The organism is Pseudomonas sp. LBUM1658 (genome assembly GCF_059716055.1).
In genome coordinates this window covers 5,046,625-5,104,295 of record NZ_CP166798.1, presented here as the reverse complement: position 1 = coordinate 5,104,295, position 57,671 = coordinate 5,046,625, and the positions used below count along the sequence as shown (strand labels likewise).

Sequence of the window (57,671 nt, the reverse complement as noted above, 5' to 3'; positions counted from 1 at the left end):
GCCCATTGGCCGGTAACGCAGCAAAGCGCTCGCTCAAGCGGTTCTGCTCGATGAACACATAGCGGGTTTCTTCAAGGCCTGACTTGTCGGAGAAATACACATCGTCAAACACCCGCGAACGCGGGCGGCCTTGGTCATCCCAGTCGAGCTGGGCGTGGGGCAATTCAGTGGTCATGGTCGGCTCGGCAACGGCAAGGCGGCCATTCTAGCCGATCGCTGTCAGCGGGATTGATCTGTGGCAAGGTTGGGTGTTGATAGGGGGGTGAAAATCCCTGGCTGTCGAAACTGTGGAGTATGCAGCGTCCCCAAAAGATCGCAGCCTGCGGCAGCTCCTACAGGTATTGCGTACACCTGGTAATTCTCAGGTGTACTGGGTCGGCGTAGGAGCTGCCGAAGGCTGCGATCTTTTGGGCGGCACCGAATGCCTCGCTGACTGGCACCTAAGGGATTTGTTCCCCCGCACAATTACCCAATCCGCTAGTCTTGCTCAATCTGGGAAGGGAGCCGCTCAATGTTCGAATCCGCTGAAATCGGTCACGCCATCGACAAAGAAACCTTTGAAGCCGAGGAGCCGGCCTTGCGTGAAGCCTTGCTCGAAGCGCAGTTCGAACTGCGCGAGCAAGGGCGCTTTCCGGTCATCGTGCTGATCAATGGAGTCGAAGGCGCCGGCAAGGGCGAGACGGTCAAGTTGCTCAACGAGTGGATGGACCCTCGGCTGATCGAAGTCCGCACCTTTGATCAGCAGACCGATGAAGAGCTGGCGCGGCCACCGGCCTGGCGCTACTGGCGGATGCTGCCGGCCAAGGGGCGGATGGGAATTTTTTTTGGCAACTGGTACAGCCAGATGTTGCAGGGCCGGGTTCACGGGCTGTTCAAGGACGCGGTGCTGGATCAGGCGATCGGCGGTGCCGAGCGCCTGGAAAAAATGCTCTGCGATGAAGGCGCGTTGATCTTCAAGTTCTGGTTTCACCTGTCCAAGAAGCAGATGAAAAACCGCCTCAAGGTGTTGGCGGACGATCCGCTGCACAGCTGGCGCATCAGCCCGCTGGACTGGCAGCAATCGCAAACCTACGACAAGTTCGTCAAGTACGGCGAGCGGGTGCTGCGCCGCACCAGCCGCGACTATGCGCCCTGGCATGTGATCGAAGGCGTTGACCCGCATTATCGCAGTCTGACGGTGGGCAAGATTTTACTCGAAGGGCTGCAAGGCGCCCTGAACCGACCCAAGGTCAAAGCCCACTCAGTGACTGCCGCACCGCTGCCCTCAAGTTACAATCAACCGAGTCTGATCAGCAGCCTGGACCTGACCCGGCGCCTGGACAAAAACGACTACGAAGAACAACTGATTACCGAGCAGGCGCGGTTGTCCGGCTTGATGCGCGACAAGCGCATGCGCAAACACGCCCTGGTGGCTGTGTTCGAAGGCAATGACGCGGCCGGCAAGGGTGGGGCGATCCGCCGAGTGGCGGCGGCCCTCGATCCGCGGCAATACAGCATCGTGCCGATCGCCGCGCCGACTGAGGAAGAACGCGCGCACCCCTACCTCTGGCGGTTCTGGCGGCATATTCCGATGCGCGGAAAATTCACCGTGTTCGACCGCTCCTGGTATGGCCGGGTGCTGGTGGAACGGGTCGAAGGTTATTGCAGTCGGACCGACTGGATGCGCGCTTACGCCGAGATCAACGACTTCGAAGAGCAGATCAGCGATGCCGGGGTGATAGTCGTCAAGTTCTGGATGGCCATCGATAAACAAACCCAGTTGGAACGTTTCCAGGCCCGCGAAGCGATTCCCTTCAAGCACTTCAAGATCACCGAGGAAGACTGGCGCAACCGCGATAAGTGGGATGACTACCAATCCGCCGTCTGCGACATGGTCGACCGCACCAGCACCGAGATTTCACTCTGGACCCTGGTGGAGGCCAACGACAAGCGCTGGGCCCGGGTCAAGGTGTTGCGCACCATCAATCAGGCACTGGAAGATGCCTTCGAGAAGTCCGACAAACATGAGAGGAAGGCGAAGAACAACAAGAGGTAAGCCGATGGTTGCGCATACGCGAGGTGAATGATTGTCGCGATCGGTTATAGGGTGGATTTATGCTCAGTCCACTTCTAACCGATAACAACAATGAGGTATGCCATGCGTGAAGTGGTGATCGTCGATAGTGTACGCACAGGTCTGGCCAAATCCTTTCGTGGCAAGTTTAACCGGACCCGCCCGGATGACATGGCGGCCCATTGCGTCAATGCGCTGCTGATCCGCAACGGCATCGACCCGGCCAGCGTCGAGGACTGCATTGTCGGCGCCGGTTCCAACGAAGCCGCCCAGGGTTACAATATCGGCCGCAACGTCGCGGTGTTATCGAAACTGGGCACCGGCACCGCCGGCATGACCCTCAACCGCTTCTGTTCTTCGGGTTTGCAGGCGATTGCCATTGCCGCCAACCAGATCGCTTCCGGTTGCAGCGACATCATCATCGCCGGTGGCGTCGAGTCCATCAGCCTGACCATGAAAAGCGTCAACACCGACAACCTGATCAACCCGTTGCTCAAGGAACAGGTGCCGGGCATTTACTTTCCCATGCTCCAGACTGCCGAAATCGTCGCCCGCCGCTATGGCATCAGCCGTGAAGAGCAGGATCTCTACGCCCTGCAAAGTCAGCAGCGCACCGCGCAAGCCCAGGCCGCCGGGTTGTTCGACGATGAAATCGTACCGATGGCGGTGAAATACGCAGTCGAAGACAAAACCACCGGTCAGGTGCAGATCCTTGATGGCGTCGTCGACCATGATGACTGCAATCGCCCGGAGACCACCCTGCAAAGCCTGGCCGGATTGAAACCCGTGTTTGCAGAAGACGGTTCGGTGACCGCGGGCAACTCCTCGCAGCTGTCCGATGGCGCGTCGATGACCCTGGTGATGAGCCTGGAAAAAGCCCTGGAGCTTGGCCTCAAGCCCCGGGCGTTTTTCCGTGGCTTCGCTGTCGCCGGTTGCGAGCCGGACGAGATGGGCATCGGCCCGGTGTTTTCGGTGCCCAAACTGCTCAAGGCCAAGGGCTTGCAGGTGGCCGATATCGATCTCTGGGAGCTCAACGAAGCATTCGCCTCGCAGTGCCTGTACAGCCGCAATCGGCTGGAAATCGACAATGAGAAATACAACGTCAGCGGCGGTTCGATCTCCATCGGCCACCCGTTCGGCATGACCGGCTCGCGTCAGGTCGGGCATTTGGTGCGCGAACTGCAACGGCGCAATTTGCGTTACGGCGTGGTGACCATGTGCGTGGGGGGCGGGATGGGGGCTACGGGGTTGTTTGAGGCGGTGCGTTAATTTGTCGCTCTTTTAATTGAGTCGCGGCCGAAAAGATCGCAGCCTGCGGCAGCTCCTACGGGCTGCGGAACGACATGACACCCCGCCGTCTGTAGGAGCTGCCGAAGGCTGCGATCTTTTCAAGGCGCCGCGGTTTACTCGCTGGTACGCGCCGCCTGCACCCGCTTGATATAAGCCAGGATCTCCTGTTCGGCATGATTCTGATTGTTGAATGGGCCTTCCAGGGTGTTTTCCCGGGTGGTGAAATACAACTCCCCATTGACGCGACAGACCCGACCACAACGAAAGTGAATGGATGGGGCGGGGTCTTGTGCGCGCATGCTGAACATAGCGGGATCTCCTGAAAGGGTTGTGGTACCTCGATCTCAGACTATGTCCGAATCCTCGGAGGCGCCTGGCCTTCCGATAAGTGGCACATCGCCAATATCACCTTGCGACCAGCACAGTCTCGTTAGCGGCTGGTGCCAAACTGTAACTGTGTAGCGGGACCGTCCAGGCCTAGAATGATTTTCTCGTCATCTGGCTGTGGGGTTTGCATGCATATTTCGTCCGGTCGCTGGGTTTATGGCTTGTTCCTGGCCCTGCTGACCGCGCTGCTGTGGGGGATCTTGCCGATCAAACTCAAGCAGGTGCTGCTGGTGATGGATCCGGTCACGGTGACCTGGTATCGACTGACAGTGTCCGGCGGACTTCTGTTTATTTATCTGGCAGCGGTCAAACGCTTGCCGAGTTGGCGAGTGCTCGGCCCGAAGGGCGGCTGGCTGGTGTTGATCGCGGTCCTCGGGCTGGTGGGCAACTACGTGCTGTACCTGATGGGCCTAAACCTGCTCAGCCCTGGCACCGCGCAGTTGGTGGTGCAGGTGGGACCGGTCTTGCTGCTGATCGCCAGTCTGTTTGTATTCAAGGAACGCTTCAGCCTGGGCCAGGGCATTGGTTTGCTGGTGCTGTTGATCGGTTTCGTGCTGTTTTTCAATCAGCGCTTGGTTGAACTGTTGACCTCGCTCACCGATTACACCGCTGGCGTCTTGCTGGTTCTGACGGCGTCGACGGTCTGGACCTTTTATGCCTTGGGGCAGAAGCAGTTGCTCACGGTGTGGAATTCATTTCAGGTGATGATGGTGATCTACCTGTTTTGCGCGCTGCTGCTGACGCCTTGGGCGCATCCACTGGAGGCGGTTCAACTGAGTCCGCTGCAAGGCTGGCTGCTGCTCGCTTGCTGTATGAATACCCTGATCGCCTACGGCGCCTTTGCCGAAGCCCTGGCCCATTGGGAAGCCTCGCGGGTCAGCGCGGTCTTGGCAATCACGCCGTTGGTGACCTTCGGCGCGGTGGCGCTGGCGGCCTGGCTCTGGCCTGAGTACGTGCAGGCCGAGCAGATCAATGGCCTGGGTTATGGCGGTGCGGTACTGGTGGTGCTCGGCTCGGCACTGGTCGCCCTGGGGCCATCGCTGATGGCTGGGTTGAAGGCCAGGCGGGTGCGGATGACTGCGGGGTAACGGATACAGCACAGATCCCCTGTGGCGAGGGGGCTTGTCGGAACGCCGCATCGCCCCGTTCGGGTGCGCAGCAGCCGTGAAATCGGTAGATGCGGTTCACCTGAAACACCACGGTGCCTGGTTTTAGGGCCGCTTCGCGACCCAACGGGGGCAAGCCCCCTCGCCACAAATGCCTACATCCTCAAAATCGCAAAAACTATCTGGCAGCCACACTCGATACCTTCACCACCGTCGGCTTGAGCACCAACCACAACGCCCCGGCGATCAACACTCCGCCATACACATGGGCCATGGACAACGGCTCATCAAGGAACAACGCGCCCCACAGCACACCAAACGGCGGAATCATGAAGGTCACGGTCATCGATTTGACCGGGCCGATCGAACTGAGCAAACGGAAATACAGGATGTACGCAAAGGCGGTGCACACCAGTCCCAATCCCAGCAGCGACAACCAGACACTCCAGCCACCCCAGCTGGCCGGTGGCTGGCTGATGGCGCTGTAACCGAACAGCGGCAACAGAAACAAGGTCGCGCCAAGCATGCTGCCCAATGCCGACAGGCGACTGTCGAGCCCGCCTTGCTGATCGAGCCAGCGGCGGGCGAGGAAACCGGCGAAGCCGTAACAGGTGGTCGCGAGCAGGCAGGCGAGGGCGCCCATCAGCAGTTCCAGGTCGAAGGCCACGGGACCGGCACGGGTCAGAATGCCGACTCCGAACAATCCTAAGCAGACTCCGGCAATCTTCGTCGGAGAAAGTTTTTCGCTGAAGAACACCCCGCCAATCAATACCCCCATCAGCGGCGTCGTCGCGTTGAAGATGGCCGAGTAGCCGGCAGGCAACACCTGGGCGGCCACCGAATACATGGTCGCCGGAATCCCCGAGTTGATCACCCCGAGCAGCAGCACCGTCTTGAACTTGCCGCGAAAATCCCAGCTGATACGCATCAGCGCGAGGATCACCAGCAATCCGCTGGCGGCAATCGATACCCGGAAGAAGGCGGTGGGGATAGTGCCAATCACTGGGGCGATAATGCGCATGAACAGGAAGCTCGCGCCCCAGATGGCGGCCAATGACAGCAGGCGCAGGATATCGACGGGGTTCACGGCTTGTTCCTTGCTTGATTGGCGCGCAAGTGTCGCCGCAGGTGCAACGCATGGCAATGGTTGCGTTGCGTAACACTCCGCCTCTAAGCTCAGCCCTTTAATGCCAAGAACCATCCTTCAGAGGTTTATCTATGCCGCAGCAATGGCCAGCCGCCGATATCGCCCGAATGATCCTCGATGGCTTCGACAATTACCGCGAGCATTTCCGCCAGATCACCGACGGCGCACGGGCGCGGTTCGAGCAGGCGCAGTGGCAGGAGGCGCAGGTCGCCTCGGCGGCGCGGATCAACCTCTATGAAGAAAAAGTCAGTGAAGTGGTCGCTCGACTGCACCAGGCCTTTGACGGCGAGGCCATGCTGGACGTTACCTACTGGCCCCTGGTGAAAAGTGCCTACATCAGCCTGATCGACCTGCGTTTCGACGATGAGCTGTCCGAGACCTGGTACAACTCGGCGTTCTGCGGGCTGTTCAGTCACGACCAGATCAGCGACGGCTGCATGTTCATCCACACCACCCGGCCAAGCCTGCGTCGAGCCCGGGCGGCGCAAACCCGCATCTATAAACCCGAGGGCGAACTGTCGAGCATGCTCGAGCAGATCTTCGTCGACTACAGCTTCAGCGAGCCCTATGCCGATTTGCCTGGGGACCTGCGCCGCCTCGAAGCGCAGTTGCGCGAGAACCTGCCGGACTGGGTCTGCAAGGACCCGGAGCTGGCGGTCGAGTTGTTTTCCTCGGTGCTGTACCGCAACAAGGGCGCCTACCTGGTGGGGCGCATCTACACCCACGACGAGCAATGGCCGTTGGTGATCCCCTTTCTGCACCGCGAAGGCCGCGGGATCCAGATCGATGCGCTGATCACCGATGAAGCGGATGTGTCGATCATCTTCTCCTTCACCCGTTCGTACTTCATGGTCGACGTGCCGGTACCGGCCGAGTTCATCGGCTTTCTCAAGCGCATCCTGCCGGGCAAGCACATCGCCGAGTTGTACACCTCGATCGGTTTCTACAAGCACGGCAAGTCCGAGTTCTACCGTTCATTGATCAATCACCTGGCCAACACCGACGACCAGTTCATCATGGCCCCGGGTGTGCGCGGCATGGTCATGAGCGTGTTCACCCTGCCGGGCTTCAATACCGTATTCAAAATCATCAAGGACCGATTTGCGCCGTCGAAAAACGTCGACCGCGCGACGGTGATCGAAAAGTATCGCCTGGTAAAAAGCGTCGACCGGGTCGGGCGCATGGCCGATACCCAGGAGTTCGCCGATTTCCGTTTCCCCCTGAGCAAGTTCGAGCCGGCGTGCCTGGCCGAGTTGCTGGAAGTGGCAGCGAAAACGGTGGAGGTCGAAGGCGACACCGTGCTGATTCGCCACTGCTGGACCGAACGGCGGATGACTCCGTTGAACATGTACCTGGAAAACGCCAACGACGCGCAGGTTCGCGAGGCGCTGGAGGATTACGGTCTGGCAATCAAGCAACTGGCGGCGGCGAATATCTTTCCCGGCGACATGCTGCTGAAGAACTTCGGCGTTACCCGTCACGGTCGGGTGGTGTTCTATGACTATGACGAAATCTGCTTCCTCACCGAAGCCAACTTCCGCCACATCCCGGCCCCGCGCACTCCGGAAGACGAGATGTCTTCGGAACCGTGGTACTCGATCGGGCCGCTGGATGTGTTCCCCGAGGAGTTCCCGCCATTCCTGTTCGCCGACGCCGGGCAGCGGCGGTTGTTCGACGAACTGCACGGCGAGCTGTACAACGCCGACTACTGGAAAGGCCTGCAAGCGGCGATTCGCGCTGGCAAGGTGATCGATGTGTTCCCGTATCGGCGCAAGGGGCTGGATAACGAATAGGAGCAGCTTCAAGCTTCAAGCCACAAGCTAAAAGCTAAAAGCTGCGTTAATCTTGCAGCTTTTAGCTTGCAGCTTGTCGCTGCCTCTCTCTCGACTTTTGCGTACCTGATGACTGACCAACCGCCTGCTATCGATCAACTGCTGAAAAACCTCGATCACGCCATGCTCGCCGACCGCCACCGGTTGCGGCGGCAGTTGCTTGAGCTGCGTAAGAAACCCGACGAGGCCAAGCTGGCGCAGTGGGTCGAGCGGGCGCAGGCGTCTTGTGATCGGGTGGTGGCGCGACGTGCCAGCCTGCCGTTGATTCGTTATGACGACAGTCTGCCGATCGCCGCCAAACGCGACGAAATCAAAGCGGCCCTGCTCAAGCATCAGGTGCTGATCATCGCCGGTGAAACCGGTTCGGGTAAAACCACCCAGTTGCCGAAAATCTGTCTGGAAATCGGTCGCGGCCAATACGGTCTGATCGGCCATACCCAGCCGCGGCGAATCGCTGCGCGCAGCGTCGCGAGTCGGGTCGCGGAAGAACTGGCGACCCCATTGGGCGCGCTGGTCGGTTATCAGGTGCGTTTCGAGGATCAAAGCGATTCCAACACCCTGATCAAGCTGATGACCGACGGCATTCTGCTGGCGGAAACCCAGAACGACCGCTACCTCGAACGCTACGACACGATCATCGTCGACGAAGCCCACGAACGCAGCCTGAACATCGACTTCCTGCTCGGGTACCTGAAAACCCTGCTGCCGCGCCGCCCGGACCTGAAGGTCATCATCACCTCGGCGACCATCGATCTTACGCGCTTCTCCAAGCACTTCAACGACGCGCCGATTGTCGAAGTCTCGGGCCGGACCTTCCCGGTGGACACCTGGTATCGCCCGCTGACCCTGGAGCAAGACGAAGAGGGCAACCGGGTCGAAGAAGACTTGACGGTGGATCAGGCGATCCTCGCCACCCTCGACGAAATTGCCGCCTATGAGCGCAGCGAGCGCCGCAGCCCCGGTGATGTGCTGGTGTTCCTCCCCGGCGAACGGGAAATCCGTGACGCCGCCGACATGTTGCGCAAGGCCCAGCTCAAGCACACCGAAATCCTGCCGTTGTACGCACGGCTGTCGCCGGCCGAGCAGCAGCGGATCTTCCAGTCTCACCCAGGGCGCCGCGTGGTGCTGGCGACCAACGTCGCGGAAACCTCGCTGACGGTGCCGGGCATTCGTTACGTGATCGACAGCGGCACCGCGCGGATCAGCCGCTACAGCTACCGCGCCAAGGTTCAGCGGCTGCCGATCGAGGCCATTTCCCAGGCCAGCGCCAACCAGCGCAAGGGCCGCTGCGGACGGGTCGAGCCGGGCATCTGCATTCGCCTGTATGCCGAAGAGGACTTTATCGGCCGGCCGGAATTTACCGATCCGGAAATTCTGCGCACCAACCTTGCAGCGGTAATTCTGCAGATGTTGCACCTGCGCCTGGGCGAGATCACCGATTTCCCGTTTATCGAGCCGCCGGACGGCAAGGCCATCAGCGACGGTTTCAACCTGCTGCAAGAGCTGTCGGCGGTGGATCGCGAGAGTCAGTTGACCCCCTTGGGTCGGCAACTGGCGCGGCTGCCGGTGGACCCGCGCATGGGCCGCATGTTGCTCGAAGCCGCGAAACTCGGCAGCTTGCAGGAAGTCTTGATCGTCGCCAGTGCCATGTCGATCCAGGACCCGCGCGAGCGTCCGCCGGAGCGGCAGCAGGCCGCCGATCAGGCCCACGCCCAGTGGAAGGACGTCGACTCGGACTTCGCCGGGCTGGTCAATTTGTGGCGCGGCTTTGAAGAACAGCGCCAGGCCCTGACTGCCAGCCCGCTGCGCAACTGGTGCCGGAAGAATTTCCTCAACTACCTGCGCTTGCGCGAGTGGCGTGACTCCCATCGGCAGTTGAGCCTGATCTGTCGCGACATGCAGCTGAGCCTCAATAAAGAACCGGCGGACTACCCGAAACTGCACAAAGCCGTGCTCTCCGGTCTGCTCAGCCAGATCGGCCAGAAGACCGAAGACGGCGACTACCTCGGCGCCCGCCAACGACGCTTCTGGATTCATCCGTCATCGGGGCTGGGTAAGAAGCGCCCGCAATGGCTGATGGCCGCCGAACTGGTGGAAACCACCAAGCTTTATGCGCGGATGGTGGCGAAGATCGAGCCGGACTGGATCGAGCCGCTGGCCGGGCATTTGATCAAGAAAAATCACTTCGAACCCCATTGGGAGAAGAAGCGCGGCCAGGTCGTGGCCTTTGAACAGATCACCTTGTTCGGGCTGATCGTGGTCGGTCGCCGGCCGGTGCATTACGGTCCGATCGATCCGGTGCTGTCCCGTGAAATGTTTATTCGTGAAGGCCTGGTGCGCGGGGAAATCCAGTCCCGGGCCAAGTGCCTGACCGCCAACGCACAACTGCTGGAACAACTCGACGAACTGGAAGCCAAGGCTCGCCGCCGCGACATCCTCGCCGACGAAGAAACCCTGTTCGCATTCTATGACGCTCGCTTGCCGGCCGATATTCACCAGACCGCGACCTTCGATAGCTGGTATCGCATTCACAGCCAGAAAGACCCGCAACTGCTGGTGATGCGCGAAGAAGATGTGCTGGCTCGCGAAGCCAGTGAAGTCACCGCCGCGCATTACCCGGACACCTTGCACCTCGGCGATCTGGCGTTGGCCCTGAGTTATCACTTCGAGCCCAATCACCCACGCGATGGCGTGACCCTGCGGGTGCCGGCGCCGTTGTTGCCGGCACTGCCGTCCGAGCGCCTGGAATGGCTGGTGCCAGGGGTGATCGAGGCCAAATGCATCGCCCTGGTGCGCAACCTGCCCAAGGCCCTGCGCAAGAATTTCGTGCCGGTGCCGGACTTCGTCAAAGCCGCGTTGCAGCGCATGACCTTTGCCGAGGGCTCGTTGCCTCAGGCCTTGGGCCGCGAATTACTGCGCATGACCGGTGTGCGGGTCAGCGACGAAGCCTGGGCCGAAGCGGCTCAGCAGGTCGATGGGCATTTGCGGATGAATCTGGAAATCGTCGACGGCGAAGGCAAGTTCCTTGGTGAAGGCCGCGACCTGGCCGAACTGACCGCACGTTTCGCCGAGGCCAGCCAGGCCGCTTTGGCCGTGCCGCAAACCGCGAAAAGCCAGCAGCCGGTGGAGGCCAAAGTCTTCGCTGCGGTGGCTGAGAAGACTCAGCAGAAGATCGCCGGGTTGTCGATGACGGTTTACCCGGCACTGGTGGAAGAGAACGGCACGGTCAAGGAAGGGCGCTTCTCCACCGCCGCCGAGGCCGAGTTTCAGCATCGTCGGGCCTTGCAGCGTTTGTTGATGCAGCAACTGGCCGAGCCGGCAAAATTCCTCCGTGGCAAGCTGCCCGGGCTGACTGAACTGGGGCTGATGTACCGCGAGCTGGGGCGTATCGACAGCCTGGTGGAAGACATTCTGCTGGCCAGCCTCGACAGCTGCATTCTCGACGGTGAAACAAGTCTGCCGCGCGATGGCGCGGGCTTGGCTGCGTTGGCCGAGCGCAAGCGGGGCGGCTGGACCGAACACGCCGAGCGCCTGGCGAAACTGACCCTGGAGACACTCAAGCTCTGGCACGGCCTGCAAAAACGCTTCAAGGGCAAGATCGACCTGGCCCAGGCGGTGGCCCTCAATGACATCAAGCAACAATTGAGTCAGCTGGTGTATCCGGGTTTTGTTCGCGAAACCCCGGCGGTCTGGTTCAAGGAACTGCCGCGTTTCCTCAAGGCTATCGAGTTGCGTCTGGAGAAACTGCCGAGCCAGGTACAAAAGGACCGGGTCTGGAGCACTGAACTGGTCGGGCTATGGGCGCAATACCAGGCGCGGGCCAGCAAACACGCCCAGGAAGGCAAGCGCGATCCGCAGCTGGAGCTGTATCGCTGGTGGCTCGAGGAATATCGGGTTTCGTTGTTTGCCCAGCAGTTGGGGACCAAGGTGCCGATCTCCGACAAGCGCTTGAGCAAACAATGGACCCAAGTCGACGCCTAACCCCCTACGGGTTTGTGTTAGGGCGGAATGCCAGCGTTTATGGCAAACTTCGCGGTTATAAACGCCGGCCCCGCGGATTTGAGCCTTCAAGGCGGCAGCGGATCGGAATAAAGCGACTCAAGGTTTGATTCCTTTAAACGGGGTCGGACCCTTTATGTATTGGTACGTCGGTACCAATTTTTTCTGCCTGAACAGATTAGAGAAACGACCATGCATAACGTCGTCATCAGCGGCACCGGCCTGTACACCCCGGCCAACAGCATCTCCAACGAAGAGCTGGTGCAGTCTTTCAATGCCTATGTGCAGCAGTTCAATGCGGATAACGCCCAAGCCATCGAGCGCGGCGAAGTTCAGGCCCTCACCGAATCCAGTGCCGGCTTCATTGAAAAGGCCTCGGGGATCAAAAGCCGGTTTGTCATGGACAAGGAAGGCATCCTCGATCCGCAGCGCATGACTCCGCGTCTGCCCGAGCGCTCCAATGACGAATGGTCGGTGCTGTGCCAGATGGCTATCGGCGCCGCCGAGCAAGCCTTGCAGCGCGCCGGCAAGACGGCCGCCGATATCGACGGCGTTATCGTGGCCTGCTCCAACTTGCAGCGGGCTTACCCGGCCATTGCCATCGAAGTCCAGGAAGCACTGGGCATCCAGGGTTTCGGCTTCGACATGAACGTCGCCTGCTCCTCGGCGACCTTCGGTATCCAGGCCGCTGCCAATAGCGTCCAGCTCGGCCAGGCCCGGGCGATTCTGATGGTCAACCCGGAAGTCTGCACCGGTCACCTGAATTTCCGCGACCGCGACAGCCACTTCATCTTTGGCGATGCCGCGACCGCGGTGATCATCGAACGTGCCGATCTGGCTACCTCGCAGTACCAGTTCGATATCGTCAGCACCAAGCTGTTGACCAAGTTCTCCAACAATATCCGCAACAACTTCGGCTTCCTCAACCGGGCCGCCGAAGAAGGCGTCGGTGCGCCGGACAAACTGTTCGTGCAGGAAGGTCGCAAGGTCTTCCGTGACGTCTGCCCGATGGTGGCGGAACTGATCGCCACCCACCTGGAAGAGAACACCCTCAACATCGGCGACGTGAAGCGTTTCTGGCTGCACCAGGCCAACCTCAGCATGAACCACCTGATCGTCAAGAAGCTGCTGGGCCGCGAAGCCACGGAAGAAGAAGCGCCGGTGATTCTCGACACCTATGCCAACACCAGTTCGGCCGGCTCGGTGATTGCGTTTCACAAGCACCAAGACGATCTGCCGAGCGGCTCGCTGGCGGTGCTCAGCTCCTTTGGTGCCGGTTATTCGATTGGTAGCGTGATACTGCGCAAGCGCTGAGTTCACAACGGGGTGAGGGTGCGCCCGAAAAGATCGCAGCCTGCGGCAGCTCCTACGGGATTGAGGTTCAAACGCTAAATCGCGGTTGAATGCGGTCGGCGTAGGAGCTGCCGCAGGCTGCGATCTTTTGATCTTCAACACTCTAGCTTGCGGCTTTCAGCTTATAGCTTGCCGCTGCTCCCCTCTTATTTCCATTCGAAGTAAAAAAGTTCCCCTGTCATCAAATCTTTATATATCAGCAACCCTTCTGAAATATCCCATCGCCAAGATTCCCTCCCAACACAAGCGGGCCAGATCCCGTGTGTTTTTCAGGTTAAAGACCATTAATTAGGGGAACTCTTCGATGATCCGTAAGCACTTCGCCGGTTTCGCTGCCAGCGCTCTGGCCCTGGCCGTTACCGCCCAGGCTTTCGCTGGCACTGTCACGACTGACGGCGCCGATATCGTTGTCAAGACCAAGGGCGGCCTTGAGGTCGCAACGGCCGATAAAGAGTTCAGCTTCAAGCTGGGCGGACGTGTGCAGGCTGACTACAGCCAGTTCGACGGTGTCTACACCAAGAATGGTGACACCGCCGACGCCGCGTACTTCCGTCGCGCGTTCCTGGAGCTGTCCGGCGTGCTGTACACGGATTGGGCGTACACCATCAACTACGACTTCTCCCACAATACCGGCGACACCGATAACGGTTACTTCGACGAAGCTTCCCTGGCCTACAACGGCTTCAAGCCGGTGTCGATCAAGGTCGGTCGTTTTGACCCGGACTTCGGTCTGGAAAAAGCCACCAGCTCCAAGTGGGTCACCGCGCCAGAGCGTAACGTGGCGTACGACATGATCGACTGGGCGAACAGCCATCAGAATGGTCTGGGCCTGCAAGCCTCCAGCACCTTCGCTGATTCGTTCTACGCCTCCGCCGGCATCTTCAGCAAGGACACCGACGATACCGATGGCGACAGCATCAAGCAGGCCAACGGTCGTTTCGTCTTCGCTCCTATGCATGAAGCGGGCAGCGTGCTGCACTTCGGCGTGAACGTCGCTTCTCGCGATGTTTCCGACACTGCCTTCGATTCGCGTTATCGCACCCGCATGGGCATGCGTGGCGTCGAAACCCTCGGCGGCAACGATGCCGGCACCAACGGCAACCGTCCGGTGCTGGGCGGCAGTTCCGCATCGCCTGCCGGTTCCTATGACCGCGACGATGCTGTCGGCCTGGAAGCCGCCTTCGCCATAGGCCCGGCTTCGATCCAGGGTGAATACATCGCCCGCGAGACCAAGTCTGACTCCAGCGCCTTCGAAGACATCAAGGGCCGTGGTTTCTATGCACAGGCGGCTTACACCCTGACCGGTGAATCGCGTGGCTATAAAGTCGGCAAGTTCGACGCCATCAAGCCGGCCAACAAGTCCATCGGCGCCTGGGAACTGTTCTATCGCTACGACAGCCTGACCGTCGAAGACGACAACATCACCACCGCCAGCCTGACCCGTGATGTCGGCGATGCCGAAGTCAAAGTCCACAACCTGGGCGTCAACTGGTACGCCAACGAAGCGGTGAAAATCTCTGCGACTTACCTCAAGTCCAAGACCGACAACGTGACCAATGCCACCGCTGCCAGCAATGGTACTCCGGCACAGCGTACCGGCGACGACAGCGGTGACGGTTTCGTCGTCCGTGCTCAGTACGTGTTCTAAGTAACAAAAGCTTAACGAGCTTTTTCTTCATCCGTTAAAGCTCCTCTGGTTTTGACCCCGCCTCGGCGGGGTTTTTTGTTTCGGCAGGGGCGGGAGATGGGCGATACTCGGCAGGTCTGAGAGTCATGATCGTCGAGGAATGCGATGCCGCTACAACGTTTGGAGAGTCTGTCCGCCATCGCGCCTCAAGCATGGGATGCTCTGGTGCCCGACGCTCAGCCGTTCCTGCGCCATGCCTTCCTCGGTGCCCTGGAAGACAGTGGCTGCCTTGGCCCGCATTCCGGCTGGCGGCCCGAACATTTATTGCACATGGAAGGCGATCAGCTGATTGCCGCGCTGCCCAGCTACCGCAAATGGCACTCCTATGGCGAATACGTGTTCGACCACGCCTGGGCTGATGCCTGCGCGCGCGCCGGCATCGAGTATTACCCGAAACTCTTGACCGCCGTGCCGTTCAGCCCGGTAAGCGGGCCACGATTACTGGCGGCCAAGGTGCAGGATGGTTTCGAGTTGCTGAAAAGCCTGCCGGGCTATCTGGAAATCGAAGGGCTTTCCAGTGCTCACATCAATTTCACCGACCCCTTCACCGATGCGGCACTTGCCGAGCAGCCAGGCTGGCTGCAACGGGTGGGTTGCCAGTACCACTGGCAGAACCGGGGGTATCGGGACTTTCAGGATTTTCTCGATGCCCTGAGTTCGCGCAAGCGCAAGCAGATGCGCAAGGAGCGCGAGCAGGTTGCGGGGCAGGGCATCGAATTTGAATGGCTCGAGGGCCGGCAACTCGACCAGGCGCAGTGGGACTTTGTTTACGCCTGCTACGCCAATACCTACGCCATACGCCGGCAGGCGCCGTATCTGACCCGGGAGTTCTTCAGTCTATTGGCCGAGCGCATGCCTGAAGCGATTAGAGTGGTGTTGGCCAAACAGGGTTCACGACCGGTGGCCATGGCCTTCAGCCTGGTGGGTGGCGACAGCTTCTATGGTCGTTATTGGGGTTGCCTGGCGGAGTTCGACCGCCTGCATTTCGAGACCTGCTTCTATCAAGGCATGGACTACGCGATCGCCAACGGTTTCCAACGTTTTGATGCCGGAGCCCAAGGCGAGCACAAACTGATACGCGGATTCGAGCCGGTCATCACTCACTCCTGGCATTACCTGCGCCATCCGGGGTTGAAAGCGGCGGTGAAGGATTTTCTGCAACAGGAACGGCTCGGCGTTCTGGCCTATGCCGAAGAAGCGAGGACCGCCTTGCCCTATCGGCAAGACTGATCTTTCGATTAACTCTCTTCCGTGTCTAGATCAAAAGATCGCAGCCTGCGGCAGCTCCTACGCCGACCCGGTACAGCCTTGAGTTATCGTGTGTACGCAACACCTGTAGGAGCTGCCGCAGGCTGCGATCTTTTGATCTTGGGCGCTCAATCAATCCCGACAAACCCACCGGTCTGGTGCTGCCACAACCTTGCATACAACCCGCCATGGGCGAGTAATTCGGCGTGGCTGCCGGTTTCGGCGATCCGGCCTTTTTCCAGGACCACCAGCCGGTCCATGCGGGCGATGGTCGAGAGTCGGTGAGCGATAGCGATCACGGTTTTGCCTTGCATCAGGGTTTCCAGGCTTTCCTGGATCGCCGCTTCGACTTCCGAGTCGAGCGCCGAGGTGGCTTCGTCCATGATCAGGATCGGCGCGTCCTTGAGCAGCACCCGGGCAATCGCGATCCGTTGCCGTTGGCCGCCGGAGAGTTTTACCCCGCGCTCACCAACGTGGGCGTCGAAGCCGGTGCGGCCCTGGGCATCGGAAAGGTGCGGGATGAACTCGTCGGCCCGGGCCTTGCGCACCGCTTCCCAGAGCTCTTCGTCGGTCGCATCGGGTTTGCCGTAAAGCAGGTTGTCGCGGATCGAACGGTGCAGCAGCGAGGTGTCCTGGGTGATCATGCCGATCCGCTCGCGCAGGCTTTCCTGGGCGACCTCGGCAATGTTCTGACCGTCGATCAGGATCCGTCCGCCTTGCACGTCATACAGACGCAGCAGCAGGTTGACCAGGGTTGATTTACCTGCACCGGACGGGCCGATCAGGCCGATTTTTTCCCCGGGTTTGATGGTCAGATTGAGCTCGCCGATGATTCCGCTTTTTTTCCCATAGTGGAAGTCGACATGTTCAAACCGCACTTCGCCGCGGCCCACCGCCAAGGGTTTTGCCTGGTCGCGGTCGGTCACGCTGACTGGCTGGGCGATGGTTTGCAGGCCGTCCTGGACCATGCCGATGTTTTCGAAGATGCCGTTGACCACCCACATGATCCAGCCGGACATGTTAACGATGCGGATCACCAGGCCGGTGGCCAGGGCGATGGCGCCGACCGAAATCAGCGACTGGCTCCACAGCCACAAGGCCAGGCCCGTGGTGCCGACGATCAACAGACCGTTCATGCTGGTGATGACCACGTCCATGCTGGTGACGACGCGGCCGGCCAACTGGGATTTCTGGGTTTGTTCTTCGATGGCCTCGCGGGCGTACTGCTGTTCGAAGTTGGTGTGGGCGAACAACTTGAGGGTGGTGATATTGGTGTAGCCATCGACGATCCGCCCCATCAGTTTCGAGCGGGCGTCGGAGGACACCACCGAGCGCTCTTTGACCCGTGGCACGAAGTAGCACAGGGCGCCGATGTAGCAGGTGATCCAGGTCAGCAGCGGAATCATCAGCCGCCAGTCGGCCTCGGCAAACAGTACCAGGGAGCTGATGGCATAGATCAGCACATGCCATAACGCATCCACTGCTTGTACGGCGGAGTCACGCAGGGAGTTGCCAGTCTGCATGATGCGCTGGGCGATGCGCCCGGCGAAATCGTTCTGAAAGAAGTTCAGGCTTTGTTTGAGTACGTAACTGTGGTTCTGCCAGCGAATCATGCTGGTCATGCCCGGGCTGATGGTCTGGTGCACCAGCAGGTCATGCAGGCCGACGAAGATCGGGCGCAGCACCAGCGCGACCACCGTCATCCAGATCAGCTCGGTGCCGTGAATCTTGAAGAAATCGACATTCGGCGTGCCCTGGGTCAGATCGATGATCCGGCTCAGGTAGCTGAACAGCGCGACCTCGATCAGCGCACCGACCAGGCCGACCACCAGCAGCGCGGCAAAACTCGGCCAGACTTGCCGCAGGTAATACAGGTAGAAGGGGAGAACCCGACTCGGCGGAGCCGCCGTCGGTGCGTCGCGGAAGATATCAATCAGTTGTTCAAAACGACGATAGAGCATTGGTTCGACGCCCGCAGGGCGGGCTCTCCTTATCAAATGTGAGCGACTTCAGTCGCTCGTAACTCCCTTCACACCTCAGTCGATGCGCTTGGCCGACTTTATCAGCACCGGGTCGACTGGCACATTCTGCATGCCGCCTTTGGTGGTGGTCTGGGAGTTGACGATGATGTCTACCACATCCATGCCTTTGACCACTTTGGCGAATACCGCGTAACCGGCATCACGACCCGGATCGAGGAAGGCGTTGTCGGCGACGTTGATAAAGAACTGGCTGGTGGCCGAATCCGGATTCGAGGTGCGCGCCATCGACAGCGTGCCACGGACGTTATGCAAGCCGTTGCTGGCTTCGTTCTTGATCGGCGCCTTAGTGTCTTTTTGCTGCATTTGCGTGGTGAAACCGCCGCCCTGGACCATGAAGCCCGGAATCACCCGGTGGAAAATGGTGTTGGTGTAGAAGCCGCTGTCGACGTACTCAAGGAAGTTCTTGGTACTGATCGGCGCCTTGACCGGGTCCAGTTCGATTTCGATCTGGCCGTTGGTGGTGTCCAGCAACACATGCGGCGCCTTGGCCGGTGTAGCGGCCATCAGGTTAGCGGCGAACAGGACGGAGCCGGCGACGAGGGCGATTTTTTTAAACATGGGTCAGTGTTCCTGATTTAGTGGTGTCGACTGCGGTAAGAAACTCAAGCAGGGTTTGGTTGAAGGCTTGCGGTTGGTCCAGCGGCGTAGCGTGGCGGGAATTGGCGATCACCGCCAGCCGCGCATTGGGCAGCAGCTTTATATAGGCTTCTTTGACCGCGACCGGTGTGTAGTCACGGTCGGCGCTGACGATCAGGGTTGGACAGGTGACACGGGAAAGTCGTTCCTGCACGCCCCAACCGACGATGGCATCGAAGCTGGCGAGATAAGCACGTTTGTCGTTTTTTGCCCAGCGCTGGGCAATTTTACTGCGCAGCTCGGCTTGCTGCGGTTCGGGGAAAAGCTTGGCGCCCAGTGCCGCGCCGATCGCGCTCATACTGAAGAGTTGCATCAGGCTCCAGCGTTTGAACCATTGCCAATACTCATCCGGTGTCCGCAGTTTGACCTGGGGTCCGCTGTTGACGATGCACAGGCTTTTGAGCAGTTGCGGCTGATCCACTGCCAGTTGAAAGCCGATCATGCCGCCCATGGACAGCCCGACCACATGGGCTGGCCCCAGGTTCAGGTACTCGATCAGCGCGATCAGGTCGGCGCTGAAACCGGCAATGCTGTAGCGCTCACGGGGTTTGTCGGAACGGCCATGGCCTCGCGCATCCGGGACTATCACCCGGTAGCGGGCTGCCAGCTCGGGGATCTGATACTCCCAATCCAGAGAACTGGAGCCCAGCCCGTGAAGCAGCAGCACGGGTTCACCGTGGCCATACTCTTCGTAGTGCAGGGTGCAACCTTCATGTTCGAAATAGGCCATAGCGCAACTCCTTGTTCGGTTTAGCGGGATTCAGGCTTGCTGTGGGGCGGCGAAGGGGGCATCCAGCGGCGCGGTGTCAAAGGTGCGCAACAGTTCGATGAGAATCTGCGTGGCCGGGCCCAGTGGTTTGTCCTTGTTCGAATACAGAAAGAACGACGGGTGACGACTGCCGCCCTGGTCCAACGGTAGCAGCTTGAGCAAGCCTTCCTTGAGTTCGCGTTCGATCATGTGCCGTGGCAACCAGGCAAAACCCAGGCCGCTGCCGACGAAGGTCGCGGCGGTGGCCAGGCTGCCGACGGTCCAGCGTTGTTCGGCGCCGAGCCAGCCGACGTCCCGCGGTTGCTGGCGGCCGGAGTCGCGAATGACCACTTGCAGCTGGCTTTCCAGATCCTGGAAGTTCAGTTCGCGGTTCAGGCGGTGCAAGGCGTGTTCGGGGTGGGCGACGGCGACGAACTCGACGTCGCTCAATTCCGCGCCCAGGTAACCGGGAATGCTGAAGCCACTGATGGCCAGGTCGGCAACCCCTTCGAGCAACACTTCTTCGACCCCGGACAGCACTTCTTCGCGCAAGCGCACGCGACAGCCCCGGCTTTGCGGCATGAACGCAGTCAGGGCACGCACCAGACGGGCACTTGGATAAGCGGCATCGACCACCAGCCGCACTTCGGCCTCCCAGCCTTGCTCCATATGATGCGCCAGGTCTTCGAGCTGGCTGGCCTGTTTGACCAGCTGCCGCGAGCGACGCAGCAACACGCCACCGGCTTCGGTCAGCACAGCTTTGCGACCGTCGATGCGCAATAGCGGCACGCCGAGCTGGTCCTGCATGCGCGCCACGGTATAACTGACGGAGGATTGTGAGCGGTGCAGCGCTTCGGCCGCCTGGGCGAACCCACCGTGGTCGACCACGGCTTGCAATGTTCGCCATTGATCAAGGGTAACGCGGGGCGCTTTCAAGATGGGCTCCTCTTGTCCTAAGCTGGCGGTCCTTATTGGAGACTGCCGAATGAGAAAAATCTGTTGCGTGTTGCTGGCGATGTTGCCGTTGACTGCGTTTGCCTACCCGATCGATGTGCAAAAAGACCTCGGCGGGATGAAGATCGACTACACCACCTACGCCACCGACTACGACCTGGGCGCCATTACCCTCAACAACTACGGCGACACCGCGGCTGAATGCTCGGTGATCTTTCGCAATGGCCCGGAATCTCCCAAGACCCGTCGGGTGAGCCTGGCTGCGGGTAAAAGCACCGACCTTTCGGCCAAGTTCAACCGCAAAATCATCAAGCTGTACATCACCGTCACCTGCAAACCCAAATAACCCAAAGTGGAGCAGGCCTGCCGGGTATGCTCCGCTTATAAACGAATTTATAGATGGGTTATAGCAGTTATTTGCGCTTTTTCATCGATATGACACTGTTTAATCTCCACTCCATCGTCTTACAGCATTCACCGATGGAGGCTACATCCCATGTCCCGCGTTCTGATCATCGAAAGCAGCGCCCGCCAGCAAGATTCGGTTTCACGCCAACTGACCCAAACCTTCATCAGCCAGTGGAAAGCCACGCACCCGGCTGACCAGATCACCGTTCGTGACCTGGCCCTCAACCCGGTCCCGCACCTGGACGCCAACCTGCTGGGCGGCTGGATGAAGCCTGCCGATCAGCGCAATGAAATCGAACACGCCTCCCTTGAGCGCTCCAATCAGTTGACCGATGAGCTGCTGGCGGCCGACGTGCTGGTGATGGCTGCGCCCATGTATAACTTCGCTATCCCGAGCACCCTGAAAGCCTGGCTGGACCATGTGCTGCGTGCCGGGGTGACCTTCAAGTACACCGAGACCGGACCCCAGGGCCTGCTTACCGGCAAGCGTGCCTATGTCCTGACCGCTCGCGGCGGCATCTATGCCGGCAGCGCTGCCGATCACCAGGAACCCTACCTGCGTCAGGTCATGGCGTTCATCGGCATCCACGACGTCGAGTTCATTCACGCCGAAGGCATGAACCTGGGCGGCGACTTCCATGAAAAAGGCCTGAACCAGGCCAACGCCAAACTGGCCCGGGTTGCCTGAGGCGTTAATCGTCAGGTAATCGCCAGATGTTTTAGTGACCTGGCGCATCTCTTCAAGCCGGTTCGCGCATCGAACCTCCCTTTGCACTTGTTGCTCCTGAGTGCTCCTGCCTGATCGAACGCATTGCGAGATCGGGCTTTTTTTTGCCTGTTCTTTCATAGCCTTCACTGTGTGCGGCAAAACCGCTATCGTCGCCGCCATTCGGAACGAGGCGCGTATGGGTTATCTACTTTTTGTCACGCTGATTCAGGCGTTTTCCTTCAGCCTGATCGGCGAATACCTGGCCGGCCATGTCGACAGCTACTTCGCGGTGTTGGTACGGGTGCTGCTGGCCGGGCTGGTGTTCATTCCCCTGACTCGCTGGCGCCAGGTCGAGCCGGCGTTCATGCGCGGGATGCTGCTGATCGGCGCCTTGCAGTTCGGCGTAACCTACGTCTGCCTGTACCTGAGCTTTCGCGTGCTGACGGTGCCGGAAGTGTTGCTGTTCACCATCCTCACGCCACTGCACGTGACGCTGATCGAAGACGCGCTGAACCGTCGCTTCAACCATTGGGCACTGATCGCCGCCCTGGTGGCAGTGGCCGGGGCCGCGGTGATTCGCTACGACCGGATCAACCCGGACTTCCTCATGGGCTTCCTGTTGCTGCAACTGGCCAACTTCACCTACGCCGCAGGGCAGGTGCTTTATAAGCATCTAGTGGCGCGTTACCCAAGCGATCTGCCGCATTACCGGCGCTTCGGTTACTTCTATCTGGGGGCATTGGCAGTGGCGTTGCCAGCGTTTCTGCTGTTCGGCAAAAGCGACTTCCTGCCCGAAGCGCCGCTGCAATGGGGCGTGCTGGTCTTCCTCGGCCTGGTGTCGACGGCTTTGGGCTTGTACTGGTGGAACAAAGGCGCGTGCCTGGTCAATGGCGGCACGCTGGCCGTGATGAATAACCTGCATGTGCCGGTTGGGCTATTGATCAATTTGCTGATCTGGAATCAGCATGAGGAATTGGGGCGGTTGTTTTTTGGCGGGCTGGTGATATTGGGCGCGGTGTGGATAAGTCGGTTGGGTATCAGACAAGCAGTGGTAGTCCGCTAATTCTCTATCTGTGAGCTGGCGGCGCTCTTGTGGGAGCGGGCTTGCTCGCGAATGAAGTTGATGCGGTTCTTCAGGCACACCGCATTATCGTTCTTCGCGGGCAAGCCCGGCTCCCACAGGTCCTGCGGTGTCCTTGTGGGAGCGAGCCTGCTCGCGATGCAGGCGATGCGGTGTATCAGGTACAGCGCCTTAGCTTTTTTTATAGCTTCTGCTAGTTCTTTCAGAACTTAGAGTTATTTGTGTAAGTTGCGTCCGTAGTATCGCTCTGTAACTTTGATTTTCTAGTTGTGGTCGGTTGTAGGGGGTGGCGTCTGTAGGTAGTTTTGTCCTTTCGATTTTTGGTGTGCAGGTCGTGGTTGAGCTGTCGCTGCCAATTGCAGAGGGAATATTGCGAATGCACTCTTCGAAGAAATATCTGACAGATGTTTCCATTCAACAGGCACTTTCACTGGTTGATCTTACTGCGCCAACATCCCCCGAACATGCCATCCGGCTATTGCTGAATGAAATCCTCGAGGGTCTTGCTGAAAAAGGCTGGCCCCGCGCCGAAGTGCAGACAGGGCCACGGATTGTTTCCGCGCAGGAGAACTACGGTTTGCTCGGGTATGACCCTGCTGAAATCACGCTTGGGAGCGAACACACACGATGGATCGATGATCACTCCTTGCTTCGTACGCAGACCACCAGTCAAATCCCGGCTGCGCTCCAGCGTGCGGCGCAAAGACGACAGCCGGGCGAAACAATCCTTTTGGCGGCGCCCGGTATTACCTTTCGCCGTGACAGTCGTGATCGATGGCATTGCGCTGAACCCCATCAAATGGATATCTGGGTGTTGGGCGATCCTGATCTTTCGGCGCGTGAACATCTGTTGCGCCTGGTCGGCGATATCCTCCAGTTGGCCGTTCCTGACAAGCCTTGGGTCTATAGCGACAGCCCGCATCACTACACCGAGGGTGGAATCGAGGTAAATCTTCTGAACGATGGCCTGCCGGTTGAGGTGCTGGAATGCGGATGCATAGCTTCTTCGTTATTGAAACGATTGCAGATTGATCCGTTGCGCCATGGTGGACTGGCCCTGGGCATGGGGTTGGATCGTTTGACCATGCTGCGTAAAGGCATTCCGGATATTCGCTTGCTTCGTGACTCCAATGCGCGAGTACAAGCGCAGATGAACGACTTGAAACCGTGGAAGGCTGTATCGCGGTTACCTTCAATTACTCGGGATATATCCTTGGCGGTAACGCCAGGGCAAAGCGAAGAAGTGTTGACTGAAAAGATGTTGCAGGCGGCAGGAGAATGTTCGGACTGGATCGAGGAGATGCAGATCAAGGGACGCTGGTCCGTGGGGCAGCTGCCTCTTCAGGCAATTGAGCGTCTGGGGCTTCTCCCTGGGCAGGAAAACGTGCTTTTACGGGTGGTGCTGCGTGATTGTTCGCGTTCGATAACCACCGCCGAGGCCAATGGTTTGTACGAAAAAATCCAATCGGCGTTACACGAAGGAATCCCCGGGGCAGGTTACAAAATGGATATTCAGAAGCGTTAGTTTTCAGCCAGATTAAGCAGGGCGGCTCAGACCTTCTACACCCCCTTGATGTGTGTCGCGTACCAGATCTAATCGCGGGCAAGCCACGCTCCCACAGGGCTGGCGGTGTTCTTGTGGGAGCGGGCTTGCTCGCGATGCAGGCGATGCGGTCTTTCAGGTCCCGCGCGTTATCGTTCATCGCGGGCAAGCCCGGCTCCCACAGGGCTGGTGGCGCTTGCCTTACATCGAGCGTTTTTCGCTTTCTGGGATAAAGCTTGTCCCCAATACCGCCGGCAACATCCCGGCGCGTAGATCGTTGCCGCTCGGCTGCTGATACAGACTCAAGCCAAACTCCGGCAGCACTGCCAGCAGGTAATCGAAGATATCGCCCTGGATCCGCTCGTAATCGGCCCAGACGGTGGTGCGGGTGAAGCAGTAGATTTCCAGCGGCACACCCTGGGCTGTGGTCTGGAGTTGGCGGACCATGCAGGTCATGTTGGGTTGAATCTCCGGTTGGCTCTTGAGGTAAGCCAGGGCATAGGCGCGGAAGGTCCCCAGGTTGGTCATGCGCCGACGGTTGGCGGACATCGCCGCGACGTTTCCCTGGGCTTCGTTCCAGCTTTTCAGTTCGGCCTGTTTGCGGCCGATGTAGTCGGTCAGCAAGTGGATCTGGGTCAGTTTCTGTTCTTCCTCATCCCGCAGAAAGCGCACGCCACTGGCGTCGATATACAGGCTGCGCTTGATCCGCCGACCGCCGGACTGCTGCATGCCGCGCCAGTTCTTGAACGACTCGGACATCAAGCGCCAGGTCGGGATCGAGACAATTGTCTTATCGAAATTCTGCACCTTGACCGTGTGCAGGGTGATGTCCACCACATCGCCATCGGCGCCGACTTGCGGCATTTCGATCCAGTCCCCGACCCGCAGCATGTCGTTGCTGGTCAGTTGCACGCTGGCGACGAACGACAGCAAGGTGTCCTTGTAGACCAACAGAATTACCGCCGACATGGCGCCCAGGCCCGACAGCAGCAACAGCGGCGAACGGTCGATCAGCGTCGCGACTATGATGATCGCGCCGAATATATACAGCACCATCTTCGCCAGTTGCACATAGCCCTTGATCGAGCGGGTGCGGGCGTGTTCGGTGCGCGCGTAGATATCCAGCAAGGCATTGAGCAGGGCGCTCAGGGCCAGCACCAGGAACAGGATGCTGAACGCCAGCGCGACATTGCCGAGGAACACCAGGCTGGTCTTGCTCAGTTCCGGCACCAGGTGCAGGCCGAACTGGATCAGCAACGACGGGGTCATCTGCGCCAGACGGTGAAAGACTTTGTTGTGGCGTAGATCGTTGATCCAATGCAATGCCGGTTGCCGGCCGAGCAGTTTGACCGCATGCAGAATGAGGTAGCGTGCCACTCGTCCGAGGACCAGCGCGACCACCAGCAACAACGCCAGCGCCAGGCTGGAATGCAGCAGCGGATGCTGATCGAGGGCGCCCCAAAGGTCTTGGGCATTGAGCCAGAGCTGTTTGATATCCATGGACTAAAACGATCTTCTGCGGGACGAGACCGGTCGATTAGAGCATTTAAGCCCAGCGAAGTTGGGTTCAGGGACAAAATAGTTAACAAAAAAGCATCTGTTTGCTGCCGTTTGTACAAAGAAACTCGGCCTTGGCGCTCGAAACCGTTACCCTATGCAGCTGTTTTTTTGTATTTCTTCGAGGTAGCACCCGTGTTTTCCCAATTCGCCCTGCACGAACGCCTGCTCAAAGCCGTGGCCGAGCTTAAATTTGTCGAGCCTACGCCGGTGCAGGCAGCGGCTATCCCGCTCGCGCTCCAAGGGCGTGACCTGCGGGTGACAGCTCAAACCGGTAGCGGCAAAACCGCAGCCTTCGTTTTGCCTATCCTTAACCGTTTGATCGGTCCGGCGAAAGTCCGTGTCAGCATCAAGACCCTGATCCTGCTGCCGACCCGCGAGTTGGCCCAGCAGACCATCAAGGAAGTCGAGCGCTTCGCCCAGTTCACGTTCATCAAGTCCGGTCTGATCACCGGCGGTGAAGACTTCAAGGTCCAGGCCGCCATGCTGCGCAAGGTGCCGGACATCCTGATCGGTACGCCGGGCCGGATGATCGAGCAACTGAACGCCGGCAACCTCGACTTGAAAGAAGTTGAAGTGCTGGTCCTCGACGAAGCCGACCGCATGCTCGACATGGGCTTTGCCGAAGACGTCCAGCGTCTGGTGGAAGAGTGCACCAACCGTCAGCAGACCATGCTGTTCTCGGCCACCACCGGCGGTTCGAACCTGCGCGAGATGGTTGCCAAGGTGCTGAATAACCCGGAGCACCTGCAACTCAACAACGTCAGCGATCTGAACGCCACCACTCGTCAGCAGATCATCACCGCTGACCACAACCAGCATAAAGAGCAGATCGTCAATTGGCTGCTGGCCAACGAGACCTATCAAAAGGCGATCATCTTCACCAACACCCGGGCCATGGCTGACCGTATCTACGGGCGTCTGGTGGCAATGGAATACAAAGCCTTCGTGCTGCACGGCGACAAGGACCAGAAAGACCGCAAACTGGCGATCGACCGTCTGAAGCAGGGCGGCGTGAAGATCCTGGTGGCTACCGACGTTGCCGCTCGCGGCCTGGACGTCGACGGTCTGGACATGGTGATCAACTTCGACATGCCGCGCAGCGGCGACGAATACGTTCACCGTATCGGCCGTACCGGTCGCGCCGGCAACGATGGCCTGGCCATCTCGCTGATCTGCCACGGCGACTGGAACCTGATGTCGAGCGTGGAGCGCTACTTGAAGCAGACCTTCGAGCGCCGCACCATCAAGGAAGTCAAAGGCACCTACGGCGGACCGAAAAAGGTCAAGGCTTCGGGCAAAGCCGTCGGCGTGAAGAAGAAAAAGGTCGACGCCAAGGGCGAGAAGAAGAAAACCGGCGCCAAGGCACCGACCAAGCGCAGGATCACCAACCGGCCGAAGACCGACGCCCTGTCGCTGGTCAGCAAGGACGGCATGGCACCGCTCAAGCGCCGCAAGCCAGAAGCACCGGCCGCTGAATAACGCTGCACTGATTCATAAAAAAACCGGACATTGTCCGGTTTTTTTATGATCGGAAAATCGTATACAACCCCAACCTTGCGAAGGTGCACCGCCCCTGTAGGAGCTGCCGCAGGCTGCGATCTTTTGATCTTTTGATCTTTTGATCTTTTGATCTTTTGATCTTTTGATCTTTCGCTTGATCAGCTGTCTGCCTTGACCTCGGCGGTTTTCAGCTCTTCCAGGCGCTTGTCGATCAACTGACATTTGTCCGGCAAGTCTTTACTCGCGGTCCCCAGATCCATCTTCTGCAACTCATCGTTGATCTCTTTGGCTTTAGCCGGGTTCTGCTCGGTGATCTTGGCCACCTCCTTGGCCAGTTGCTCACGTTTGGCCAGGGCTTCTTCCGGGGTACAGGCCCAGGCGGGCAGGGCGCAGATCAAAATGGCGGCGAGGGTCATCTTCAGCAGGGTTTTCATGGGGCAGGCCTCGTGATTCAGGACGACGCAGTTACTGGGTTGAGGGCTGAGTGTGGGTAAAAGTTCAGAACCGGGCCTGGAAGCACCTGAAAACCAATAAAGCGCCAAGAGAGGGAAAAGGGGAAATGGGTGTCCCCTTTTTCTCTTTTTCTTCTTTTTCCTTTTTCACTGACGGACTCGAGCAGGCGACAACTAACCCGATACCGAGGGTTCTTCCTTGCTTCCAGCGCCCGCCGTACTGGCAACTGCAAATGCCACGACACAAGCCAGCAACGAGAACGCAACGAATGCACCCATCACATAGTGATACGGCAACACATGATTCCACGCTCGAGCCACGCCCAGGAAAGCGGCGAATAGCCAGCCGCTCATGGAGAGCGCACCCAAGAGAGCAAGGCGGGTGCGGGCAGAACTGTGCAACAGGATAAAAGGAGCCTTTTGCAGCAGTGGGAAACCGACTCGATGCAACAACGCGCCGTTCAGGCTAAGCAGCGCGACAATGGTCACCTTGGCCCAGAGCTTCTGATTGAGCAGGTAAGCGGCCCCGTCATCGAGGTAACCCTGGAGCACCAACAGCAAACCACTTCCCCAAAGGGCCAGCAGAGCGAGGGTGACGATTTTCTGGGTTTCCTCGAGATACTCACGTTGCACTTGATCCAGCGCTTCCTTGCGCCAACTCCAAAGCTTGTGATCGGCCTGTAAAACCCTGCCCAGGGCAATACACGTGGCGAGCAGATGACCGTAGACGAGTAGCATTTTAAGCATTGCCTTGACCTTATTTTTATTGGGTAATGCACTCCTTGCGCCCTTAATTTGAAACTAAATGATACATATTCATATTTGCGCCGACAAGTTTCGAACCCGGGCGCACGTCGGAAGCGATCGCTCACTTCAATTTTAGGTCGGACGCCTGTTTGCTGCGCGACAGCGCAGCGTCGAAGACGCGGCGGCCACTCCCTCGCCACAGGTGCAATGTTCGCCTCAAAATCCTTTAACTGACTGGCATTGGGGCTTGCCCGCTACCACAGATTCAGCGCAGATCTTGTGGGCGCGGCCGGGCGGCGTTCCGATTGCCCGCGAAGGCGATTGAGCTGGCGAATACAGAGCCCATCAGTCTCACTCGGAACAACAGCTGGACGCCCCCTTGTCCATAGGTGGGTCTTCATAAAGATCATGATGACGAACCCAATCCATGATCTCGGTTTCGTTGCGTCCTTTGGGCGTCAGGTCCAGATAGTTGTAGGTACCCACCAGCAGGTCCAGGCCGCGGGCGTAGGTGGAGTAGGTGTGGAATATCTCACCGGCTTCGTTGCGATAGAACACGCTCAGGCCGGGTAATTCTTCTTCGGCGCCGTCGGATTTTTCGTAGTTATAGGTGGCAGTGCCGGCAGCGACGTCGGCGGCCCTGGCTGAAACGCCGAAATCGTAGTTGAAGTCGCAGCCAGCGGAGGAGATCCAGTCGAATTTCCAGCCCATGCGCTTTTTGAAGGCCTGGAATTCGGCGAATGGTGCGTGGGAAACCGCTACTACGGCTACGTCATGGTGAGCCAAGTGCTGGTTGGCACCGTCGATGTGGTCGGACAGGAATGAGCAGCCGGGGCAGCCTTCGTCCCAGCCTTCGCCGAACATGAAGTGATAGATGACTAATTGGCTGCGCCCGCCAAACAGGTCGGCCAGCGACAGCTCGCCGTTCGGGCCCTGGAAGCGGTAGGGCTTGTCGATTTTCACCCAGGGCAGGGCGCGGCGCTCGGCGCTGAGTTTGTCTCGTTCCCGGGTGAAGGCTTTTTCGTGGAGCAAATGCTCTTTGCGTGCCGCGAGCCATTGTTCTCGGGACACGACCTTGTGCTCTTGCAAGCTGTTCATGATCTTTCCTCCTGCGACTATTGCAGCGCGTTGCCAAGCGACTGCTTACACAGCCTAGTCGTTTGGCCATGGCTTGAATCGACAAGGCGCCCGGCGGTTTTTTCGCTGGATACGCAATAGCGCAGAACCTCGGCTGAACGGCTGAACGTGTCACCGGTCACAACCTGTGAAAGGCATCTATCTCTTATGCTTGGAGGTTGAATCAGGATGACGACTTATAACTGGGAGCTGATCGAACGATTGCTCCACGAAGTACAGAACAGTGCCGGGCACAGCTTTACCCCTCGGCCTTACGCTGAGCAGTACGCGGAGGAGAAGGCGGCCAATGGTGCGCCTGTAGGCAATCTGGATGAACTGAAGGTCACGGCCACGGAGTATGAAAAACTTCTGCTGGATCGCGGTTTTATCGAGCCCCGGCCGGAAGATGAGGGCGGAAATGGCGAGAACTTTGTGCTGACGTTAAGGGGTTCCAGTTTGCTGAGCCTGATCGACAGCAGTATTCCGGGCAATGATCACCCGCGCCAGGTGCTGGATGAGCAGCAGGATGCGCTGGACCCGATGATCTTTGATGAAGTGGCTTCCAGGGCGCAGATTGCGTGATTGGCCGAGGGGGGGTTGAGCCTGGCGAACAATCCAATGAGCACCAGCGCCTCACCCCTGCTGCGCCGCTTTCAAACACTTCAATGCATTAAAATCACTGCGCACTCCCTCGATTTTCTTCACTAAATGCTGGCGTTGAGCCGGTGTGCTTTGAGCCATCACGTCAACGAACAGGTTGCGGGCCGCAACTTCGGTCTGGCTGAAGGCCTGGCGATAGGCAGGAGTCCACAAGCTCTCGCGATTGACCAGCAGTTGCTCGATCCGTTGTGGGAATTCGCTGCTCTGACGCTGTTCCACGGCGGCACTGAATTGCTTCTGCCAATGGGCGCGGTTGTCGATCCATTGCCGGTTCTGTGGGCCTAGCGAGGTCGACCAGGCCACCACCCGTTGTTGCTGGCCGGCATTGAGCGGGCCTAGCCAGGTAGTCAGACGTTTAGTCATCCGTGCGCTGCGTTGTGTTATCTGCTGTTCCAGGGAGGGTTGGAGGTAGGCCTCCAGGCGCTTTTGTCGGTCTTTGGCGAACGCCTCGTTCATTTCCCTGACTTGTTGATCATCCAGGCCGCGAAGCAGTTCGATGGCTGATGGGGTGATTTCCCGGGCGGTTTGGGCAATCGCCTGCCTGGCGTCCACTGCCAGGCTTTGCAGGCCGGCGTCGGTGACCTGATTGCTCTCGACCATCGATTGCAGGCGGTCCAGCCAGTCAAGGTACCCCGGCAGTTGTGTGCTGCAGTGCCATTTAAGGTGTTCCTTGAGCTGCTCGTCGAACCAGCTTTTTTGCTCGCTGTTCATCACCAGGTAGTCGTTGAGCGTCCACGGGATGATCAGGTCGAGGTTGCGGTAGGCCAGGCCTACGCGAGTACAGCCGGACAGCACGAGGCTCAATATCAGCAGCAAACTGAAGTATTTCAACCGGCGCGCCATGGGCGAATCCTTGCGAATGCGTAGTCCTGCATCTGATCCCAGAATGGACCCGGCAGTTCATCGATTCAATAGAACGAGCGTACGGCCTTGAACGTCAGCAGGGCGTCGCATTCCGTGTTATGCCCGGAGTAGGCTGCACAGTCGCCGCCGCTGAGGTTTGAATCGCTGTAGATCAGGTTCAGGTCGATGCCCATCCACGGTCGGGAAAATTTTACCGACCAGTCATTGAAGCTGCTGACATAGCCGCCGTCAGCGATGGATACCGCTGAGCCGAGTTGGTGGGCGGTGTATTTGACGCTGATCCCGATCCCGAAGGGTTGGGTGCCGCCGAGGTCGGCGAACAGGGTGCTGTTGCTTTTATCCGGATCGCTGCTGAAGGCTGCGCCGAAGCGGCTGCCGAGGAAGGTCAGGCCGCCATACAGTTCCTGGCTGTCGAGCAGACTCAACTTCGGGTAGCTGTAGTGAATCATCCCCAACTCGTAGCCAAGGGTCGAGTCGAAGGACTGTTTGAAGCCCATATAGGAGTCGACTTCCAGATTGCTCGACGGGCTCACGCCCATGCTCGGCGCCCATTGGCCGACGTACCAGCCGCTGTCGTGACTCAGGTCCAGGCCACCATGGAATGAGCCGGAGCTTGAAGGTTTGACCAGCCCCTCGGCCATGCTGCGGCTGGGTGTGGTTCCGAGTTTGAGATCGAAGTCGCCCAGTTCGCGCTGGAAGATTTGCGCGTCGGCAACAGAACAAGCCAGCAGGGTGCCGGCCAGCAAAAGGGAGGGTTTGAACATGCTTCACTCCGTTGAAAGCGAGGAGCAGGAACCGCAGAACCTACTGAAACCCCCGATCTAGACGTGTGCAAGCATACCGGCGAATCCTCGGGGGAGAGGGCCGTTCGTCTGTTTATGCGAGATTGAGCAGCTGGCGGGGGTGTTGCGAGAGGGTTCCAGTCCAAGCGCTTCGAAGCTCAAAGCGCTTAGGGACCAGGTGACGCGAGGTATTACTTTTTGCCCAGGGTGATCTGCTTGGACGGGCCGAAAGTCTGGCCGCTGACGCCTTTGGCAATTTGCTGGATCTCGCCGCCAGACTTGAGGAACGCAGCAATCTGGTTGTTGATCGATTCGCTGGTTTCAACGGCTGGAGCTGGCTTTGCTTTGCTGTTGGATGCTTTTACACGCATGGCGGCCATTAACCTGTAGAAAATTAACTTGGCCACGCATCGTACAGGAAATACTTGACAATTGCTTGGTAAATATCTCCCTGAAATAACCTGGCCCACAGGTGGGTCACTCAGAAGTTAATCTTTGAAATACACAGCTAAGCCGCTGTTTTAAATCACAACCTTGGTCGCGGTAAGCGGTCCTGAGCAAAGCCTGGAAGGTGAAAAAACCCCTTGATTGGCCTGACGAGCGGGCCAAAATGAGTTCCCGAAGCCCCGTAAGTCAAGGTTCCAAAAGGTTTTTCATCGGCCACCCGGCTGGCCGCAGAACTGCACCGGCAAACTCGGGTAGAATGCCGCCCACGCAATGAGGGTATTGGAAATGGCTTTAGTCGGGCGCTACAACAGCTTGCAAGTGGTGAAACACACTAACTTTGGTTTGTATCTGGACGGTGGGGCGGACGGTGAAATCCTCTTGCCCAATCGTTATATTCCCAAAGATATTCCCAGTGAAGATGAAGACTGGCTCAACGTTTTCATTTATCTGGACAGCGATGACAAACTCATCGCAACTACTGAAAAGCCGAAAGTTCAGGTCGGCGATTTTGCCAGTCTGAAAGTCGTTGAAGTGAACAGCATCGGGGTTTTCCTCGATTGGGGTCTGCCCAAAGACCTGCTGCTGCCGTACTCCGAAGAAAAACGCCAGATGACAGCCGGCGAGTACTGCGTGGTGCATGTCTACCTCGACAAGCACACCCGCCGCATCACCGCCACCGCGCGCCTGGACCGCTACCTGGACAAGACCACGGCTAACTATCAGGTCGGTCAGGAAGTTGATTTGCTGGTGGCCGAAGCGACCGACATGGGCTTCAAGGCGATCATCAACAACAAGCACTGGGGCCTGATCCACAAGAACGAAGTGTTCAAGTTCATGCGCGCCGGCAAGGAAGAAAAAGGCTTCATCAAGGAGATCCGTGCCGATGGCAAGATCAGCCTCAGCCTGCAGCCGGTTGGCGAAGAAGCTTCCAGCAGCCTGAACTCGAAGATCCTCAGCAAGTTGCGCGAAAACAACGGCACCTTGCCGGTCAGCGACAAGAGCGACCCGGCGGTGATCAGCGGTTTGTTCGGCGTCAGCAAGGGCAACTTCAAGAAGGCCATTGGCGCGCTCTACAAGAACGGACAGATCGTGATTCACGCCGACCGTATCGAATTGAGCTGAGCCCCGAAAAGATCGCAGCCTGCGGCAACTCCTACGCCGACCCTGTACACCTGTGACTGAGCAGGTGTACGCAATTCCCGCGTAGGAGCTGCCGCAGGCTGCGATCTTTTGATCCTGATCTGAGTGTCTCCAATGTTTTTGTCTGTCTTCGAGGTTCTGCGGTGAGTTATTCACGGCGCAGCGCCGATGGTTTTGCCCTGCAAGTGATGCTCGGTCTGTGCCTGATCTGGGGCGTGCAGCAGGTGATGATCAAATGGGCGGCAGCGGACATCGCGCCGATCATGCAGGCCGCCGGCCGCTCCGGCATCGCCGCGGTACTGGTGGCGTTGCTGATCTGTTGGAAGGGCGGCTGGGAGCAGGTCGGCAGTACCTGGCGCGGCGGTCTGCTCGCCGGCAGTCTGTTTGGCCTCGAGTTCCTGTTCATCGCCGAAGGCCTGCAACTGACCACGGCGGCGCACATGTCGGTGTTCCTCTACACCGCACCGATCTTCACCGCCCTGGGCGTGCACTGGCTGTTGCCGAGTGAGCGGCTGAGGCCCTTGCAATGGTTGGGGATTCTCCTTGCGTTTGTCGGCATCGGCTTTGCGTTTGCCGGTGGGCTGTCGCTGGATAATCTCGACCGGCGGATGCTGCTGGGGGATGTCTTGGGCATATTGGCCGGGGCAGCCTGGGGCGCGACCACAGTGGTAGTGCGCGCTTCACGCTTGTCCGAAGCGCCGGCGACCCTGACCTTGTTCTACCAGCTGATCGTCGGCTTCGTCGGACTGCTGCTGATTGCCGCCGTGAGCGGGCAGATCAGCCATGTCAGCCTGACCACCGTGGCAGTGGCCAGCGTGCTGTTCCAGGGCCTGGTGGTGTCGTTCTTCAGTTACCTGACCTGGTTCTGGTTGTTACGCCGTTATATGGCAGCGAATCTGGCGGTGTTCTCCTTTATGACGCCGTTGTTCGGCGTCACCTTCGGTGTGGTGCTGCTGAATGAACCGCTGAGTTTCAACTTCATCGTTGGTGCCGTGCTGGTCTTGCTCGGCATCACCTTTGTCAGCGCAGAGCAGTGGGTGCGCCGTCGTTTGCACACAGCCCTCGGGCAATGACCGGGCGCAATAACAGCGCGCCCCCCAGCAGCAGACCACCCCCCGCCACGATCAGCGCCGGCTGCAGCCCACCACTGAAATGACTGCTCAGCGCCGCCAGCAACGGCCCGCTGAGCTGACCCACGGCGAAGCAGGCGGTCAGCAGCCCGGCATTACGTTGGGTGGCGTGAGGCGCCAGTTCCCGTGAGCGTTGCATCACCAGTTGCATGCAGGCCAGAAACGGTGTGCCGCAGAGAATCACTCCCAGCGCCAGTCCCGGCCCGCTGCCCAGCAGGCAAGCGAAGACTCCGGCGGCTTGCAGCCATAAGGTCGCGATCAACCAATGCCGGGTGGTGTTCGGATTGGGCCGACGCAGGCTGACCAATACCACACCGCTGGCTGCGGCCAGGCCGAAACACGGCCAGAACAGGTCGGCCTGCCATTGCCCCTGGAACTGCGCATTGGCCATCTGCGAGAGGAAGGTCGCAGGAATGATGTAACCCAGCCCGTACAAGGCATAGATCAACCCCAGTCGAGGGATTCCGGCATTGCCCGAGGTCAGCGCCATGGGTACAGCGGTCACGCTCGCTACCGGTTGTGGCAGGATCGGCAGAATCACCAGCAGCATCAGTAGCCCCACAGCGGCATACATTAGCCACAGGGTAGCCGAGCTTTGCCCTAGCAGATTCGAGCCCAGGGCCAGTAATCCGGTCAGGAAAATCCCCAGCCCCGGCCCGGCGAACACCAGTGCCCCGAGCCGTGGACGCCCGGCAGCCAACGCCAATGGCTGACTCAGCGCGGTGATCATCACCAGGACCCAGGCGCTGGCGACGCCGGTGCCGAAACGCAGCAGCAGATGCGTCCAGAAGCCCGTTGCCCAGTACGAAGCCAGCGTCAGCAACACGCACAACCACAAACCGCCGAGCAAACGACGACGCACCTGCCCGGGACGGCGGGCGAACATCGCGTCCAGTGCGCCGATGAAGTAACCCAGGTAGTTGGCCGCTGCGATCAGCCCGGCGGCGGTCAGGTCGATCTGACCTTCACTGAGCAGGTGCGGCAGTTGCGGGGTGAGGGCGAAGCGGCCAATACCCATGGCCATCATCAAGGCTATGAAACTGGCGAGCAGGCGAATCAGCGGTGACATGGTCTGGATTCCGACAAAGGAGCAATGACCGTCAGGCTAGGACTGATTGACTTTCTTTAAAAATGAATAATAGTGAGTAACTTGTTCATATTTGGAGAAAGGTGTGGAGTTCAGCCAATTGCGCATCTTCCAGGCCGTCGCCGAGGAAGGTTCCATCACCCGGGCCGCCGAGCGGCTGCATCGGGTGCCATCCAATCTGTCGACCCGGCTCAAGCAGCTGGAAGAGCAACTGGGTGTCGAACTTTTTGTCCGTGAACGGCAGCGCTTGCAGTTGTCACCCGCTGGCAAGGTGCTGCTGGACTACACCGCGCGGCTATTTGCCTTGCACGATGAAGCCCACTCGGCGGTACAGGGTGGCCAACCGGCCGGGGATTTCGTGTTGGGCACCATGTACAGCACCGCGGCGATTCATCTGCCGGCGTTGCTGGCGCGATACCACCGCACCTACCCGACGGTGAACCTGCAAGTGCAGTCTGCCCCCAGCGGTGAGCTGCTGGAAGGCTTGCTCACCGGCCGGCTTGACGCGGCACTGGTGGATGGGCCGCTGGAACTGGCCGGACTCGACGGGGTGCCACTGTGCGACGAGAAGTTAGTGCTGATCAGCGAGGCCGAGCATCCGCCGGTACGCAGCGCCCTGGATGTGCAAGGGCGCTCGGTGTTTACCTTTCGTCGGGGTTGCTCGTACCGTATGCGTCTGGAGGCCTGGTTTGCCAATGATCACGCGACCATGGGCCGGGCGATGGAGATCGAGTCGTATCAGGGGATGCTGGCCTGTGTGATTGCCGGTTCCGGTGTGGCATTGATGTCGGAGTCGATGCTCGCCAGCCTGCCAGGGCGCGAAAGCGTGGCGGTGCACCCGCTGGCCGAGCCGTTCGCCAGCGCCACCACCTGGCTGATGTGGCGCAAGGGCATGGTCGGCGCGAACCTCAATGCCTGGATCGAACTGCAACAGGCAGCAAGCCCTGTGCAACCGGCGTTAGCCAGGGCCAGCGCATGATTCGGCACATTCTAAATAATTCTGTAACAGATCATTGTCATACCGGGCGAGCATTGCGTAGGAGTTCGGACTATTATCAGTTAGAAGCGGCTACAGAATCCCGGTCGCTCGGCATTACCCTGAAGGGGGCACCATGAAAGAGAAAATTCAAAACTGGCTCCACGACCTCGGTGTTGCTCTCGGCCTGATTGAACCGCCTCTGCAACCCGTGCCAATCCGTACAGACGACGAACAGCGTCGACGTCAGCAGCGCAGATAGATGCTCGCTGGCCTTGTGGGAGCGGGCTTGCTCGCGAAGACGGCCTGACAGCCAACTTGGCTCCTATGGATGTACCCAGATCCACTGTGGGAGCGAGCTTGCTCGCGATGGCGGCCTGACAGCCGACCTGTCTCTTGCGAATGTACCCAAATCATTGGGTACATCCGCCCACCCGCTCAACGCCCGGAAATCTCCAGCAGAAACCGGCACAGGTCATCGACTGTGATTGCGCGCTTGAGCAGTTGATCTTCTTCGCGGGTGAAAGCGCTCAGCTCGAACTCGTCTTCCAGGCGGAAGATCAGCTCCTCGATATCCTGCTTGTCCAGCCCCAACTGCTCCAGGCTCATGTCATCATCAAATCCATCTTTGCCGTCCAGTAGACGACCAATGTAGCGATGCACGGCGTCACGCACGGCTGCTCTATTCATGTTGATTCCTCGCGCGGCTCAGGTGTTGCTCGTCACGAGCAGTTTTTTTCAGGGGTGAACCGGGAGGAGGGGGTTGTTTCTTGATGGCGCGGCAGATGACTCGTGGTGTTTGAGTACGGTACATACACACCTCTGGCAGGGGGAGGTTGTCGTGATGTTTGACCCGTCCTGGGGGCACTGCGATAGCTGTCAGAGATGACGCTAGCGATCCTTGTACCGTCTTCCTGCAAAAACGGCAGTCGCTAACCGCCAGTACAGCACAGATTACTGATGCTGCCGGTTCCACTCATCAATCAGCGTGCGCAGGCGTTCACCGGAAAAACTCGGGAAGTGTCCGCCGTGCACGGTGCGGATTGGCAATTCGCGTAGGCGCTGCAGGCTTTTCGCGTAGTCCTCGAGATTGGAGTGGTAGGCATCTTCGATCAACGGGCCGTCGTAGATGATGTCGCCGCTGAACAGGGTACCGGTAGCGGCTTCCCAGAGGCTGATGCCACCCGGTGAATGGCCGGGCGTGTGCAGCACCTGCAGGGTGCGGTTACCGAGATCGAGCACGTCGCCTTCTTCGATCAAGCGAGTGGCGGGCGCGGCCTTGACCCGGTATTCGGCGTAGCACAATGGGCAATCCGGATGGGCCTCGAACATCTCGTCACCGACGAACGCCGTTGCCAGGGTGTTGTCGCCATCGGGTTCGGCGAGGATCTGTGCTTCGGCCGGATGCACCAGGCGCTCGGGGAATTCATGATGGCCGGCGATGTGGTCGAAATGAGTGTGGCTGGCGACTGCCAGCAGCGGTCGTTCGGTGAGCCAGGGCAGTTGCTCGCGCAGGCTCACCAGCCCTGAACCGCTGTCCACCAGCAGGTCCTTGTCGCGGCCCTGGATGTGCCACAGGTTGCAGCGGTAGAAGGGGCGGATATACGGCTCGTGAATCAGGCGCACGCCGTCGCTCAGGGTTTTGACTTCGAACCATTGATCGCGGCTGACTATTTTCATTGCGCTTCCCTCGGAGGAAAAATTCAGGCGAAAAAAAAGGGTACGGCAACCGACGCCGTACCCATCGAAGAAAATGGTAAACCGTTGTTACGCTCAGATTAGATCGCGTTGGCCACGTTCGCTGTTACCGGGCGAGGGGACAACAGACTGACCACGACGAAGCTGATCAAACCGACCGCGAGGCTGTAGTAGATCGGCGTGTTGGCCTCCATACCATCCTTGAACATGAACACCAGGGCAGTGACGAAGCCCAGGCCCATGCTGGTGATGGCGCCAGCGGTGGTCGCACGTTTCCAGAAAATGGCGCCCATCAGCGGGATCAGCATGCCGCCCACCAACAGGTTGTAAGCCAGGGTCAGGGCGCTGAGCACGTCGTTGACCACCAGTGCGATACCGAGCACAGCGATGCCGGTCAGCAGGGTGAACAGACGGTTGATGTTCAGGCTCGACTGTTTGCCGCCGCGCAGTCTTGGCAGCAGGTCTTCGGTCAAGGTGGTGGAGGCGGCCAGCAGACCGGCACTGGCGGTGGACATCATGGCGGCCAGGGCGGCAGCGATCACCAGACCCCGGATGCCGTCCGGCAGAGAGGCTTTGACGATGGCGGCAAAGGCGTTGTTGACGTTGTCCAGGTCCGGCAGCAGCACGTGGGCGGCCATGCCGATCAGGGCGCAGGCCAGACCATAGGCGATGCAGTAGACCCCGGCGACGGTGCCGGCGACCTGGGCGACTTTTTCACTTTTGGCGGTGAACACCCGCTGCCAGATGTCCTGACCGATCAGGATCCCGAAGAAGTAGATCAGGAAGTAAGTGATGATGGTGTCCCACCCGATGGTGGTGAAGCTGAAGTTCGAGGCTGGCAGCTTGGTCACCAGTTCATCCCAACCGCCTACACGGTACAGGCAGATCGGCAGCAGGATGAACATCAGGCCGACGGTCTTGATCACGAACTGGACGATGTCGGTCAGGGTCAGCGACCACATGCCGCCGATGGTCGAGTAAACCACCACCACACCACCGCCGAGCAGTACCGAAATCCAGAACGGCAGGCCGAACAGCACTTCCAGTACAGTGCCGATCGCCAGGATCGAGGTCACGCCGATCATCAGCGCGTAGGCCAGCATGATCACCGCGCTGGCCTGACGGGCCATCGGGTTATAGCGCTTTTCCAGAATCTGGGTAACGGTGAAGATTTTCAGCTTGAGCAGCGGTTTGGCGAGGAACAGGTTCAGCGCGATGATGCCCAAACCCAGTGCTGCGCAGAGCCAGAAGCCGGAGATGCCGTGGACATAACCCAGGCGCACGGTGCCGACTGTCGAGGCGCCGCCCAGAACGGTGGCAGCCATGGTGCCCATGTACAGGGTCGGACCGAGGTTGCGTCCGGCCACCAGGTAATCTTCGTGGGTCTTGGCCTTGCGCATGCCGTAGTAACCGAGCACCAGCATGCCTGCGGCATAAATGAGTACAACAAATAAATCCAAAGCCATTACAACGTGTCTCCGATTGTCTTTTTTATGGTGAAACCAGGTTTAAACCGCTTTTTTGTGGCGAGGGAGCTTGCTGTGGCGAGGGGGCTTGCCCCCGTTCGACTGCGTAGCAGTCGCAAAACCGGCCACGGGTTCTTTCTAAAAAATTACCGTTGCTGATTCTGGGGCCGCTTCGCGACCCAGCGGGGGCAAGCCCCCTCGCCACAAAATCTCCCTCGCCACATAAAGCCCGTTCCTACAGATAGTTCTTTATCAGGCTGCTTGTCTTAATTCAGATTTAGCGAGCGAATCCGTGCTCTTGCTGCGTGGATCGTTGGGCCCGAACACTGCAGCCGGTTCCGGGAACAGGCTCAGTAGCGCCAGGTACACCACGGATGCCAAGCCGAGAGTCACCGGCAGGCTGATATCGATACCACCCGCCAGGTCGCCCAGCGGACCGACGAACTGCCCCGGCAGGTTCACAAAGCACAAACCGACCAGTGCACTCGGGATCCAGGCGCCCAGGCCACGCCAGTTCCAGCCGTGCTGGAACCAGTAGCGACCACCTTTCTCGCCACGGGTGAACACTTGCAGGTCATCCGGGCAGTAGAAGCCGCGGCGCACCAGCAGGCCGATGATCATGATCACCATCCATGGAGTGGTGCAGGTGATGATCAGCACGGCGAAGGTCGACACGCTCTGCACCAGGTTCGCCGCAAAGCGCCCGATGAAGATGAAGGCAATCGACATCACGCCAATCAACAAGGTCGCCTTGACCCGCGACAGCACCCGCGGGAACACGCTGGACATGTCCAGCCCGGTGCCATACAGCGAAGTGGTGCCCGTGGACATGCCGCCGATCACCGCGATCAGGCACACCGGCAGGAAGAACCAGCTCGGTGAAACCGCCAGCAGCCCGCCGACATAGTTGTTCGCCGCGATGTAATCCGGCGCCTTGATCGCGACGATGGTCGCGGTGGCCAGGCCGAACAGAAACGGAATCAAGGTGGCTGCCTGCGCGGCGATGACCGCCAGCATGATCCGGCCTTTCGGGGTTTCGCGCGGGATGTAGCGCGACCAGTCGCCGAGGAACGCGCCGAAGGATATCGGGTTGCTCATGGCCACCAGCGCGGCACCGATGAAGGCGGCCCAGAAGCCGGCCTGACCGAGGCTGACGGTGCCGGCGAACTGGCTGTCGAAGGCCGGCGCGAAGGCAAAGATCCCCAGCAGGAACAACAGGCTGGCAGCCCACACCGCAATCCGGTTGACCCACAACATGAAGCGGAAACCGTAAATGCATACGGTCAGCACCAGAATCGCGAACAGGCCGTAGGCCAGGCCCAGGCTCAGGTCGGTTTCCGGCAGGCCGATCAAGCGTTTGGCGCCGCCGATCAACGCGTCGCCGGAACTCCATACCGACAGCGAGAAGAACGCGATGGCGGTCAGCAACGACAGGAACGAACCGACGATCCGCCCGTGCACGCCGAAATGCGCACCGGAAGACACAGCGTTGTTGGTTCCGTTGAGCGGGCCGAACAGGCCCATGGGCGCGAGGATGATCGAGCCAAGCAAGACGCCCAGCACAATTGCCCAGACCCCGGCTTGAAACGACAGGCCGAACAGCACCGGGAAGCTGCCGAGCACAGCGGTGGCGAAGGTGTTGGCACCGCCGAAGATCAGGCGAAACAGATCGCTTGGTTTGGCGGTACGCTCATGGTCCGGGATCTGTTCGACCCCGAAGGTTTCAATAGTACTGATGCTGTTTTCTTTGTTTTTGTTATTCATGATCTGCTCCGATCACACGAGGCTAAGGGGGTGGCAGCCCATCCGGCATTGCGGACAAATGTTCATGGCAGGCCAGCCAGCGGCCTTGTTGCTTGCGAAACACAATGGTTTCGCGTTCCTGGCTAAAGAGTTGCTCCCCTTGCATGCGCAGCTCGGTGGCGACGTCATGAATAAAAATCGCCACGTCACCCTGCAGGCTGACGAAGGCGTTGCTCGAGGTGCACGAGAGCACTTCGAATCCATCCTCGAGACGCCAGGTGTCCCACAAGGCCTGATAGGCCTCGCGGGACAGCAACGGCTGTTCGAGGGTGTAGAAAACGAAGCTGGCGTCGGCGCTGAACGCGCCGAAGTAGGCTTCGCGATCGTTACGGGCGAAGGCCGACACCAGTTCGGCGGCGGCTTTCAACACCTGATCACGTTCGCTCATGATCAATCCTCAGCGGTGGGCCACGCCCGGCAGTACGCAGAGCATTTCGTACAGCAGGTTGGCGCCCAGCAGCGAGGTGTTGCCGGTGGTGTCGTAGGGTGGCGAGACTTCTACCAGATCGCAGCCAATCAGGTCGAGGCCCTGGCAGCCGCGGATGATCTCGATCGCTTGAATGGTGGTCAGGCCGCCGATTTCCGGGGTGCCGGTACCGGGTGCCCAGGCCGGGTCGATGCCGTCGATGTCAAAGCTCAGGTACACCGGGCCGCCGCCGACTTTCTCGCGGACTTCAGCCATCAGCGGTGCCATCGAGTGGTGCCAGCATTCTTCGGCCTGAATCACCCGGAAGCCCTGTTTACGGCTCCAGTTGAAGTCTTCAGCCGTGTAGCCCTGGGCCCGCAGACCAATCTGTACCACGCGGTCGCAGTCAATCAGGCCTTCTTCCGCGGCGCGGCGGAAGGTGGTGCCGTGGGCGATTTTCTCACCGAACATGTGATCGTTCACATCGGCGTGGGCATCGATATGCACCAGACCGACCTTGCCATGCTTCTTATGGATGGCACGCAGGATTGGCAGGGTGATGGTGTGGTCGCCACCCAGGGTCAGGGGGATAACGTTGTGCTCGAGGATCTCGTCGTAGGCTTCTTCGATGATGCGCACGGAGTCCAGCAGGTTGAAGGTGTTGATCGCCACGTCACCGATGTCGGCGACCGACAGCGAGTCGAAAGGCGCAGCACCGGTGGCCATGTTGTACGGGCGGATCATCACCGATTCAGCGCGAATCTCACGTGGGCCGAAGCGGGTGCCGGGGCGCAGCGAGGTGCCGATGTCCAGCGGGATGCCGATGAAGGCAGCGTCCAGGCCGGCAGCGGATTGCAAATGGGGGAGTCGCAGCATGGTGGCGATGCCGCCGAAGCGCGGCATTTCATTGCCGCCCAGTGGTTGGTGAAGAATCTTGTCCACGGGTAGGGCCTCATCGTTGTTTTATTTGTCAGGGGCCGATTCTGCGAAATGTAGTGAGCGAGAAGAATCGCTACGGGCAAATACTTAGTTCAGATTTTTCTAAACTAATGGGCTTTGGCGGATTAGACTTTGCACCAGGTATCTAAGGCGAACGCCAAACCTGTGGCGAGGGAGCTTTTGTTGTTCGCCACAGTAATCCCCGTAGCCACAAAGGCTTTGTGCGTCACCTTGTAATTGGAGCCCCCATGGCCAACGCTTTACCCGACCTCAAACTTTTGCGCATCTTCGTCAGCGTGGTGCGGCATCAGGGGTTTGCCAATGCCCAGCAGGAACTCAACCTGTCGACGTCGGCCATCAGCACTTACATGAGCCAGCTCGAAGCCGCGTTGGGCCTGGTGCTTTGCCATCGTGGCCGGGGCGGTTTCAGCCTGACCAGCAAAGGCGAGCTGTTCCACCAGGAAACCCTGCGCCTGCTCGGCGAGCTGGAAGGCTTCGAGCAATACGCCGCGGCGCTCAAGGGCGAATTGCGTGGCACCCTCAACCTCGGGGTCATCGACTCCACCGTCAGCGACAAGGCCTTGCCGTTCGCCGAAGCCATCGGCGCCTACAGCCAGGAGCACCCGGCGGTTCATTTGCACTTGTCGGTCATGAGTCCCTATGAGCTGCAGCTCGGCGTTCAGGACAATCGTCTGGACCTGGCGATCGGCGCGTTTTCCACCCGTATGAGCGGGCTGGTCTATATGCCGCTGTATCGCGAGCAGCACTGGTTGTATTGCAGTAGTCGTCATCCGTTGTTCAGCGAGCGGCGCATCCCCGAGCAAGTCATCACCCAGCAACGCATGGTCGGGCGCGGTTACTGGAGCCAGGCCGAACTGGCTCGCCATGGCTTCAAGCACAGCGCGGCGACGGTGGAGAGTATGGAGGCGCAACTGATTCTGGTGCTGTCCGGCGCCTACATCGGTTACCTGCCGGAGCACTATGCCCAGGCCTGGGCCGACAAGGGCGATTTGCGGGTGTTGCTGCCGGCGACCTTTGGTTATCAGGCGCCGTTCTCGATGATCGTGCGCCGTGGTCGCAGCCGTGAACCGCTGATCCAGACCTTCCGCGACTTGCTCAAAGCCCAGCTCAACCAGGCCTGATCGGGAGAACCCTATGTCCAGACGCCAATGCTCCCGTTGCCTGCGCCCTGAAACCCATTGCCTGTGCCCATTGATCCCGCACCTGGACAGCCGCACCCGGGTGTTGCTGTTGCAGCATCCCAGTGAAGTGAACCATGCATTGAATACCGCACGGCTGGCGGCGTTGGGGCTGAACAATGCCGAGTTGATCGTCGGCGAGGTGTTCGAGGATTTACCCGGGCTGCTCAATCAGCCGGGTTATCAGGCGCGGTTGTTGTTTCCGGCGCAGGATGCGCAGCCATTGCAGGCCTACACCCCGGCGGATCAACCGCTGCTGCTGGTGGTGCCGGACGGTACCTGGCGCAAGGCACGCAAGATGCTGCACCTCAATCCGCTGCTGGCGGCGTTGCCGCGGGTGACATTGGCCGAGGGCGCGGTGTCGCGTTATCGCTTGCGCAAGGCACCGGGGCCTGGAGCGTTGTCGACGGTGGAGGCGATTGTCCAGGCGTTGCAGATCCTTGAGGCACCGACCTCGTTCGAACCGTTGTTGCGGCCGTTCGAAGCCTTGATCGAGAGGCAGATTGCGGCAATGGGGGAGGAGACTTTTCGGCGCAATCATGGTGGGGAAATTTAGAAGAACGGCGCGATCCCCTGTGGCGAGGGGGCTTGCCCCCGTTCGGCTGCGAAGCAGTCGTAAAACCGGCTGATGCGATCAACCTGACACAACGGGGTGAATGGTTTTGGGGTCGCTGCGCGAGCCAGCGTGGGCAAGCCCCTCGCCACATGAGGGCCCAGAAAGTGCTACCGCTCCCGCATCGCCTCGGTCCTGGCCTTGAGCACCGGTTTGAGCAGGTAATCCAGCACACTTTTCTCGCCGGTGATGATGTCCACGGTGGCGACCATGCCGGGGATGATCAGCAATGGTTTGACGTCGCCGCCCAGGTGGTTTTTGTCGGTGCGCACCTGGATCAGGTAGAAGCTGTTGCCCTTGTCGTCGGTGATGGTGTCGGCGCCGATCAGTTCGAGCTTGGCGCTCAGGCCACCGTAGATGGTGTAGTCGTAGGCGCTGAACTTGACCATGGCTTTTTGCCCTGGATGCAGGAAGGCCACATCCTGCGGCCGGACCTTGGCTTCGATCAGCAGGTTGTCCTCCAGCGGCACGATTTCCACCATGTCGCTGCCCGGCTGGACGACGCCGCCAATGGTGTTGACCTTGAGCACTTTGATGATCCCGTGCACCGGCGAGACCACCGTGGTGCGGGTCACCCGGTCATCGATGGCGATGCTCGACGCGGTGATTTTCGACAGGTCGGTACGTTTTTCGTTGAGCTCCTTGGCGGCATCCGAGCGGAAGCCCTGCACCGATTCATCGAGCTTGCTCTTGATCTCGTTGATCGCCGATTCGGCTCGTGGAATGGCCAGGGTGGTGGCGTTCAATGAGCCGCGAATCTCCACCGCGCTGCGTTTGAGCCGAAGGATTTCCACCGGCGACACCGCGCCGGTGCCCACCAGCGGCGCCGACATGTTCATTTCCTGTTGCAGCAGCGCCAGGCTGGAACTGAATTGCCCCTGTTTGGAGCGAAACTCCGCCAGTTCCTGGGTTTTTTGCCGAAGTTGTTCGGTCAGCGTGCGCTGTTCGCTGGCCAGCCGTCGTTGCCGTTGTTCAAACAGCGAACGTTCGTCTTCAGCCACTTGCGGGGCTTTGGCAATGACTTCGGCGGAGAGCTTGAAAGGCCGTCCTTCGGCCTCGGCGGACAGGCGTTCGACCTGGGCGATCAAGGCAAAACGATCGGCTTCGCTCTCGCCCTTGTTGGACAGGAAACGAGTGTCATCAAGGCGCAGCAGGGTATCGCCCTTGTTGACCATTTGCCCTTCGCGCACGAAGATTTCGGTGACGATCCCGCCTTCCAGGTTCTGGATCACCTGAACCTTGCTCGACGGAATGGCCTTGCCTTCGCCCGTGGTGACTTCCTGCAGCACCGCGTACTTGGCCCAGACCACCGCGGTGATAATCAGCGCCGCGGCGATCCATACCGTCATCCGCGACCAGCGCGGCGAATCCTGCAACGAGGCGCCAGCCACTTCCGGCATGAATTCGCTTTCCGCGCTTTTGCCGAAGCTGTCGAAATAGCCGCGTGAACCTTGTGAAGCAGACATAGGCGACTCCTAAACAGCCGCAGAGCCGACACGGCCCTTGCGCAGTGCATCGATGACCGCTTCTTTCGGTCCGTCGGCGACGATCCGACCGTTGTCCAGTACCACCAGCCGATCCACCAGACTGAGCATTGAGGTGCGGTGGGTGACCAGCAGCAAGGTTTTGCCCTGAACCCAGCCATGCAGACGCTGACGCAGGACATCTTCGCTGCTGTTGTCCATGGCGCTGGTGGGTTCGTCGAGCAACATGATTGGCGGGTCGAGCAACAGCGCCCGGGCCAGCAATACGGCCTGACGCTGACCACCGGAGAGCAACTGGCCACGCTCGCCGACCGGTCGGTCGAAGCCTTGGGGATGTTGGCGGGCGAGTTCGGTGACACCGGTCAGCTCGGCGACTTCAAGCATCCGCGAGTCGCTGATGTAGCGCGCACCCAGGGTCAGGTTGTCGCGCAGGCTGCCTGCCAGCAGCGGCAGGTCATGGGCAACGTAGCCGATTTGCTGGCGCAGGTCGGCGACGTCCAGTTGCCGCAGGTCCAGGCCATCGAGCAGCAGTTGGCCTTCTTCCGGCGCATAAAAGCCCATCACCAGCCGCGCCAGGGTGCTTTTGCCCGAGCCGCTGCGACCGATGATGCCGATCCGTTCGCCGGGTTTCATGCTGAAACTGATATTGGCCAGGGCCGGGGCGTTTTGCCCGTTGTAGCGGAAGGTCACCTGGTTGACGTCCAGTGCGCCCTGCAGTTGGGTGCGTTCCAGCGGCCGTTGTTTGGCATCGCGTTCCTGCGGCAAGGACATCAACGCATCGGTGCTGCGCATGGTCAGTTGGGCTTGCTGATAGCGGGTGATCAGCCCGGCGATTTGCCCGAGCGGCGCCAGCACCCGGCTACCCAGCATATAGGTCGCCACCAGGGCGCCGACGCTGAGGTTGCCGGCAATGATGCTGTAGACCCCGGCGATGATGGTCGCCATGCCGGAGAACTGTTGAATGAACAGCGTACCGTTGGTGGCCAGTGCCGACAGGTTGCGCGCATGGCTGTCCAGACGGGTCAGGGCGCCGTGGGTGCTTTCCCATTTGTGCTGGCGTTCGCTTTCGGCGCTGCAGGCCTTGAGGGTTTCCAGGCCGCCGAGGGTTTCGATCAGCAAGGCCTGGCGTTCGGCGCCCAGGCTCAGACTCTTCTGCACCGTGTCGCGCAGGCGGACTTGAATCAGCATGGCGAAGATGATGGTGATCGGAAAAGCCAGCAGCGGAATCACCACCAGCCAGCCGCCGAGCAGGCCGATCACCACCAGCATCAGTACGGCGAAGGGCAGGTCGATCAGGCTGGTCAGGGTCACCGCGGTGAGGAATTCGCGCAGGCCCTGAAAGTCATGGATGCTTTGGGCAAAACCGCCGATAGTCGCCGGGCGGGCTTTCATCGACATGCCGGTGATGCGTTCGAACAGGGTGGCGGAAAGAATGATATCGGTCTTTTTCCCGGCCTGGTCCAGCAAATGGGCGCGGACCACCCGTAGCACCAGTTCGAATCCGGTACCGATCAACAGCCCGATGGACAGCACCCAAAGTGTCGAGGTCGCCTGATTCGGCACCACCCGGTCGTAGGTCTGCATGACGAACAGTGGCACCATCAACCCCAGCAGGTTGATCAGGAAACTGGCGAGAATTGCATCGCTGTACAGCCAGCGCGACAGCTTCAGGGTATCGCGGAACCAGGCTTCGACCCGCGGCACCAGGGGAGCGCGCAAGTCTTCGAGTTCATGCCGTGGCCGGGCGAACAGCGCCTGGCCACTGTAATCGTCGGCCAGTTCGTCAAAGCTGACCCATTGTTCGCCGCCCTCGGCTTCGCTCGGCAGGATCAACGCCTTGCCGTCGTCGCCCCAACGCCGCAAGACTGCGCAGCGGCCATGCTTGAGAATCAGCAGCACCGGTAAATTGAGCGCCGAGACGGCCCCCAATTCCCGGCGCAGCAGACGCGCCTGCAGGCTGGCCCGGGCTGCCGCACGGGGCAGCAGGTCCAGGCTCAGACGCTGCTGGGGCAACGGCAGCCCGGCGCTCAGACTGGCACGGCTGACGGTGCAGTCGTGCAGTTTGCAGAGGATCAACAATCCGTCCAACAACGGGTCATCAAAGCTCAGGCGCGGATCAACACCAGTGCTTACAGGTTCCATGCTGGTCAAATTGAGCTCTCCTTTTACCTACTTCATTTCTGGCAAACGGGCTTCGCTTCTTACATCCGATGCCGCAATGGCTTCGGCCGGCACCACCACCTTCTCCTTGTTCAGCAATTCGCCCATGTTGGCCAGCACGCGGTACATGGAGAATTCCTCGACGTAGCGCACTTCGGTGTAGCGGCGGTTGGCGTTATACAACTCGTTTTCGCTATCGAGCACGTCGAGCAGAGTCCGTTGGCCCAGGCCGAACTGATCCTGATAGGCCGATCGCACGCGAGTGGTGGTTTCAGCGTATTCCCGGGCTGTCGGGGTTTGTTTCTTCGCATTGACCATGGCGTTCCAGGCCAGGGTGATGTTCTCGTTGAGCATGCGCAGGGCGTTGTTGCGGATATCCATCGCCTGATTGATCTTGTGCGAATCCGATCGCAGTCGGGCCTTGTCACTGCCGCCCCGGAACAGGTTGTAGTTCATCACCACACCGACTCGCCATTCGTTGTCGTGGCCCTTTTCGCCTTGAATATTGTCGTTGGCGCCAACGGCGGCCTCGGCATCGAAGCGTGGATAAAACGGCGATTTGGCAACCTCGTACTGGCTCTCGGCGGAATGCACGTCAGCCTGTGCCGATTTCAGGTAGGGGTTGTTGTCCAGCATGCTTTGCCGCGCATCCGGCAAGGTGGCGGGTAATTCACCCCTGATCGAGGGCAGGGTTTCCAGTTCATCGGGCAGGCGCCCGACTACGCTGAGAAAGTTCGCCTCGGCATCGGCCAGGTCGACCTGGGCAGTGTCGTAGTTGTTTTCCGCCAGCGCCCGGCGGGCGCTCGACTGATCGCGGTCGGCGTTGCTGCCGACGCCGCGTTCGGTGCGCAGGCCGATCTGGTCGTTGACCCGCAGGTGCGCTTGCATGTTGTTTTTGGCCAGGGTTACCAGTTCACGGCGCTTGAGCACTTCGAGGTACACCTCGATGGTGCGCAAGGCCAGGCTTTCGGCGGTGCCACGGGTGTAATAAGCCCTGGAGTTGACGACGGATTTGGTCCGGCCGACTTCGTTGGAGGTGTTGAAACCATCAAACAGCATTTGCCGCAGACGCAGTTCCGACTGGGTGTAAGTCAGGGTTTCCGTGTTGTGATTACCCAAGGCGCGGGTGTTGGTGTTGTCGCTGTAGCCGCGGCCGTAAGCGGCATTCAAGTCGACAGTCGGGAAGAACCCCCCCCTGGCAATTTTCACGTCTTCGTCGGCGGACAAGCGATTGTTCTCACTGGCATGCAGTTCCGGATGATTATCCAGCGTGCTCTGAATCGCTTCGGTCAGTGACATGGCCTGCGCCTGATGCGAGCAAGCGATGGCCAATAAAATCGCGCTGCAGAGGGGTTTCAAAACGCCCATAGGTACTTCTCCCTGATCCTGATGGTGCTAGCAGTCGCCAAAAAAATGACGATCTTTATAGTTCAAACCGTTTCAGGTTTGTAACATCACAGCTAAGAACATCTTGGAGAAAAGCTAAGAAGAAATTCTCATAAGACTTATGCCAAAAAAAACTTATGCGCTCTGCAAAATCCGGCACATTGTTGAATCCAGAGGGCCCCGAGTTACAAGCGCTAGGGAGCTTTGTGGGGCTCTGTGAAAAGTTCAATCCATTTTTTCAACATAGGGCGGGGAAGTGGTGGAGGGGATGGAGTGACGCGGTTTTTTTGATGGCAGTTTTTTGACGCTGCCTTTGGGGATCGTGACACTGCTTTCGCAGGAAGGCTGTCCGGGTTGAATGAAGTTGATTTCATTCGGTTACCCCGGCAGAAACAGCTGGCCCCGCGAGGGATGAGTGAGGCGAGAAGATCGCGACGGAGCGCAGTTTACCTCGAGTAAACGAGCTGCCAGGCAGATGGTTCGCCAAGCAACCCGGTAACGCCATAAACACTTTCTCCGTACAACCAAATGCCGATAGCTGTCGGCGGCGGAGGAATACACATGGCAACGCTCATCGGTATCGTCGGTCAGGTGGTCGGTCAGGTTTTCGCTGTCGCGGGGGATGGGTCCCGACGCACCCTGGTCGAGGGGGATCGCTTGTTTGTCGGGGATCATCTGATCACCGGTTTCGCAGGCGCGGTGGCCGTGAAGTTGCAAAATGGCGAGGAACTGACGCTGGGGCGCGACAGCAGCCTGCAAGTGACCGAGCAACTGCTGGCGGCGCATCAGGTGCCGCATGTGGAGACGCGGGAGGAGGCGGTGACGCCCAGCCAGGCACAACTGACCGATATCGAGGAGCTGCAGAAAGCCATCGCCGCGGGCGACGACCCGACCCAGACCGCTGAAGCCACTGCGGCCGGACCGGTCGAATCAGGCGGGAACGGCAATGCCGGCGGGGGTCACTCCTTTGTGTTGCTGGAAGAAACGGCGGGCCGGGTCGATCCGGTCATTGGTTTCCCTACGGCCGGTTTCAACGACATTCCCGAATTGCCCCTGGGACGCATTGCCGGCAACCCGGACAACGGTGGCAATGAGATCGTGCCGCCCAACAACCCGGTGACCCTGATCGGTCTGTCGGTGCAAGGCGGTGAGCTGACCCTCAACGAAGCCAATCTGGCCCAAGGCTCGGCGAGCGATCCGGCGGCGCTGACCCAAAACAGTACTTTCAGCATTTCTGCGCCGGACGGGCTGCTCAGCCTGAGCATCGGCGGCATCAACGTGATCAGTGGCGGGGTGGCCGCAGGCTTCCCGCAGTCGATCACCACCCAGCTCGGCAACACCTTGACCATCACCGGTTACAACCCGGCCACTGGCGTGGTGAGTTACAGCTACACCCTGGTCGGCAACGAAAACCATTCCGCGGGCGATGGCGCCAACAACCTGAGCGAACAGTTCACGGTCGTTGCCAGCGACAGCAACGGTGATTCGACCACCGGTTCGCTGGACATCAACATCACCGACGATGTGCCCAAGGCGTTCGATGACAGCAATGCCAGCACTGCCTCGGAAAGCCTGCCGACCCTGACCGGCAGCGTGCTGCCCAATGACCTGCAGGGCGCCGACCGGGTGCCGGGCGGACCGATCATCGGCGGCACCTTCACCGGTACTTACGGCACCCTGGTGCTGGCCGCGGACGGTACTTACACCTACACCTTGAACACGGCCGATCCGCAATTTGTCGCTCTGCATGGCGGCGGCAGCGGGACTGAAACCTTCACCTACACCCTGACCGACGCCGATGGCGATACCAGCACCGCGAACCTGGTGCTGCAGGTCCACAACAATGACGATCCGGTCACCCTCGTCGGGCTCGATGCCGAGGGTGGTGAACTCACTGTCTACGAGCGAAACCTGGGCGACGGCAGCAGCCCGGATGCCGGTGCACTGACCCAAAGCGGCACCTTCACCGTATCGGCGCCCGATGGTCTGCAAAGCTTGACGGTGGGCGGCATCACGCTGGTCAGCGGTGGCGTTGCCAGCGGCGTCCCGCAATCGGTGACCACCGCGCTGGGTAACACCCTGACCATTACCGGCTACAACCCGGCAACTGGCGTGATCAGCTACAGCTACACCCTGGTCGACAACGAAGCTCACCCCACAGCCAATGGCGCCAACAGCCTCAGCGAACACTTCACCGTGGTCGCCACCGACACCGACGGCAGCACCGCCAGTGGTTCCCTGGACGTCAACGTGGTCGACGATCTGCCAAGCGCCGCCAATGACAGCAATGCTGGCACCGCCTCGGAAAGCAACCTGGTCTTGAGCGGCAACGTGCTGACCAACGACACCCAGGGCGCCGACCGCATACCGACCGGGCCGATCACAGCCGGAACCTACACCGGCACCTACGGCACCTTGGTGCTGGCCGCAGACGGTACCTACACCTACACCCTGAATCCCAATGACCCGGACTTCCAGGGACACGGTGGCGAAAGCGATACCGACACCTTCACCTACACCATCACCGATTCCGACGGCGATACCAGCACCGCCCAACTGGTGCTTCAGGTCCGCAACAACAACGATCCGGTCACCATTGGCGGGCTCGATGCCGACGGTGGCGAGCTCACCGTCCATGAGAAAAATCTCAGCGACGGCAGCAGCCCGGACGCCGGTGCATTGACCCAAAGCGGCACCTTCACCGTCACTGCGCTGGATGGCTTGCAAAGCCTTACGGTCGGCGGCATCGCGGTGATCAGTGCCGGTACCGTCAACGGCTTCCCGCAATCGATCACCACCGGGCTCGGCAATACCCTGACCATCACTGGCTTCAACGCCAGCACCGGCGTGGTCAGCTACAGCTACACCCTGGTCGACAACGAAGCACATGATCCGGGCAACGGCGCCAACAGCCTCAGCGAACACTTCACCGTGGTCGCCACCGACACCGATGGCAGTACCGCCAGCGGTTCGCTGGATGTCAACGTGGTCGATGACCTGCCGAGCGCCGCCAACGACAGCAACGCCGGCACCGCCTCGGAAAGCAACCTGGTCTTGAGCGGCAACGTGCTGACCAACGACACCCAGGGCGCCGACCGCATACCGACCGGGCCGATCACAGCCGGAACCTACACCGGCACCTACGGCACCTTGGTGCTGGCCGCAGACGGTACCTACACCTACACCCTGAATCCCAATGACCCGGACTTCCAGGGACACGGTGGCGAAAGCGATACCGACACCTTCACCTACACCATCACCGATTCCGACGGCGATACCAGCACCGCCCAACTGGTGCTGCAGGTCCAAAACAACAACGATCCGGTCATCATTGGCGGGCTTGACGCCGAAGGCGGCGAACTGACGGTCTACGAGAAAAACCTCAGCGACGGCAGCAGCCCGAACGCCGGCGCACTGACCCAAAGCGGCACCTTCACCGTATCGGCGCTGGATGGTCTGCAAAGCTTGACGGTGGGCGGCATTACGCTGGTCAGCGGCGGGGTGGCCAGCGGCTTCCCGCAATCGGTGACCACCGGGCTCGGCAATACCCTGACCATCACTGGCTTCAACGCCAGCACCGGCGTGGTCAGCTACAGCTACACCCTGACCGACAACGAAACCCACCCGAACGGGCTGGGTGCCAACAGCCTCAGCGAGCACTTCAACGTGGTCGTCACGGACACCGATGGCAGCACCGCCAGTGGTTCGCTGGATGTGAATGTGGTCGATGACCTGCCGGCTGCCGCCAACGACAGCAACGCCGGTACAGCTTCGGAAAGCCATCTGGTGCTGAGCGGCAATGTGCTGAGCAACGACATCCAGGGCGCCGACCGCGTGCCCTCCGGGCCAGTCACTGCCGGGACCTACATCGGCACCTACGGCACCCTGGTGCTGGCCGCGAATGGCACTTACACCTACACCCTGAATCCCAATGACCCGGACTTCAAGGGACACGGTGGCGCAGGCGATACCGACACCTTCACCTACACCCTCACCGACTCCGACGGCGATACCAGCACCGCCCAACTGGTGCTGCAGGTCCACAACAACAACGATCCGGTCATCATCAAAGGCCTCGACATTGCCTGCGGCGAACTGACCGTCTATGAAAGAAACCTCAGCGACGGCAGCCACCCGAATACCCCGGCGCTGACCCAACACGGCACCTTCACCGTCACTGCGCTGGATGGCGTGCAAACCCTTACGGTCGGCGGCGTCAACGTAGTCATCGGCGGGGTGGCCGCCGGCTTCCCGCAATCGATCACCACTGCCCTCGGCAACACCCTGACCATCACCGGTATTAACCCCGGTACTGGGGTGGTCAGCTACAGCTACACCCTGGTCGACAACGAAAACCACCCGAGCGGGCAGGGTGCCAACGGCATCGCCGAACACATCAAAGTGATCGTCACCGATACCGATGGCAGCACGGCGTCGGGCATGATTGACGTGAACATCGTCGACGACCTGCCGAGCGCCAGGGCCGACGTGGCAAGCGTCGCCGAGGGCGGAGTGGTCAGCGGCAATGTGTTGTTGAATGACGGTGCCGGCGCCGATGGGTTCAGCCCGTCCGGCGCGGTGATCGGAGTGCGGGCAGGCAGCGATACGTCGACTTCGGCAGTCGGTGGCCTCAACTCGACCATCCATGGTACCTACGGCTACCTGACCCTGGATGCCGCAGGCAATGCGGTCTATCACAGCAACCCGAACTCGGTGAGCCCTCCGGGGGCCACGGACCGGTTTACCTACACCGTCCGGGATGCCGATGGCGATCAAAGCACCACCACTCTTACCATCAACGTTTGTGACAGCGGGTTCAAAGCGCTCAACGATCAGGACGTCAAGGTCTTCGAAAAAGCCCTGGACCTCAACAAGGACGGCCTGGACCTGGCCGCCGGCAATGTGATCGGCAGCGACCCGACTTCCAGCGCGGAAACCGCTAACGGCACACTGGTCGGCTCGGTCTCCGGTGGCACCGGCGGCATCACCTACAGTCTGGTGGGCAGCGCCACCGGCAGCTACGGGCAGCTCCTGCTCAACCCCAACGGTACCTACACCTATACCCTGACGTCGGCACCGAAAACCTCGCCGAATGCCAACGATGGAGCGAATACCCTCAGCGAAAGCTTCACCTACAAAGCCACCGATGCACTGGGCAACACCACCACCAGCAACATCGTGGTGAGCATCGTCGACGACGTGCCCAAAGCGGTCGCCAGCGAACGTTCGGTGGCAGCGGTCGAAATCGATACGAACCTGTTACTGGTGATCGACGTGTCCGGCAGTATGGTCGACCCATCCGGTGTGGATGGGCTGTCGCGTCTGGGGCTGGCCAAGCAGGCGATCAGCGCCTTGCTCGACCAGTACGACGACATGGGCGATGTAAAAGTGCAGATCGTTACCTTCAGCAGCAGCGCTACCGACAAGACTCCGGTCTGGGTCGATGTGGCGACGGCCAAGTCGATCATCGCCACCCTGACTGCGGGCGGTGGCACCAACTACGACGCCGCTGTCGCGACGGCGAAGCTGGCCTTCGCAACCCCTGGGCAACTGACCGGGGCGCAGAATGTCGGCTACTTTTTCTCCGACGGCAAACCCAATAGCGGCCTGGAAACCGGTGCTGCGGATGAGGCGGCCTGGAAGGCGTTCCTCGACGCCAATGGGATCAAGAACTACGCGATTGGCCTGGGCAGCGGCGTCAGCAACGCCAACCTCGACCAATTGGCCCATGACGGCAGCACCCACACCAACACCAACACCAACGCAGTGGTGGTGACTGACCTCAATCAACTCAACTCGGTATTGTCGGGCACCGTGCAAGGCGCACCGGTCACCGGCACGCTGCTGGGCGAAGGCGGCTCATTCGGCGCCGATGGTGGCTTCATCAAAACCATCGTGGTCGATGGCACCACCTACACCTATGACCCCAAAGGCAACAGCAACCAGGGCCAGCTGACATTCGGTGGCGGGGATAACCACGGCACCTTCAATACCGCCAACAACAGCATCAGCATAGCCACCAACCAGGGCGGCACCCTGGTGATCAACCTGGACACCGGCGATTTCAGCTACACCCCACAGAAGGTCACCGGCGTAGTCCTGACCGAGAACTTCGGTTACACCGTCAGCGACAACGACGGCGACCTGGCAAGTTCCAGCCTGGTGATCAAGGTCAACCCGAACGCGCCACCGGTGGCAGTCGATGACCACATCATCACCAACGTGCTGTCCAACAACCTGGTGATTGCGGGGGACGTGCTGCTGGCCAATGACAGCGATGCCAACGGCGATCCGCTGACGGCCACGCCCACTACGTTCAACACCGGCTGGGCAGCCAAGGGCGCGGAGTTCACCGCAACCAGCCTCAAGACCATTCCCTTCTCTGGCACCAACCAGGCGCTAGACGTCGCCCGCGCCTCCTTCAACGCCAACACAGTCGCGATGACCGCGGTGGTGATAGTCAGCGGCTACTTGGGCAATGTGAGTGGTTCCAACGTTAACGATGAGGACATGATCAGCGTCACCCTGAAACAGGGCGAGACCCTCAACCTCAATCACAACCTTAACGCTGGCGAAGTGAAGATGGAGTATTCATTCAACGACGGGGCCTTCACCGGAATTGGCGACAACGGGACCTTCACCGCTGGGGCGGACGGGACCTACAGGATCCACGTTACCAATATCGCCGACGGTCCGGGTAACAGTGGCACCGGTGCGGAAAACTACAAGCTGACCATGACGGTCAACTATGCCGGAGCCCATGACATTACCCCGGACTACCATGGCAGCTACAGCGCCAACGACAACCATGGCGGCAGTGACAGCGCGGCGGTGGGCATCAGCTACCAGGATGGACACACCCTCACCGGCACCGCCGGCGATGATGTGCTGGTGGCGGGCAGCGGTAACAACATTCTCAATGCCGGCGACGGCAATGACGTGCTCACTGCGGGTTCCGGCAATAACACACTGCACGGTGAAGCGGGCAACGATCTGTTGTTCAGCGGCTCGGGCAATGACCTGCTCGACGGTGGTACTGGCAATGACACCGCCAGTTACGCCCATGCCACGGCCGGAGTGACGGTCAACCTCAACCTGCTCGGTGCGCAGAACACCGGGGGCGCCGGCAGTGATACGTTGACGGCGATCGAGAACCTGATCGGCTCCAGCTACAACGACACCCTCACCGGCGACAGCAATGCCAATATCATCACCGGTGGTCTGGGTAACGATGTGCTCAACGGTGGAGGCGGTGACGACTTCCTGATCGGCGGGCTGGGCAACAACAGCCTGACTGGCGGCTTGGGCAGCGACACCTTCCAATGGCTGAAAGGCAACAGCGGGCATGACGTGGTCACCGACTTCACTCCGGGCACCGACAAGCTCGATCTGTCGCAACTGTTGCAGGGCGAAAACGCCACTTCGGCTTCGCTCGACGATTACCTGCACTTCAAGGTCACCGGCAGCGGCGCTTCACTGGTGACCAGCATTGATGTCAGCTCGACAGCTGGCGCCGTCCCGACCCAGACCATTGACCTGGCCGGGGTCAACCTGGCCAGCCACTACGGCGTAACCCCGGGCGCGGGCGGGGTGGTAGCCGGCGGTCATGACACCGCCACCATCATCAATGGCATGCTCAACGACCACTCGTTGAAGGTTGATACCGTGTGACCTGAAACAACGCTGAAGATCAAAAGATCGCAGCCTGCGGCAGCTCCTACACAGATCGGGTGCAACCCAAATCCTGTAGGAGCTGCCGCAGGCTGCGATCTTTCGCTGTTGATCCGCTACCGCGGATCGAGATCATCCAGCGCCCGGTTCGCCAACAACTCC

The 57,671-nt window shown here is 59.8% G+C and carries 46 protein-coding genes (2 of these 46 only partly in view); 21 read left to right on the top strand and 25 right to left on the bottom strand.

What is annotated here, in order from left to right; genetic code table 11:
• Positions 1 to 175, bottom strand: partial view of a bifunctional tRNA (5-methylaminomethyl-2-thiouridine)(34)-methyltransferase MnmC2/FAD-dependent 5-carboxymethylaminomethyl-2-thiouridine(34) oxidoreductase MnmC1 gene (gene mnmC, locus ACA064_RS23410; RefSeq protein ID WP_497670255.1) — the start only. 1,808 nt of this gene lie to the left of the window's left edge; only the first 175 of its 1,983 coding nucleotides appear in the window; the start codon lies at positions 173 to 175; the stop codon falls past the left edge of the window.
• Between the two features lie 336 nt (positions 176 to 511).
• Here mnmC and pap point away from each other — a divergent pair, with 336 nt between their 5' ends.
• Both pap and ACA064_RS23400 read left to right on the top strand, forming a co-directional pair.
• Entirely contained in the window at positions 512 to 2,035 is a 1,524-nt protein-coding gene (pap, locus tag ACA064_RS23405) for a polyphosphate:AMP phosphotransferase (protein WP_497670254.1), read from the top strand.
• Positions 2,036 to 2,137: 102 nt separating this feature from the next.
• Entirely contained in the window at positions 2,138 to 3,322 is a 1,185-nt protein-coding gene (locus tag ACA064_RS23400; protein ID WP_497670253.1) for a thiolase family protein, read from the top strand.
• A 134-nt stretch (positions 3,323 to 3,456) separates the two neighbouring features.
• On the opposite strand, the gene ACA064_RS23395 is transcribed toward ACA064_RS23400, so the two are convergent.
• Positions 3,457 to 3,651, bottom strand: coding sequence for a DUF6316 family protein (locus ACA064_RS23395; protein ID WP_497670252.1), 195 nt, complete (start codon positions 3,649 to 3,651; stop codon positions 3,457 to 3,459).
• Positions 3,652 to 3,858: 207 nt separating this feature from the next.
• Here ACA064_RS23395 and ACA064_RS23390 point away from each other — a divergent pair, with 207 nt between their 5' ends.
• Positions 3,859 to 4,818: a DMT family transporter gene (locus tag ACA064_RS23390; RefSeq protein WP_497670251.1), complete on the top strand. Its 960-nt coding sequence runs from the start codon at positions 3,859 to 3,861 to the stop codon at positions 4,816 to 4,818.
• Positions 4,819 to 5,014: 196 nt separating this feature from the next.
• On the opposite strand, the gene ACA064_RS23385 is transcribed toward ACA064_RS23390, so the two are convergent.
• A complete protein-coding gene (locus ACA064_RS23385) occupies positions 5,015 to 5,923 on the bottom strand; it encodes a DMT family transporter (protein WP_497670250.1) in 909 nt (302 codons plus the stop codon).
• A 131-nt stretch (positions 5,924 to 6,054) separates the two neighbouring features.
• Between ACA064_RS23385 and aceK the strand changes: the two genes are divergently transcribed.
• The 5 genes from aceK to ACA064_RS23360 all read left to right on the top strand — a co-directional run bounded on the left by aceK (position 6,055) and on the right by ACA064_RS23360 (position 16,084).
• Entirely contained in the window at positions 6,055 to 7,776 is a 1,722-nt protein-coding gene (gene aceK, locus ACA064_RS23380) for a bifunctional isocitrate dehydrogenase kinase/phosphatase (RefSeq protein WP_497670249.1), read from the top strand.
• Positions 7,777 to 7,884: 108 nt separating this feature from the next.
• Positions 7,885 to 11,796 (top strand): ATP-dependent RNA helicase HrpA, encoded by a 3,912-nt coding sequence (gene hrpA, locus ACA064_RS23375; protein WP_497670248.1) that lies wholly within the window; start codon positions 7,885 to 7,887, stop codon positions 11,794 to 11,796.
• A gap of 210 nt (positions 11,797 to 12,006) precedes the next feature.
• Positions 12,007 to 13,128 (top strand): beta-ketoacyl-ACP synthase III, encoded by a 1,122-nt coding sequence (locus ACA064_RS23370; RefSeq protein ID WP_497670247.1) that lies wholly within the window; start codon positions 12,007 to 12,009, stop codon positions 13,126 to 13,128.
• A 343-nt stretch (positions 13,129 to 13,471) separates the two neighbouring features.
• Positions 13,472 to 14,815, top strand: coding sequence for an OprO/OprP family phosphate-selective porin (locus ACA064_RS23365; RefSeq protein ID WP_497670246.1), 1,344 nt, complete (start codon positions 13,472 to 13,474; stop codon positions 14,813 to 14,815).
• Between the two features lie 144 nt (positions 14,816 to 14,959).
• Positions 14,960 to 16,084 carry a GNAT family N-acetyltransferase gene (locus tag ACA064_RS23360; protein ID WP_497670245.1) on the top strand — a complete coding sequence of 375 codons (1,125 nt, stop codon included), beginning with the start codon at positions 14,960 to 14,962 and terminating at the stop codon, positions 16,082 to 16,084.
• Between the two features lie 146 nt (positions 16,085 to 16,230).
• On the opposite strand, the gene ACA064_RS23355 is transcribed toward ACA064_RS23360, so the two are convergent.
• The 4 genes from ACA064_RS23355 to ACA064_RS23340 all read right to left on the bottom strand — a co-directional run bounded on the left by ACA064_RS23355 (position 16,231) and on the right by ACA064_RS23340 (position 20,464).
• Positions 16,231 to 18,063: an ABC transporter ATP-binding protein gene (locus tag ACA064_RS23355; protein WP_497670244.1), complete on the bottom strand. Its 1,833-nt coding sequence runs from the start codon at positions 18,061 to 18,063 to the stop codon at positions 16,231 to 16,233.
• 75 nt (positions 18,064 to 18,138) lie between these two features.
• Positions 18,139 to 18,702: a peptidylprolyl isomerase gene (locus tag ACA064_RS23350; RefSeq protein WP_497670243.1), complete on the bottom strand. Its 564-nt coding sequence runs from the start codon at positions 18,700 to 18,702 to the stop codon at positions 18,139 to 18,141.
• A complete protein-coding gene (locus tag ACA064_RS23345) occupies positions 18,695 to 19,510 on the bottom strand; it encodes an alpha/beta fold hydrolase (RefSeq protein WP_497670242.1) in 816 nt (271 codons plus the stop codon). Before ACA064_RS23345 ends, ACA064_RS23350 begins: the two co-directional genes overlap by 8 nt.
• 30 nt (positions 19,511 to 19,540) lie before the next feature.
• A complete protein-coding gene (locus ACA064_RS23340; RefSeq protein WP_497670241.1) occupies positions 19,541 to 20,464 on the bottom strand; it encodes a PA3225 family LysR-type transcriptional regulator in 924 nt (307 codons plus the stop codon).
• 49 nt (positions 20,465 to 20,513) lie between these two features.
• Between ACA064_RS23340 and ACA064_RS23335 the strand changes: the two genes are divergently transcribed.
• The 4 genes from ACA064_RS23335 to srmL all read left to right on the top strand — a co-directional run bounded on the left by ACA064_RS23335 (position 20,514) and on the right by srmL (position 24,205).
• Positions 20,514 to 20,828 carry a 3-phosphoglycerate kinase gene (locus ACA064_RS23335; RefSeq protein ID WP_497670240.1) on the top strand — a complete coding sequence of 105 codons (315 nt, stop codon included), beginning with the start codon at positions 20,514 to 20,516 and terminating at the stop codon, positions 20,826 to 20,828.
• 150 nt (positions 20,829 to 20,978) lie between these two features.
• Positions 20,979 to 21,578, top strand: coding sequence for an FMN-dependent NADH-azoreductase (locus ACA064_RS23330; protein ID WP_497670239.1), 600 nt, complete (start codon positions 20,979 to 20,981; stop codon positions 21,576 to 21,578).
• Between the two features lie 217 nt (positions 21,579 to 21,795).
• Positions 21,796 to 22,662, top strand: coding sequence for a carboxylate/amino acid/amine transporter (locus ACA064_RS23325; protein ID WP_497670238.1), 867 nt, complete (start codon positions 21,796 to 21,798; stop codon positions 22,660 to 22,662).
• A gap of 394 nt (positions 22,663 to 23,056) precedes the next feature.
• Positions 23,057 to 24,205 (top strand): PheS-related mystery ligase SrmL, encoded by a 1,149-nt coding sequence (srmL, locus tag ACA064_RS23320; protein WP_497674315.1) that lies wholly within the window; start codon positions 23,057 to 23,059, stop codon positions 24,203 to 24,205.
• 219 nt (positions 24,206 to 24,424) lie between these two features.
• Here the strand turns inward: srmL and ACA064_RS23315 are convergent, their stop codons facing one another.
• Entirely contained in the window at positions 24,425 to 25,723 is a 1,299-nt protein-coding gene (locus ACA064_RS23315) for a mechanosensitive ion channel family protein (RefSeq protein WP_497670237.1), read from the bottom strand.
• A gap of 192 nt (positions 25,724 to 25,915) precedes the next feature.
• Between ACA064_RS23315 and ACA064_RS23310 the strand changes: the two genes are divergently transcribed.
• The gene (locus tag ACA064_RS23310) at positions 25,916 to 27,262 is read left to right on the top strand and encodes a DEAD/DEAH box helicase (protein WP_497670236.1); all 1,347 of its coding nucleotides are present in this window, start codon (positions 25,916 to 25,918) and stop codon (positions 27,260 to 27,262) included.
• A gap of 179 nt (positions 27,263 to 27,441) precedes the next feature.
• On the opposite strand, the gene ACA064_RS23305 is transcribed toward ACA064_RS23310, so the two are convergent.
• The 3 genes from ACA064_RS23305 to ACA064_RS23295 form a co-directional block, all read right to left on the bottom strand.
• Complete coding sequence (locus ACA064_RS23305) at positions 27,442 to 27,717, bottom strand: hypothetical protein (RefSeq protein ID WP_497670235.1); 276 nt, start codon at positions 27,715 to 27,717, stop codon at positions 27,442 to 27,444.
• Between the two features lie 192 nt (positions 27,718 to 27,909).
• A complete protein-coding gene (locus ACA064_RS23300; RefSeq protein WP_497670234.1) occupies positions 27,910 to 28,482 on the bottom strand; it encodes a hypothetical protein in 573 nt (190 codons plus the stop codon).
• Positions 28,483 to 28,833: 351 nt separating this feature from the next.
• A complete protein-coding gene (locus ACA064_RS23295) occupies positions 28,834 to 29,580 on the bottom strand; it encodes a DUF899 domain-containing protein (RefSeq protein ID WP_497670233.1) in 747 nt (248 codons plus the stop codon).
• A 207-nt stretch (positions 29,581 to 29,787) separates the two neighbouring features.
• On the opposite strand from ACA064_RS23295, the gene ACA064_RS23290 reads away from it, so the two are divergent.
• Positions 29,788 to 30,180 (top strand): transcriptional regulator, encoded by a 393-nt coding sequence (locus ACA064_RS23290; RefSeq protein ID WP_497670232.1) that lies wholly within the window; start codon positions 29,788 to 29,790, stop codon positions 30,178 to 30,180.
• A gap of 51 nt (positions 30,181 to 30,231) precedes the next feature.
• On the opposite strand, the gene ACA064_RS23285 is transcribed toward ACA064_RS23290, so the two are convergent.
• From ACA064_RS23285 to ACA064_RS23275, 3 genes are all read right to left on the bottom strand, one after another.
• Positions 30,232 to 31,101, bottom strand: a complete 870-nt coding sequence (locus ACA064_RS23285) for a DUF6279 family lipoprotein (RefSeq protein WP_497670231.1) — start codon at positions 31,099 to 31,101, stop codon at positions 30,232 to 30,234.
• 65 nt (positions 31,102 to 31,166) lie between these two features.
• A complete protein-coding gene (locus ACA064_RS23280) occupies positions 31,167 to 31,886 on the bottom strand; it encodes a TorF family putative porin (protein WP_497670230.1) in 720 nt (239 codons plus the stop codon).
• Positions 31,887 to 32,095: 209 nt separating this feature from the next.
• On the bottom strand, positions 32,096 to 32,284 hold the full coding sequence (locus tag ACA064_RS23275; RefSeq protein WP_017337097.1) for a PFL_1563 family small protein: 189 nt from the start codon (positions 32,282 to 32,284) through the stop codon (positions 32,096 to 32,098).
• 352 nt (positions 32,285 to 32,636) lie between these two features.
• Between ACA064_RS23275 and ACA064_RS23270 the strand changes: the two genes are divergently transcribed.
• Entirely contained in the window at positions 32,637 to 33,473 is an 837-nt protein-coding gene (locus ACA064_RS23270; protein ID WP_497670229.1) for a CvfB family protein, read from the top strand.
• Between the two features lie 161 nt (positions 33,474 to 33,634).
• Positions 33,635 to 34,564, top strand: coding sequence for a DMT family transporter (locus ACA064_RS23265; RefSeq protein ID WP_497670228.1), 930 nt, complete (start codon positions 33,635 to 33,637; stop codon positions 34,562 to 34,564).
• Here the strand turns inward: ACA064_RS23265 and ACA064_RS23260 are convergent.
• Positions 34,512 to 35,690: an MFS transporter gene (locus ACA064_RS23260; protein ID WP_497670227.1), complete on the bottom strand. Its 1,179-nt coding sequence runs from the start codon at positions 35,688 to 35,690 to the stop codon at positions 34,512 to 34,514. The genes ACA064_RS23265 and ACA064_RS23260 overlap by 53 nt on opposite strands.
• 103 nt (positions 35,691 to 35,793) lie before the next feature.
• Here ACA064_RS23260 and ptrR point away from each other — a divergent pair, with 103 nt between their 5' ends.
• Both ptrR and ACA064_RS23250 read left to right on the top strand, forming a co-directional pair.
• A complete protein-coding gene (gene ptrR, locus ACA064_RS23255; protein ID WP_497670226.1) occupies positions 35,794 to 36,687 on the top strand; it encodes a putrescine utilization regulator PtrR in 894 nt (297 codons plus the stop codon).
• 133 nt (positions 36,688 to 36,820) lie between these two features.
• Positions 36,821 to 36,946 (top strand): PA1414 family protein, encoded by a 126-nt coding sequence (locus ACA064_RS23250; RefSeq protein ID WP_263596377.1) that lies wholly within the window; start codon positions 36,821 to 36,823, stop codon positions 36,944 to 36,946.
• A gap of 176 nt (positions 36,947 to 37,122) precedes the next feature.
• Here ACA064_RS23250 and ACA064_RS23245 read toward each other — a convergent pair whose 3' ends face one another.
• From ACA064_RS23245 to speB, 6 genes are all read right to left on the bottom strand, one after another.
• Positions 37,123 to 37,374, bottom strand: a complete 252-nt coding sequence (locus ACA064_RS23245; protein WP_497670225.1) for an acyl carrier protein — start codon at positions 37,372 to 37,374, stop codon at positions 37,123 to 37,125.
• Between the two features lie 264 nt (positions 37,375 to 37,638).
• The gene (locus ACA064_RS23240; RefSeq protein ID WP_497670224.1) at positions 37,639 to 38,364 is read right to left on the bottom strand and encodes an MBL fold metallo-hydrolase; all 726 of its coding nucleotides are present in this window, start codon (positions 38,362 to 38,364) and stop codon (positions 37,639 to 37,641) included.
• A 98-nt stretch (positions 38,365 to 38,462) separates the two neighbouring features.
• Positions 38,463 to 39,848 (bottom strand): sodium:solute symporter family protein, encoded by a 1,386-nt coding sequence (locus tag ACA064_RS23235; RefSeq protein WP_497670223.1) that lies wholly within the window; start codon positions 39,846 to 39,848, stop codon positions 38,463 to 38,465.
• A 252-nt stretch (positions 39,849 to 40,100) separates the two neighbouring features.
• On the bottom strand, positions 40,101 to 41,612 hold the full coding sequence (locus ACA064_RS23230; RefSeq protein ID WP_497670222.1) for a purine-cytosine permease family protein: 1,512 nt from the start codon (positions 41,610 to 41,612) through the stop codon (positions 40,101 to 40,103).
• 22 nt (positions 41,613 to 41,634) lie between these two features.
• On the bottom strand, positions 41,635 to 42,039 hold the full coding sequence (locus ACA064_RS23225; protein ID WP_497670221.1) for a YybH family protein: 405 nt from the start codon (positions 42,037 to 42,039) through the stop codon (positions 41,635 to 41,637).
• Positions 42,040 to 42,048: 9 nt separating this feature from the next.
• A complete protein-coding gene (gene speB, locus ACA064_RS23220) occupies positions 42,049 to 42,999 on the bottom strand; it encodes an agmatinase (protein ID WP_497670220.1) in 951 nt (316 codons plus the stop codon).
• A 245-nt stretch (positions 43,000 to 43,244) separates the two neighbouring features.
• Here speB and ACA064_RS23215 point away from each other — a divergent pair, with 245 nt between their 5' ends.
• Positions 43,245 to 44,138 carry a LysR family transcriptional regulator gene (locus ACA064_RS23215; protein WP_095054283.1) on the top strand — a complete coding sequence of 298 codons (894 nt, stop codon included), beginning with the start codon at positions 43,245 to 43,247 and terminating at the stop codon, positions 44,136 to 44,138.
• A gap of 13 nt (positions 44,139 to 44,151) precedes the next feature.
• Entirely contained in the window at positions 44,152 to 44,751 is a 600-nt protein-coding gene (locus tag ACA064_RS23210; RefSeq protein WP_497670219.1) for a tRNA-uridine aminocarboxypropyltransferase, read from the top strand.
• Between the two features lie 167 nt (positions 44,752 to 44,918).
• Here ACA064_RS23210 and ACA064_RS23205 read toward each other — a convergent pair whose 3' ends face one another.
• From ACA064_RS23205 to ACA064_RS23195, 3 genes are read right to left on the bottom strand one after another with little or no spacing between them, the layout of a single operon-like run.
• Complete coding sequence (locus ACA064_RS23205) at positions 44,919 to 46,274, bottom strand: HlyD family type I secretion periplasmic adaptor subunit (protein WP_497670218.1); 1,356 nt, start codon at positions 46,272 to 46,274, stop codon at positions 44,919 to 44,921.
• Between the two features lie 9 nt (positions 46,275 to 46,283).
• On the bottom strand, positions 46,284 to 48,443 hold the full coding sequence (locus ACA064_RS23200; RefSeq protein WP_497670217.1) for a type I secretion system permease/ATPase: 2,160 nt from the start codon (positions 48,441 to 48,443) through the stop codon (positions 46,284 to 46,286).
• 18 nt (positions 48,444 to 48,461) lie between these two features.
• On the bottom strand, positions 48,462 to 49,820 hold the full coding sequence (locus tag ACA064_RS23195; RefSeq protein WP_497670216.1) for a TolC family outer membrane protein: 1,359 nt from the start codon (positions 49,818 to 49,820) through the stop codon (positions 48,462 to 48,464).
• Between the two features lie 579 nt (positions 49,821 to 50,399).
• Here ACA064_RS23195 and ACA064_RS23190 point away from each other — a divergent pair.
• Positions 50,400 to 57,509 carry a retention module-containing protein gene (locus ACA064_RS23190; RefSeq protein ID WP_497670215.1) on the top strand — a complete coding sequence of 2,370 codons (7,110 nt, stop codon included), beginning with the start codon at positions 50,400 to 50,402 and terminating at the stop codon, positions 57,507 to 57,509.
• A 116-nt stretch (positions 57,510 to 57,625) separates the two neighbouring features.
• Here the strand turns inward: ACA064_RS23190 and ACA064_RS23185 are convergent, their stop codons facing one another.
• Positions 57,626 to 57,671 carry the final stretch of a DUF6124 family protein gene (locus ACA064_RS23185; protein ID WP_497670214.1) on the bottom strand. 311 nt of this gene lie beyond the right edge of the window, so 46 of the gene's 357 nt are visible here — the last part of the coding sequence; its start codon lies off the right edge, out of view; the stop codon is at positions 57,626 to 57,628.

Excerpts from the sequence above, each read along its gene's own strand:
- ACA064_RS23390 (WP_497670251.1), top strand. The coding sequence starts at position 3,859 with ATGCATATTTCGTCCGGTCGCTGGGTTTATGGCTTGTTCCTGGCCCTG.
- ACA064_RS23325 (WP_497670238.1), top strand. The coding sequence starts at position 21,796 with ATGGGTTATCTACTTTTTGTCACGCTGATTCAGGCGTTTTCCTTCAGC.
- ACA064_RS23250 (WP_263596377.1), top strand. The coding sequence starts at position 36,821 with ATGAAAGAGAAAATTCAAAACTGGCTCCACGACCTCGGTGTTGCTCTC.
- ACA064_RS23335 (WP_497670240.1), top strand. The coding sequence starts at position 20,514 with ATGAGAAAAATCTGTTGCGTGTTGCTGGCGATGTTGCCGTTGACTGCG.
- ACA064_RS23330 (WP_497670239.1), top strand. The coding sequence starts at position 20,979 with ATGTCCCGCGTTCTGATCATCGAAAGCAGCGCCCGCCAGCAAGATTCG.
- ACA064_RS23275 (WP_017337097.1), bottom strand. The coding sequence starts at position 32,284 with ATGGCCGCCATGCGTGTAAAAGCATCCAACAGCAAAGCAAAGCCAGCT.
- ACA064_RS23345 (WP_497670242.1), bottom strand. The coding sequence starts at position 19,510 with ATGGCCTATTTCGAACATGAAGGTTGCACCCTGCACTACGAAGAGTAT.
- srmL (WP_497674315.1), top strand. The coding sequence starts at position 23,057 with ATGCACTCTTCGAAGAAATATCTGACAGATGTTTCCATTCAACAGGCA.
- ACA064_RS23190 (WP_497670215.1), top strand. The coding sequence starts at position 50,400 with ATGGCAACGCTCATCGGTATCGTCGGTCAGGTGGTCGGTCAGGTTTTC.
- ACA064_RS23240 (WP_497670224.1), bottom strand. The coding sequence starts at position 38,364 with ATGAAAATAGTCAGCCGCGATCAATGGTTCGAAGTCAAAACCCTGAGC.
- ACA064_RS23290 (WP_497670232.1), top strand. The coding sequence starts at position 29,788 with ATGACGACTTATAACTGGGAGCTGATCGAACGATTGCTCCACGAAGTA.
- ACA064_RS23295 (WP_497670233.1), bottom strand. The coding sequence starts at position 29,580 with ATGAACAGCTTGCAAGAGCACAAGGTCGTGTCCCGAGAACAATGGCTC.
- ACA064_RS23235 (WP_497670223.1), bottom strand. The coding sequence starts at position 39,848 with ATGGCTTTGGATTTATTTGTTGTACTCATTTATGCCGCAGGCATGCTG.
- ACA064_RS23205 (WP_497670218.1), bottom strand. The coding sequence starts at position 46,274 with ATGTCTGCTTCACAAGGTTCACGCGGCTATTTCGACAGCTTCGGCAAA.
- ACA064_RS23355 (WP_497670244.1), bottom strand. The coding sequence starts at position 18,063 with ATGCTCTATCGTCGTTTTGAACAACTGATTGATATCTTCCGCGACGCA.
- pap (WP_497670254.1), top strand. The coding sequence starts at position 512 with ATGTTCGAATCCGCTGAAATCGGTCACGCCATCGACAAAGAAACCTTT.
- aceK (WP_497670249.1), top strand. The coding sequence starts at position 6,055 with ATGCCGCAGCAATGGCCAGCCGCCGATATCGCCCGAATGATCCTCGAT.
- ACA064_RS23210 (WP_497670219.1), top strand. The coding sequence starts at position 44,152 with ATGTCCAGACGCCAATGCTCCCGTTGCCTGCGCCCTGAAACCCATTGC.
- ACA064_RS23195 (WP_497670216.1), bottom strand. The coding sequence starts at position 49,820 with ATGGGCGTTTTGAAACCCCTCTGCAGCGCGATTTTATTGGCCATCGCT.
- ACA064_RS23305 (WP_497670235.1), bottom strand. The coding sequence starts at position 27,717 with ATGAAAACCCTGCTGAAGATGACCCTCGCCGCCATTTTGATCTGCGCC.
- ACA064_RS23315 (WP_497670237.1), bottom strand. The coding sequence starts at position 25,723 with ATGGATATCAAACAGCTCTGGCTCAATGCCCAAGACCTTTGGGGCGCC.
- ACA064_RS23270 (WP_497670229.1), top strand. The coding sequence starts at position 32,637 with ATGGCTTTAGTCGGGCGCTACAACAGCTTGCAAGTGGTGAAACACACT.
- ACA064_RS23230 (WP_497670222.1), bottom strand. The coding sequence starts at position 41,612 with ATGAATAACAAAAACAAAGAAAACAGCATCAGTACTATTGAAACCTTC.
- ACA064_RS23370 (WP_497670247.1), top strand. The coding sequence starts at position 12,007 with ATGCATAACGTCGTCATCAGCGGCACCGGCCTGTACACCCCGGCCAAC.
- ACA064_RS23400 (WP_497670253.1), top strand. The coding sequence starts at position 2,138 with ATGCGTGAAGTGGTGATCGTCGATAGTGTACGCACAGGTCTGGCCAAA.
- hrpA (WP_497670248.1), top strand. The coding sequence starts at position 7,885 with ATGACTGACCAACCGCCTGCTATCGATCAACTGCTGAAAAACCTCGAT.
- ACA064_RS23285 (WP_497670231.1), bottom strand. The coding sequence starts at position 31,101 with ATGGCGCGCCGGTTGAAATACTTCAGTTTGCTGCTGATATTGAGCCTC.
- ACA064_RS23225 (WP_497670221.1), bottom strand. The coding sequence starts at position 42,039 with ATGAGCGAACGTGATCAGGTGTTGAAAGCCGCCGCCGAACTGGTGTCG.
- ACA064_RS23395 (WP_497670252.1), bottom strand. The coding sequence starts at position 3,651 with ATGTTCAGCATGCGCGCACAAGACCCCGCCCCATCCATTCACTTTCGT.
- ACA064_RS23245 (WP_497670225.1), bottom strand. The coding sequence starts at position 37,374 with ATGAATAGAGCAGCCGTGCGTGACGCCGTGCATCGCTACATTGGTCGT.
- ACA064_RS23260 (WP_497670227.1), bottom strand. The coding sequence starts at position 35,690 with ATGTCACCGCTGATTCGCCTGCTCGCCAGTTTCATAGCCTTGATGATG.
- ACA064_RS23215 (WP_095054283.1), top strand. The coding sequence starts at position 43,245 with ATGGCCAACGCTTTACCCGACCTCAAACTTTTGCGCATCTTCGTCAGC.
- ACA064_RS23365 (WP_497670246.1), top strand. The coding sequence starts at position 13,472 with ATGATCCGTAAGCACTTCGCCGGTTTCGCTGCCAGCGCTCTGGCCCTG.
- ACA064_RS23300 (WP_497670234.1), bottom strand. The coding sequence starts at position 28,482 with ATGCTTAAAATGCTACTCGTCTACGGTCATCTGCTCGCCACGTGTATT.
- ACA064_RS23350 (WP_497670243.1), bottom strand. The coding sequence starts at position 18,702 with ATGTTTAAAAAAATCGCCCTCGTCGCCGGCTCCGTCCTGTTCGCCGCT.
- ACA064_RS23360 (WP_497670245.1), top strand. The coding sequence starts at position 14,960 with ATGCCGCTACAACGTTTGGAGAGTCTGTCCGCCATCGCGCCTCAAGCA.
- ACA064_RS23280 (WP_497670230.1), bottom strand. The coding sequence starts at position 31,886 with ATGTTCAAACCCTCCCTTTTGCTGGCCGGCACCCTGCTGGCTTGTTCT.